Here is a 55,142-nt window from a genome sequence, read left to right as displayed (position 1 = left end):
GACCACGAACGGCGGTTCGAACGCGACCACCTCGGTGACCCCGGCAATCTCCTGCGCCGCCAGCAGCGCGAGCACCGCACCGGAGGACCAGCCGACCAGTGCCGCCTGCCCACCCGCGACCTCGACCAGCGCCGCGATGTCCGCGATCTCGTTGGCCACGTCGTACACCCCGGGGGAGTCGGCACTGTCGCCGCGCCCACGCCGGTCGTAGTTGAGCACGGTCAGGCCGTAGTCGTCGGCCAGCGTCTGCGCGAGTTCGACCATCGTGGGGAACTCGCGGTAGCTGAAAGCCCCGCCGATCAGGATGACGGTCCCGGCGGTCCCCTCACCGACCCGGTCGTAGGCGATCGTAGTGCCGTCGGCCGACGTCACAGTCTGCATGGGGTTTCCTCTCGATAACGGGCCACCGCGCGAAACGGTACGCGATCGGCTCGTTCACAGAGACGAGGCCCGCACCGAGAACTAATCGGTGCCCTGATCAGAACAGCATCGGCTCGCCGAACCCCGGCGTCCGCTCGATCTCCAACAGCCGTGCCTTGGTGCCGATCCCGCCCGGTGCCGAGAATCCGTGCAGCGCGTGATCGGCCGCGAGCACCCGGTGGCAGGGAATGATCAGCGGAATAGGGTTGCGCCCCAACGCTTGTCCTACGGCCTGCGCCGAACCGGGTGCGCCGAGGCGACTGGCGATGTCGCCGTAACTGAGGGTGTGGCCCGGATCGATCTCGCGGGTCACCGCGTAGACCGCGCGATGGAACTCCGGCACCCCACGCAGGTCCACCGAGATCCACCGCAGCGGATCGACCGCCCCCTCCAGATGTGCGCGAATCCCCGCGATCGCGGAAACGATCACCGGCCCCGGCGCGCTTTCGGGCACCGGGGCTCCGTCGAACGGTCGGGTGATCCGCGCGAGAGTCTGCTCCTCGCTCGCCTCGGGTAACTGGAACCGGACGACAGCGTCACCGTGCCAGGCGATCGCGCACAGCCCGATGGCGGTGTCGAACAGTGCCGAGACCACCGTCTCGGTCTGCGTCGAATCACTCATGCGAACAGTGTGCGCCGACCCACCGACAAAGACACGCTCACGCGGCGAGCGATCCCGGATGCGTGTCGGACTGGACCTCGTGAAGGCCAGTTGTAGGAAACTGGACTGGCTCGTCGGTGTGCTCGTACGTCCGTCGGGCATCCAGATCTCGATAGAGTCGCTGTTCGTCGTACGTGCCGAAAGCCCGGTCGTGCGGGGAAGATTGGAAAGGCCAGAACGGCAACTCGCCCTCCTTGGGGGCGAAGTGGTAGACCGCCAAACCGACGGCGGTAGCAACGGCGAGGGCGAGGAAAGTGGTCATGTCGCAAGAATCCCCCGACTGGCCTTGCTTATAAATATCCACTTAAGGAATACTGGACTTTATGGCGACAAGAGTGATCGGCGCGGCGGGCCTGGCTCGCGACCTGGGCCGGTGGCGTGACCCCGAAACCGACGGCGATTCCGAACGCCGCCCCCACCGCCCCGCGTACCTGGCATTGGCCGAGGCCATCCGCCTGCTGATCCACGACGGTCGTGCCCCCCTTGGCGTGGCTCTGCCCAGTGAGCGCGATCTGGCGGGCACGCTCGGCGTCAGCCGCACCACCATCACGTCCACGTATTCGCTGCTGCGCGTACACGGTTACCTGATCAGCCGCCAGGGTTCCCGCAGCACCGTGGCCCTGCCGCCGACCATCGCGCACGACGGCGCCAAGCCGACCCGCGGCATCATGGCCCTGATGTCGCAGCCGGAACTGCCGACCATCGACATGACCTATGCCGCGATGCCGGCCGCCCTCGAACTCAACGACGCCTATTCGATTGCGCTACAGGGCATTCCGTCGTACCTGGGCACCCACGGCATGGACCCGGTCGGCATCCTCGCGCTGCGCGAAGCCCTGGCCCGCCGCTACACCGCCCGCGGCCTGCCGACCGAACCCGAGCAGATCCTGGTGACTCTCGGTGCGCAACACGGACTTCGGCTGCTGCTCAACGTCCTCGCTTCGCCCGGCGCCCGCGTGCTGATCGAACACCCCTCCTACCCGAACGCCATCGAAGCCATCCGCGACGTCGGCGCCCGCCCCATCCCGATCCCACTGCGCCCCGAATTCCCTGACGCCGGTTGGGATCTCGAAGGCCTGCGCAGCACCGCGAGGCAAACCGCCGCCACCCTGGCTTACCTCGTCCCCGACTTCAACAACCCCACCGGCCTGCTCCTGAACGCCGAGGGTCGCGAGGAACTGGCCGCCATCGCCCGCGACACCAGAATGACCGTGGTCGTCGACGAGTCGATGAGCGAACTGAACCTGTCCGACGCGCCGATGCCCCCGCCGGTCGCCGCGTTCGCGAAGGGTTCGGAGATCGTCACCATCGGTTCGGCGTCGAAGTCGTTCTGGGGCGGTCTGCGCGTGGGCTGGATCCGCACGAGCCAGCCGCTGATCACCAAGCTGCTGGGCATCCGCTCGACAGTCGACCTCGGCACCCCCGTGATGGACCAGCTGGCCACGGTCCACCTGCTCGAACACGCCGACCCCATCCTGCAACGCCGCCGCGAACAACTGCGCTCCCAACGCACCGCCCTGCTCGACGCGGTGGCCGAGGAACTGCCCGGCTGGCACATCGCGGCCGGCGCGGGCGGCATGTCGGTGTGGGCGCAACTACCCAGCCCCGTGTCCACCGCACTGGCCGCCACCGCCCCCAACCACGGCGTATTGCTGGCCGCCGGACCACGTTTCGGCGTGCAGGGCGCGTTCGAACGGTACGTCCGCCTCCCGTACACCCACCCCGAAGCCGACCTGCGCCTGGCCGTGAAGTCGATCGCCGCCGCCTACGACGCGCTGACCCCGCGCGCGACCGACCCCTTACAGCCGCTCACCTGCTACTGAACGCGCACGGGTTATGCCCGCGTGAAGCCGGTTCGGGGCGCACGGTTTCGTACCCCGCCCCGAACATGAACAGCACCGACAACACGAACGCCACCGCGGTCAACGGCGCCGCCATCGTGCTGCGATCGCTGCGATGACGGAACATCAACACCAGCAGACACAGCAGCGCGATGGCGGCCGCGGCCAGCAGTCCGGTCGCCAACCCGTTGAGCACGGTCACCATCACGGGCACGGGAGCGTCACTGCGACAATGGGTTTCGGTCGCCCATTCCGGCGGGGCGTTGAACAACCCTTCGGCCATGATGAACGACAGCACCCCCGCGACCAAGCTGGTGACCGCGATCAGTGCGGCGAGCACCTTCGGTGGACGCCTGCGAGTTCGGATCCCAGACCTGTCGTCGATAGAACGAAAGCCTACCGACGACAGCCCGACAAATCAGTCAGCCCAGACCGTTTCGATTGGTGTCGCGACCGACGGCGGGGGAGTCGGCGTGCCGCCGGGTGTGCGCGAGAAGCGCGGCGCGGGCGCGTGCTGGACCACGCCTTCGATCTCGATCAGGCCGGTACGGGCCACGATGTGCGGGTTCTCGGTGGCTTCGGTGAACGTCAGCACGGGGGTGGTGCAGGCGTCGGTGCCGTCGAAGATCGCGGTCCACTCGTCGCGGGTCTTGGTCAGGAATTTGTCGGTGAACAGCTTGCGCAACTGGTCCTGTCCGCTGGGGTCCAGCTGCTGCGGCAGACCTTCTTCGGAAATCTCGAGCCCGGCCAGCAGTTGCTCGTAGAACTGCGGCTCGATCGCCCCGACCGCCATGTACTTGCCGTCGGAGGTTTCGTAGGTGTCGTAGAACGCCATGCCGGTATCGAGGAGGTTCTCGCCGCGCTCGTCGGACCACAGCCCCACCCCGCGCATTCCCCACACGAAGTGCGAAAGGGCAAGCGCCCCATCGACCATCGCCGCGTCGATCACCTGACCCTTGCCGGAAGTCTGCCGCTCCACCAGCGCCGCGAGAATGCCCATCACCAGGAACATCGAGCCGCCACCGAAGTCGCCCACCATGTTCAGCGGCGGCACCGGCCGCTCACCTTTGCGCCCGATCGCGTTGAGCACGCCGGTCAGCGAGATGTAGTTGATGTCGTGCCCGGCGCGATCGGCCATCGGACCGTACTGGCCCCACCCGGTCATCCGGCCGTAGACCAGGCGCGGGTTGCGGGCCAGGGTCTCGTCGGGTCCGAGACCCATCCGTTCGGTGACGCCGGGCCGGAAGCCTTCCAGCAGCACGTCGGCCTTCTCGACCAGGTCGAGGATCTTGGCGACGTCGGCGGGATCCTTCAGATTCGCTTCGACGATCGTGCGCCCACGCCACTGCGGACGCTCGATGAAGCCGGGCAGCTGCCGGTGTCGCTGCACGCGCACCACGTCGGCACCGAGGTCGGCCAGCAGCAGCGCGGCGTGCGGACCTGGGCCGATGCCCGCCAACTCGATGACCTTGATCCCCGCGAGGGGGCCCTGCTTCGCGGTGGACTCCGTGCTCACGGGTGACCTCTGTTCATCGTCGAACGGTATTGACACTTCGACAATAGCGCCGGGGTGGCGGCTCGGGTAGAGCATGGGCGAGAATTCGGTGAGCGCGACTCGGCGTGGCAACGGGAGGACCCGGTAGTGAGCGTGTGGGGTGAGGTCGTTGTCGGCCTGGTGATTCTGGTCGGCATCGTCGGCGTGATCGTGCCGATTCTGCCCGGGGTGATCCTGATCTTCGGCGCGATCGCGGTGTGGGCGTTCATGACCGGCGGCGCGACGGCCTGGACGGTGTTGGCGGTGGCGACGGTCGCGGTGGTGATCTCCGGCATCGTGAAATACACCTGGCCAGGCAAACGAATGCGCGAAGCGGGCGTGTCGAACCGGGCGTTGCTGGTGGGCGCGGTGTTGGGCGTCGTCGGCTTCTTCGTGATCCCGATCGTGGGCCTGTTCATCGGGTTCGTGCTCGGCGTGTATCTGGCTGAGCTGTACCGCTTGAACACCAACCAATTGGCTTGGCCCGCAACAGTTCACGCGCTGAAAGGCGTAGGCCTGTCCATGCTGGTGGAGCTGTTCGGCGCACTGATCGCGTCGGGAGTCTGGCTCACCGGCGCAATTCTCAGCTGATTACTCGATAACCGGCAGCGGCCGCGTCTGATCGTCCGCGCCGGGCAGCAGATTGCGCGGAATCGGAATGGTCGGATTCTCCACGCGCACAGCAGGTGTCGCGTCGCGGTGCACCGGGGGCAGCCGGTAGAACTCGCGGGCATTGTCCTCGAGCACCGCGTGCATATCCGCGCCCACCACTTGGCAGATCAGGTCGATATCGCTGTCATCGAACGGCCTGCCCGCGCGCGTGCCCGGCAGATCGCTACCGAACATCAATGCCCCCGGATTGACGGTGTGAATGCGCCGCAGCGTCTCGGCCACATCCATCTCGACCCGCCCGAACCCGGTCGCCTTCACCCGCGCACCGCGATCCACCAGGTCCAGCAGATACGGCAACCCCTCCTCGGACATGCCGAGATGGTCGATCGACAAGGCGGGCAGTTTCGAGATCACCGGCTGCAACGAGGCCAGCATCTGCCCGTCGATATACAGCTCCACATGCCAACCGGCCAGTTCGTGCGCGCGCAACGCCTGCAACGTCATCTCGGTGATGTCGGCGGCGGCCCGCTTGAGGTTGAACCGCAGCGCCCGCACGCCCGCGCGATCGAGTTCGAGAATGTCGTCATCGGTGGCGTCGAGGTCAAGGCGGGTCACCCCGACCCACTCCGGTCCGAGCGCGGACAGCGCTGCCTTCAGATACGTCTGATCAGCTCCCTGAAAAGACGCACTGACGACAGCACCGCCGCGAACATCGAAGTGCCCCATGCGCTGTCGATAGTCATCGATCACGTAGGGCTCGGGTAGATAGCCTTCGTTCTCGATCAGCGGAAACCGCGGATCGATGATGTGGACGTGGGCATCGAACACGGGTACAGAATGCCCTATCTCGACAGTGGTGGCAGCTCAGGCCTTGTTCGGCTCGGACGCGCGCAGCATGTCCTCGCGCTCGACGACCTTCACGCGCTCACGGCCTTCGGGCTCGCCCAGCGCCCGCTCGTGGGCGTCGAGGCGGTACCAGCCGGCCCAGGTGGTGAACGGGATGCCCTTGCCCTCGAGGAACTCGGTGACCGCGTCCAGCTCGGGCTTGGGCGCAGGGGCGAAGGCCTTGGCGTCGTCGAGCAGGCAGGCGATGGTCTCGTTGGCGTCGCCCTTGGTGTGGCCGATCAGGCCGACGGGGCCGCGCTTGATCCAGCCGGTCACGTAGGTGGCGGGCATGAAGCGGGCGTCGCCTTCGGCGGTGTCGTCGGCGATCACGCGACCGGCCTCGTTGGGCACCGTGCCCGCCTGATCGTCGAACGGCAGCTGGGTGACGTTCTGCGAGAGGTAGCCAACCGCGCGGTACACGGCCTGGATGTCCCAGTCGGTGAAGTTGCCGGTGCCCTTGACGTTGCCGGTGCCGTCGAGTTGCGTGCGCTCGGTCTTCAGGCCGACGACCTTGCCGTTGTCGCCCAGGACCTCGGCGGGGGATTCGAAGAAGTGCAGGAACAGCTTGTGCGGACGATCGCCGTGATCGCGAATGGCCCACTGTTCGAGGGTGTTCGCGACCATGTCGACCTGCTTGGAGTTACGCCGCGCGGCTTCGGAGCCCTCGTCGTAGTCGATGTCTTCGGGGTTGACGATGACCTCGATGGTGGGCGAGTGGTCCAGTTCGCGCAGTTCCAGCGGGGTGAACTTGGCCTGTGCGGGCCCGCGACGACCGAACACGTGGACCTCGAGGGCTTTGTTGCCCTTGAGGCCTTCGTAGACGTTGGGCGGGATTTCGGTGGCCAGCAGTTCGTCGCCGGTCTTGGCCAGCACACGCGCGACATCCAGCGCGACGTTGCCCACGCCCAGCACCGCGACCTTCTCCGCGTCCAGGGGCCAGGTGCGCGGCACGTCGGGGTGGCCGTCGTACCAGGACACGAAGTCCGCGGCACCGAACGAACCATCCAGTTCGATGCCGGGGATGTCCAGGGCGCGGTCGGCGTTGGCGCCGGTGGAGAAGATCACCGCGTCGTAGAACTGGCGCAGGTCATCGAGGGTGATATCGGTGCCGTAGTCGATATTGCCCAGCAGCCGCACCTGGTCTTTGTCCAAGACCTTGTGCAGCGCGGTGATGATGCCCTTGATGCGCGGGTGGTCCGGTGCGACGCCGTAGCGGATCAGGCCGAAGGGAGCGGGCATGCGCTCGTAGAGGTCGATGCTCACGTCGGCATCGGACTTCATCAGGGCGTCGGCGGCGTAGATACCGGCCGGTCCCGCGCCCACGATCGCGATGCGAAGTGGGCGAGTAGCTGCACTCTGTTCGGTCATGTCTACGCGCACCCTTTGGTCGAGAACTGATTTGACGGCGTCAACTTAGCTCAGGCTAAGTCAGCAGTCCGGCTAAGTGACAGCTGGCCGCATCGAACGCGATTCTAGCTGCGGCGTTGCGGCGACCCGGAGCGCGGTGTGGCTGCCCGCGCGGGTCTGTCAGGATTACAGCATGAACGAGGAGCAAACTGGCTCGGAAGACCAGCCCATCGTGGTGGATCAGACCGACAAGCGTTCCATCGTCCCGTTCGTGGCGGCCGCGGTGGTGGCGATCATCGTGCTCATCGGCATCGTGCTGGGCGGACTGCTGTCACCGGCTGAGAAAAATGTCACAGAGGCCGACCGTCTCGCCGCCGCTGTCACCAACTATATCGACGCGCGTTCCCGCAGTGACCTGCGTCCGCCGACCGGGGTGGCCTGCGAGGGCTTCAACGAGGAGGCTTCTGGCCTGTCCGAACAGCTAGGCGGCCCGAAATCTACCGTCACCATCGACGGCAAGGGGTTCACCAACGCCACCGTCAACGGTGATCGCGCCAAAATCGACGCCACCGTGGTGGTAGACGGAAACCCGAAGTCCACCGCCTGGAAACTGACCCGCGGCGACGGCGCGTGGCTGGTGTGCTCGTTCTGAATCGTTTGACACGATGACCGGGTCCGAGGCAATCTCAGATCGCAAGGTCATGAGTGCCAGCGTCAAGCCCCGGCTCGCTGGTCGGCAACCCTCCTCCGCGGTGGGGTGCTCCGGGTGACGACCTGGCCGTGTTTTCCGGAGTTCCGGCACGGCAAGAGCGGATTCACGCAGGAGGATCGACATGACTTACGCCGGCGATATCACCCCTGAGCAGGCGTGGGAGTTGCTCACCGAGCACCCCGGCGCCGTGCTGGTCGACGTGCGCACCGAAGGCGAGTGGGCACACATCGGCATCCCCGACACCAGCTCCATCGATCGCCCCGCCCATTTCATCGAATGGGTCGACGGCACCGGCACCCGCAATCCGGACTTCGGCGTGCAGCTGGACAAGGCACTGGCCGGACGTCCCGACGATGCACCGGTGGTGTTCCTGTGTCGCTCCGGTCAGCGTTCCGCGCACGCGGCGAACCTGGCGACGGCGGCGGGCGTGGCACCGTCCTACAACGTGCTCGACGGTTTCGAAGGTGGTCCCGACGCGTTCGGTCAGCGCGGCAGCACCGGTTGGCGCGCTGTCGGCCTGCCGTGGCGTGAGGTCAACGCATGATCACCGGTGGTTCGTTCGACAAGCCCCTGCCCGAGGGCGTCGGCCCCGCCACGCTCGGTGTGCGTGGCGGCCTGCGCCGTTCCGGCTTCGACGAGACGTCCGAGGCGCTGTACCTGACCTCGGGTTTCGTCTACGAGAACGCTGAAGCCGCCGAGGCCGCCTTCACCGGCGACGTCGAGCACTTCGTCTACTCCCGCTTCGGCAACCCGACCGTGGCCATGTTCGAGGAGCGCATCCGCTTGCTCGACGGCGCCGAAGCGGCCTTCGCGACCGCATCCGGTATGTCCGCGGTCTTCACAGCTCTCGGCGCACTTCTGAAGGCAGGCGACCGACTCGTCGCCGCCCGCAGCCTGTTCGGCTCGTGCTTCGTGGTCTGCAACGAGATCCTGCCGCGCTGGGGCATCGAAACCGTCTTCGTCGACGGCGACGACCTCGACCAGTGGGAGCAGGCACTTTCCGTGCCGACCCAGGCCGTGTTCTTCGAAACCCCCGCCAACCCGATGCAGACCCTGGTCGACGTCCGCAAGGTCACCGAACTCGCCCACGCCGCAGGCGCAAAGGTGGTGCTGGACAACGTCTTCGCCACCCCCCTGCTGCAACGCGGCTTCGAACTCGGCGCCGACGTGGTCGTCTACTCCGGCACCAAACACATCGACGGCCAGGGCCGAGTCCTCGGCGGCGCGATCCTCGGCGCCAAGGACTACATCGACGGCCCGGTGAAAACCCTGATGCGCCACACCGGCCCCGCCCTGAGCCCCTTCAACGCGTGGACCTTGCTCAAGGGTTTGGAAACCATGCCGCTGCGCGTGCGCCACTCCACCGAGTCGGCCCTGCAAGTGGCCAAGTTCCTCGAGACCAACAAATCGGTCGACTGGGTGAAATACCCCTTCCTGGAATCCCACCCCCAACACGCGTTGGCCCTGGACCAGATGACCGGCGGCGGCACCGTAGTCACCTTCGCCCTCAACGGCGACGACGGCAAAAAGCGAGCCTTCGAGGTCCTGAACCGCCTCCGCATCATCGACATCTCCAACAACCTCGGCGACGCCAAAACCATGATCACCCACCCCGCCACCACCACCCACCGAGCCATGGGCCCAGAAGGCCGAGCCTCAATCGGCTTGTCCGACGGGGTAGTCCGCATCTCGGTAGGCCTGGAAGACCTCGACGACCTCCTAGGCGACCTCGACCACGCCCTGAGCTGACTGCGCGCATCCTCGCGATGACCAAAGATGATCGCGGCCAAGGATTTACACTGCGACCATGACTGCTGGGGGAGTCGCACAACCTGCGACGACCGGAAATGGTCGTGACCGCGGCCGGACTGGACCATCGCCGGTCCGGCCGCTTCGCGCGGGACGAGGTGGCCCACGCCCGGATATTCGTCCAGCGCACCTCGTCCATGCTCGGCGCACCCGCGGAACAGGTGCTGACCGCAATGCGCCACTACCGCTCGACCCTGCTCATCCTCCCGTGACTACCTGCACAACCGATATCTATGAGGTGAGATGGATGGTGAACACTGATGGCTGACAATTCGCGACCGTCGACTCGGCGCGGGAGCGCATTGTGGTTGGCAATCGCAGTTGCCGCGATGTCGATGGTTGCCACCGGGTGCATGTCGGCGGACAACCACTCGCAAAAGTGCGAGACGACGGCGAAACTGGAAACCAAAGAATTCGAACGGGAAACCAGGGCCGCGATCGACAAGGCAGACACGTTGCCGCCGGGCTATTGCCTGTACAACGTGAGCATCAACAAGAACGACACCGAAGGCGTACTCGGTGTGAATATCTACCTGGCGGTCGCCGACTCGAAAGGCCGGTTGGACGACCTGCGACCTGCGGCGACTGCGATCGCGCACGTGGTGAAGAAGGTGCCCTACGATTTTCCGGTCGCCGACCTGTATGTGTCGAACCTGACGCCCGAGAACAGCTCGAAAAACTATGCTGGAATTCTCGCCGAGGAATTCCACACACGGCCATGGGACGGTTCGCCGTCACACGAAGCTGAGTTGGCATCGTGGGTCCCATGGTATGCCGTTCCGCAATAATGTGGCCCCGGCCGAACGCGACGACTCGCGTTCGGCCCGGACATTACCGCCGGGGCGGCCTTTCGGACCCTCAGCCCAGTGCGCGCAGACGCGGAGCCAGATCCCGCTTGAACAGGTCGAGGAAGCGGAGCTGATCTTGGCCGGGGGCGTGGAAGACCAGGTGGTTCAGGCCCGCGTCGATGTATGGCTTGATCTGGGCGACAGCGTCTTCGGGGTCGCTGGCCACGATCCAGCGCTTGGCTACCTGTTCGATCGGGAGGGCGTCGGCGGCCTTTTCCATTTCAATCGGGTCGGTGATGTCGTGCTTCTGTTCGGGGGTCAGCGACAGCGGGGCCCAGAAGCGCGTGTTCTGTAGTGCCAGTTCGGGATCGGTGTCGTAGGAGATCTTGATCTCGATCATCTTGTCGATGTCGGCGACGTTGCGGTCGGCCTTGGCGGCGCCTTCCGCGACGGCGGGCAGCAGCTTCTCGGTGTACAGGTCCATGCCTTTGCCCGAGGTGCAGATGAAACCGTCGCCCGCGCGACCCGCGTACCTGGCCACCACCGGGCCGCCCGCGGCGATGTAGACGGGGATACCGCCCTTGGGCACGTCATAGATGGAGGCCCCGACGGTGTGGTAGTACTCGCCGTCGAAATCGACGCGGTCGCCGGTCCACAGTTCGCGCATCAGCTTCACCGCTTCGCGCAGGCGAGCGAAACGCTCCTTGAAATCGGGCCATTCGCCTTTGAAACCGGTCGCGATCTCGTTGAGCGCCTCACCGGTGCCGACCCCGAGCATGATCCGGTTCGGGTAGAGGCAGCCCAGCGTCGCGAAGGCCTGTGCGATCACGGCGGGGTTGTAGCGGAAGGTGGGGGTGAGCACCGAGGTGCCGAGCTGGATGCGGTCGGTGCGCTCGCCGACGGCCGCGAGCCAGGCCAGCGAGAACGGCGCGTGCCCGCCGTCGTGGCGCCACGGCTGGAAGTGGTCGCTCACGGTCGCGCTGTCGAGGCCGTGCTGCTCGGCGGCGACGCCGAGTTCGACCAGCTCCCGCGGCCCGAACTGCTCCGCCGATGCCTTGTACCCGAGCTTGAGCTCCACCATTCCCGCTACTCCTGTCGTTCGCCGCACGCCCCTGCCCCACGACCCTAGTCAACGACCCCGACATCGCGCCGCGAGCACGGCCGGAAGTTTCATCACCCACGGCCCCGACTTTTAGCGGACAATTAACTGGTGACCGCCAAAGACGAGAAGATCCTGTCGTACCTGACCGACATGGACGGCGTGCTGGTGCACGAAGATCAACTGATCCCCGGCGCCGACGAGTTCCTGGCCGAACTACGGGCGAACGAGATCCCGTTCCTCGTGCTCACCAACAACTCGATCCGCACGCCCCGCGACCTGCAGGCCCGCCTGCGCCAGACCGGCCTGGACATCCCCGAGGAGTCGATCTGGACCTCGGCGCTGGCCACGGCCACCTTCCTCGCCGATCAGCGCCCGAACGGCACCGCCTACGTCGTCGGCGAATCCGGTCTCACCACCGCGCTGCACGAGATCGGGTACGTGCTCACCGACGTCGACCCCGACTACGTGGTCCTGGGCGAAACCCGCACGTACTCCTTCGAGGCGATCACCACCGCGATCCGCCTGGTCGACCGCGGCGCCAAGTTCATCGCCACCAACCCCGACGCCACCGGCCCGTCCCGCGACGGCGTACTCCCCGCCACCGGTTCGGTCGCCGCGCTGATCACCCGCGCGACCGGCAAGGACCCGTACTACGTCGGCAAACCGAACCCGCTGATGATGCGTTCGGCCCTGCGCCGCATCGGCGCCCATTCCTCGACCACGGTGATGATCGGCGACCGCATGGACACCGACGTGATCGCCGGCCTCGAAGCAGGCCTGCGCACCATCCTGGTCACCTCCGGCATCTCGACGAAGGCATCGGTAGAGCAATACCCCTTCCGCCCGACGTCGATCGTCCATTCAGTAGCCGACCTCGTCGGCCGAACCCGCCAACCGTTCGTCGACTAGGTCCTGGTCAGTTGATCACCAGGCCATGAGGGATTTTCCCTCTCGGCCGATGTTTGCGTGATCGCCTGGTGATCACATGTCCAAGTGGATTGCCTTGGGGCTTGTAGAGTGGCCAGCGCTGATCGGACTCGAGGGGGGAACTGTGCACGGCGACGGGGATTGGTGGGCCACGCCCGGACCGGGACAGGCAAATGGGCATCCGGGATACCAGCCGCAAAACCCCGGATACCCGAGTGTGCCCGGCTACCAGCCGAGCAACGGCCCCGTCTACCCGGGAAGTCCGGCGCCGGGCTACTTCCCGAATATGCCGCCCGGGCAGCAGATTCCGAGGCCACATGCACCGCAGCGTCGCTCATCTGCTGGCACTGCGACTGTCGTGTTGATCGGCGCGGTGGTGATGGTTCTCCTCGTGGTCGGCGCCGTGATGTACACCAACTCTCGGGGCACCGACCCGGAACAGATGGCGACAATGTTTCCCGGACTGGTGCAGCCCACCGGCGGCGTGGGCGGCGGCTACGCCGATCAGAGCTGCTGGCACGAGACGTCCGGCGACAAGCTGCGAGCACCCGACAACGACACCCTGCGGCTAGGCGACTGGACCGACGCCTGGGACTGCTGGGGTCATGTCAGCAACCCCGGTTACGTGGTGCTCGCCTACCCGGAACACGCCGACGTCATGAAAGTCGTCCAACAGCTCCCGCCCAACAAGGTGAGCTACAGCAGCCAGAAGGTCGCCGCCTACAGCTGGCAAACCCCGGACACCGCAACCCCCATGCACTTCTGGAAGCTTCACGCGTTCACCGATGAGCACCGGAACCGTTTCATCGTCTTGGCGCACGAGAAGTACTGGCCCGTCCTGGAGCAGGGCAAAGACCTCGCCGCATTCGACCTGTGGTGCCAAGCAATGCCCTTCGACTAGTCGTCGTCGGCGATGATCGCCTCCAATATCGAGGACAAGCGGGTCAGGGTCTCGACGGTCGCCGCGAACTCTGTGGGGCCCAGAGCCGCGGCCAGGCGTTTCGCCATGGCCGCGTGTTGCGGATTGATGCGTTGGATGGCCGCGTCGCCTTCGGCTGTCATGGCGACCAACTTGGCCCGCTTGTGCGCCGGGTTGGGGCGGTATTCGCACATGCCCTTGGCGACCAGCAGGTCCGCGATTCGTTGGACGCTCTGGCGGGTGATGCCCATGGCGCGGGCGATGCCTGCGACCGTTTCCGGGTGTTCCTGAACCGCCGCCATCACCTGCCACCAGGCGACCGAGATGCCTGCCGGTGCGGACAGGCTGTCGCCGATGGTGAGGAATTGACCGTTCAGCCGGAAGACGGTGAGGGCGGCGCCGTCGAGTAGGTCCTGGTCTTTGTTCAAGCTGCGTGGCTTCCTTCGTATTCGGCGAGGGTGGCGTATCCGGCGGGGTCGGAGTGCGCGAACAGTTTGTACCAGGCCTCGAGCACGTGGGGTTCGTAGAGGCCGAGGCGGGCGAAGATCTCGCGGGCGAATTCGAAGGGGGACATGGCGTCGGCGGTGATCACGTCGCGATCGGTGACTGCGGGTGCTTCCACGTAGTGGTCGGCGCCCGAATATCCGCTGTAGACAAGGTATTCCGCGACATTGCTGGTGTGGGCGCGGTCGTCGAGCAGGCCCGCTTTCGCGAGCCCGAAAGTTGCGCCGCAGATTCCGGCGACGGGCACACCGGCCGCGACGAACTGTTTTGCCTTGTCCGCGAACGCATTCAGCTCGTTGCCCACCCACAGTTCGGCGCCGGGCAGGATCAGCATCGCGCTGTCGGCGGGGTCGAGGTCGGCGATCGCGATGTCGGGGGTGATGCGCATCCGGCCGATCGTGGTGACCGGTTCTGTGGTGAGGCCGACCGTTGTGACCTGGAACGTTCCCGGTTCGCGATGCCATGCGCCGTTGGCGATGTGCGCGGTGGCGGCCCCGACTTCCCAGTCGGCGAGGGTGTCGTACACGGCTACGTGGACTGTCTTCATCGTCATGACAGTATGTTGTCATAATTGACAGGATGCTGTCAATAAGAATTTTGCTACCGGCTTACAGCCCACGCCTCGTACCCTGACGTCATCCGGTGCGAGACAAGGAGGTTCACCCGCGATGACCGATTCCCTCCAGGGCATGACGGGCACCATCACCTCACCGATTCGAGCAGCCGGCGCGCTGGGAGAGGTGCTCGTCTCGATTCGCGGCGGCACCGAACTGTTCCTCGCCCGCGCCGACGAACCGATCGCCGCCTGGACCACCGTGTTGATCGTCGCGGTCCATCCGGGACGCCTGGTCGACGTGGTGACCTGGATTCCGCTCCCCACCGAATGACCCGCCCCACCGAGTGAAAGGGCTCACCATGCTGGGCTATCACGTTCCCGATCCCGACGAAGCCATGCTCGTCAGCGGTGCCAAGACCAAGGACGACACCCCGTTCAAGGTCGTGATCGGCCGCGGCACCTGGGTGATGCCCCTGTTCCGCAAGGTCCGCTACCTGTCGCTGGCGATGTTCGAATCCGAGATCCGCGAGCGCTGCGTCACCAAGCAGGCCATCCAGTTGGATGTGCGTGCGGTGATCGCGTTCAAGGTCGCCAACGACACGCAGTCCATTGTCAATGCTGCACAACGCTTTCTGTCCGAACAGGAGCAGGAGATGTCGGTGCTGACCGGCCGCATCTTCTCCGGTCACCTACGCTCGATCGTGGGCTCGATGACGGTCGAGGAGATCATCCGCGAACGTCAGAAGCTGGCCGACGAGGTACTGATCGCGTCGAAGGTGGAGATGAGCAATATCGGCCTGTGGGTCGACTCGTTCCAGATCCAGTCCATCGACGACGGCAACCTCGGCTACATCAATGCCCTTGCGGCACCGCACAATGCGGCCGTGCAGCGCGACGCCCAGATCGCGCAGGCGCAGGCCTCGCAGCGTGCCGCCGAAGCCGAACAGGAGTCGCTGCGCCGTCGCGCGGAGTACGAACGCGAAACCTCGATCCTCAAGGCCGAGTACCAGCGCGACATCGACAAGGCCAATGCCGAAGCGGCACAGTCGGGTCCGCTCGCCGACGCCATCGCCCGGCAAGCTGTTCTGCACGCGCAGGCCGCTCAAGCCCGCAAGAACGCCGAACTGCGCGAACAGCAACTGCAGGCCGAAGTGGTGAAACCTGCTCAGGCAGAAGCGGAACGGGTTCGTATCCTCGCCGAGGCGGAGGCCGACCGGACTCGCATCCAGGCCGAGGCGGCCGCATCCAACAACCGAATTGCGTTGGACCAGATGCTCATCGAGCAACTGCCCGAGATCGTCAAGCAGGCCTCGCAGGGCTTGGCCGGCGCCAACCTCACCGTTCTGAACGGGCCGGATGGTGTGAGCGAAATGCTCAACGGGATGGTCGGCCAGGGATTGACGGTCTTCAATTCTTTGCAGAAGGCCCTGTCGAACGGCGAGATCGACAAGGTCTGACCAGCAACCAGCAAGCCCCGGGCGCAAGCAACCCGGGGCTTCGCTGTGTCTAGGCCCGCCGCAAGGCGAACATGCGCAGGTTGCGGGTGGTGCGGTCGCGGTAGGCGGCGTAGGCGCCGGTGATGTCCACGAAGCGGGTGAAGATCGCCTCTTTGTCCGCGTCGGGGACGGGGGTGGCGGTGACCGGGATGCGTTCGCCGGCGATGGCGACGGTGGCGGTCGGGTCGGCGAGCAGGTTGGCGGTCCAGGCGGGGTGGGTGGACTGGCCGAAGTTGGAGCCGATCACGTAGAGGGTGTCGCCGTCGTGGACGTAGAGCAGCGGCTGGGTGCGGGGTTGACCGGATTTGCGGCCGGTGGTGGTGAGCAGGATCACCGGGGCGCCGATCGGGCCGAGCACGGTGTACTTGGCGTCGGTGCGTTCGAGCAGGGCCCGGTCCAGCGGGGTGACCGTGCGAATAAGCCACGAGCCAGGCTTTGTCGCGGCGAAACGGTTGGCGGCGCGGGACAGGGGATTGGTGCGTGAGCCCCACTGCCGATCCGGGAACTGCGTAGTCATGAGCCGGACTATAACCCGATCGATAGGCCACCAATCCGGGCACTGACTGTCACTCCGCCGGACTATAGCCGGACCGATAGGGCCCCGATCTGGGCGCTGAGTGTCGCTCCGGCGGACTATGACGCCGCGATTCACTAAGCTCGGCTGCATGGTCGAACAAGCGCCGTCCACCGTGTACATCGCCTCCCCGGAGGGTGACACCGGAAAATCTACGGTCGCACTGGGTGTGTTGGGGATGCTGTGCGCGACCACCGCCCGCGTGGGCGTCTTCCGTCCGATCACCCGCTCCGCCGACGAACCCGACTACATCCTCGAACTGCTGCTCGAGCACAGCACCGCCGACATCAGCTACGAGCAGGCCATCGGCGTCACCTACGAGGACGTGCACCGCGACCCCACCGCCGCGATCAGCGACATCGTGATGCGGTTCCACGACGTGGCCAAGGCGTGTGACGCGGTGGTGATCGTGGGCAGCGACTACACCGACGTCGCCAGCCCCAGCGAGCTGCGGTTCAACGCCCGGATCGCGGTGAACCTGGGCGCGCCGGTACTGCTGGTGGTGCGCGGCGCCGACCGCACGCCCACCGAGGTCAAACAGCTGGTCGAGTTGTGCGCCAGCGAGCTCGCCACCGAACACGCCCAGCTGGTCGCGATCGTGGCCAACCGTTGCGCGCCCGACGAGTTGGACGAAATCGCCACGGCGCTGGCAACCTTCGACGTTCCGTCGTGGACGCTGCCCGAGGTGCCGCTGCTGATGGCACCGACCATGGGCGAACTGTGCGCGGCGATCGACGGCGAAATCTACAGTGGCGACCCGGAATTGCTGCAGCGTGAGGCGCTGCGCATCATGGTCGGCGGCATGACCGCGGAACACATTTTGGAACGCCTGTCCGACGGCGTGGTGGTGATCGCGCCGGGCGACCGGTCCGACGTGCTGCTCAGCCTGGTGAATGCCCATGAGGCGGAAGGCTTCCCGTCGCTGGCGGGCGTGATCATGAACGGCGGCTTGCGTCCGCATCCCGCCATCGCACGGTTGATGGAAGGCCTGCATCCCAAGCTGCCGATCCTGGCCACCGAGCTGGGCACCTACGACACCGCCAGCGCCGTGCACGGCACGCGCGGCAGGATGTGGGCGGGCAGCCCGGGCAAGGTCGACACCGCGCTCGCGCTGATGGAACAGCGGGTCGACGCGCCGGAACTGTTGCGGCGCATCCGAGTTCCGGCTTCGGAGGTCGTGACACCGCAGATGTTCGAGTACCGGCTGATCGAACGCGCACGCTCGGATCGCAAACGCATCGTGCTGCCCGAGGGCGACGACGACCGCATCCTGCGTGCGGCGGGCCGGGTGCTGCAGCGCAAGATCGCCGACCTCACCATCCTCGGTGACGAGCCCTCCATCCGGGCGCGGGCCGCCGAGCTCGGTGTCGATATCGCCGCCGCGCAAGTTCTCGACCCGCGCACGTCGGGCTACCTCGACGAGTTCGCCGCCGAGTACACCGAATTGCGCAAACACAAGGGCATGACGCTCGAGCGTGCGCGCGAAACCATGGCCGACATCTCGTATTTCGGCACCATGATGGTCTACAAGGGGATCGCCGACGGCATGGTCTCCGGTGCCGCGCACACCACCGCGCACACGATCCGGCCCTCGTTCGAGATCATCAAGACCGTGCCCGGCGTGTCGACGGTGTCGAGTGTGTTCCTGATGTGTCTGGCGGATCGTGTTCTCGCATACGGCGATTGCGCGGTGGTGCCGGATCCGAGTTCGGAGCAGCTGGCCGATATCGCCGTCTCCTCGGCGGGCACGGCGGCCCGGTTCGGCATCGAACCGCGGGTGGCGATGCTGTCGTACTCCACCGGGGCTTCCGGGACCGGTGCCGATGTCGACAAGGTCCGCGCCGCAACCGAACTCGTGCGCGAGCGGGCACCGAAACTGCCGGTGGAGGGCCCGATCCAGTACGACGCGGCGATCGAGCCCGCCGTGGCCAGCGCCAAACTGCCCGATTCCGAAGTCGCGGGCAAGGCAACGGTTTTCGTGTTCCCCGACCTCAATACCGGCAACAACACGTACAAGGCGGTGCAGCGCAGCGCGGGTGCGGTCGCGATCGGGCCGGTGCTGCAGGGCCTGCGCAAGCCGGTCAACGATCTGTCGCGCGGCGCCTTGGTCGCCGACATCGTCAACACGGTGGCGATCACCGCCATCCAGGCGCAGGGAGATGCCAAGTGAGCGATCTCGTACTGGTTCTGAACAGCGGCTCTTCGTCGATCAAATATCAACTGCTGCACGCACTCTCGGGCGACGTGCTGGCGTCGGGCCTGGTCGAGAAGATCGGCGAGGCGCAGGGCGGCCGGATCGTGCACGAAGCCGGACCCGCCAAACTCGTTTTCGACGGCGCGATCCCGGATCACAAGGCCGGGCTGGCACGCGCGTTCGAGATGTTCCGCGAAACCGGCCTCGACCTGACCACCATCGGCATCGGCGCGGTCGGGCACCGGGTGGTGCACGGCGGCGAGGTGTTCTGGGAACCGACCCTGATCGACGACAAGGTGCTGCACGCGATCGACGAACTGTCGGTGCTGGCCCCGCTGCACAATCCCGCCAATGTGATCGGCATCGAGTCCACCAGGGAACTGCTGCCCGGCCTGCCCGAGGTCGCGGTCTTCGACACCGCGTTCTTCCACACGATGCCCGACGCCGCCAAGACCTACGCCATCGACGCGAAACTCGCTGCGGCCCACGGCATTCGCAAGTACGGCTTCCACGGCACCTCGCACCAGTACGTGTCGGAGAAGGCCGCGGAGTACCTGGGCAGGCCGACCGAAGAGCTGAACCAGATCGTGTTCCATCTGGGCAACGGCGCGTCCGCCTCGTCGATCCAGGGCGGGGTCGCCATCGACACCACCATGGGCATGACCCCGCTGGAAGGTCTGGTGATGGGCACCAGGCCAGGCGATCTGGATCCGGGCGTGATGCCGTATCTCATGCGGGTGGCCGACCTGGACATCAGCGATGTGGAGCAGCTGCTCAACCGCAATTCCGGGATCAAGGGGCTGTCGGGGGTCAACGACTTCCGTGAGTTGCAGCAGCTCATCGACGGCGGCGACGCCCAGGCGAAGATCGCCTACGACGTGTACATCCACCGCCTTCGCCGCTACCTGGGCGCCTACCTGGTGGAACTGGGCACCGTCGACGACATCGTCTTCACCGCCGGTGTGGGCGAGAACAGTCCGGCGGTGCGTGCCGATGCGCTGGCGGGGTTGCAGGCGCTGGGCATCGAGATCGACCCGGTGCGCAACGAGACCAGAACCCCTGGCATCCGCCGCATCTCCCCGGATTTCGCACCGGTGACGGTGCTGGTGGTGCCGACCAACGAGGAACTGGCCATCGCTCGCGCGGCCCACAAGCTGGTCGCCAGTTCCTGACGGTCAGAACCAGGACTTCGGGCGCAGCGAGTTGGCCAGGTCCACCAGGGCATAGCGGTGGTCGCGGTCCGGGGCGTTGCGGGCCAGCGAGCGCAGGCCCGTTTCGGTGCCGTCGCGCAGTTCGCGTTCGTTGAAGGCGCGGCCGAACAGCTTGGCGTCCTTGCGTTTCGGCGTGTTCCCGGCCTGCAGCCAGGCCAAGGCGCTGCCCTGGACCAGGGTGCGCATGAGGGTGGCTCGATGCTCGCCGGGGGCGATGGCCTGGGCGCGGGAGGCGGCCAGGCGCAGGACCTGTTCGTCGAGCTCGGCAACCGGTGAACTGGTGAGCAGCAACAGGATTGCCGTCGTCTGGGCGGTGGTGAAGTGGCGGGAGGCAGCGGGCACGTCGTCGAGGGCGTGCACCGCTTCGCCGACTCGCCCTGCCACGGCCAACTGCCTGGCCAGGCCGAAGGCCGCGCTCACTACCGCGCGGTCGGTGCGCCAGACGGTGTCGTAATAGCGTTGTGCGAAGCTTCGCCACTGTTCTGGATCGGGTGAATCCCAATGTTGGAGAATGAGTTCCGCGGTGGCGGCCAGTGCCAGTTTGGGTGCGATCTCGCCAGGCAGCACCCGTAGCACGGCCTCGAACGATGCGAAAGCCGTCTCGTAGTCCAGTTCCAGCAGGGCGGCTTGTCCGGTGAACCAGTCTGTGCGCCAGTCGGAGTCGGCGGGGACGCGTTCGAGCATGTGCAGTACCGCTGCCGATTCGCCCAGTTCGAGCCGCGCCCTGGCCTCGGCGAAAAGTAGTTCCGCGGCGAGGGTTTCGGGAGCGTTGTCGGGGTCGGCTTCGGCTCGTTCGCGGGAGTCGTGCAGGGCTTCGAGCACGCGTTCGGGTTCGGGGTTCGCGGTCGCGGCCAGTAGCGGGGCGGCGGGGTCCGACGGATCGATCAGCGGAATCGGCAGTGCGGCAACCACATCGCGGGAGTCCAACAAGGGGGAGCGGCCGACTCCGTCGAGGTAGGCGTCGGTTTGGCTGATCAGTTCCTCGGTGCCGAAGCTGGTGCGCTGTGGACTGAACACTGTGGACAGCTGTGGATGTTCGGTGCCTGTGTCGTACGCGAGGATTTCGCGCAGCACACCGGCCAGCTGTGCCGACATCGCCCGCGCCGACGGAAAGCGTTGCGCCGGATCAGGATCGGTGGCGGTGAGCAGGAAGCGGTGAAAGAACTCGTAGCGGGCCAGCAGGGGTTCGTCATCGGGAATGCCGTCGAGGTAGCGGCCGTGCTCGCTGGGCAGGTCCAGGGTGAGTGCGGCGATGGTCCGGCCGACGGTGTACACATCGGACGCGGGAGTCGGCCCGGTCTTGGCGATCTCAGGAGCTTGGAAACCCTTGGTGCCGTACAGGTTTCCGTAGGCGTCGATGGTGGCGACCGCGCCGAGGTCGATCAGCTTCACCTGGTCTTCGGTGACCATCACATTGTCGGGCTTGAGATCGTTGTAGGTCAGGCCGATCGAATGCAGATGTTCCAGTGCGGGAAGGATTTCCAGCACATACGCGATCGCCTCGGCCAGCGGCATCTGCTCGCCGCGCGGTCGGGCGTCGAGGATGTCACGCAGCGACTGGCCGCCCACGTACTCCATCACGATGTACCCGGTGGACCCGTCGCTGGCGGTGTGCTCGACGAAGTTGTGGATCTTGACGATGCTGGGATGCGCCACCTCGGCCAGGAACTGTCGCTCCGCCACCGCCACGGCCTGCGCCTCCGCGTCACCGGCGTGCAGCAGACCCTTGAGCACCACCCACCGATCACTGACATTGCGGTCGATCGCCAGGTAGATCCAGCCGAGACCACCGTGCGCGATGCAGCCCTGGATCTCGTACTGCCCCGCGACCATATCGCCCTCGTGCAGCGACGGCCGGAAATCATAAGCGGCACCACAGGTTTCGCATTCACCGCTGGAGGAAGCAGCCTTGGCCGGCGTCGAACGGCCGACCGGATTGGTGCACCGCCAGCAGAACCGTCGCCCCTCCGACACCATCGGATCCGTGAGCACAGCATCGCGCGGGTCGGCCGGGGTAACCGTCGGAATCGGCACCAACCCGGCCCCGAGCCGGCGCGTGGGCCGCGACCGCGCGGTGCGCACGCTGCGCCCCGATCGCGAGGTGCTCACCCCGGTCTGCGGCGTGGAACCCCACCCTTCGGGTCCGGTGGGAACGGGCCGCTCAGCAGCCTCGGTCAGCGCGTGCGAGGCGGCCTTCGGCGGGCGTTGAGCCGCCTCGGTCGGGGCGAATGCTGCGCCCTCGTCGAACGCGCCGGGGCGTTGAGTCGCCTCGGTTGGCGCGAAGGTGGCGCTCTCGGGGTGCTGGGCGGGCCGTTGAGCAGCCTCGGTCGGCGCGAAGGTACCGCTTTCGGGTTGCTGAGCCGTGCCGGGGCGTTGAGCAGCCTCGGTCGCAGCGAACGGTGCGCTTTCGATCGGCATCCGGGTCGCACGCTGCGTGGCGACCTGTTCGTCCGCGGCCGGCCTCGGCAAGGGATTCTGAGCAATCGGGAGGCTCCCTGGTTGCTCAGATGCGGAAGCGCCCTGGGTGGAACGCCGCATCCCGTCCGTAGCCGGGGTCTCGTCGCGACTCCACGGCTGCTTCCGTGCGAACTCCGCCGCCGCCTCCGCGGTGAGTTTGGGCAGCGGCCGGGTCTCGTCGTCGGCAGGATCGGGCGGCAGCGTCCACCCACCGGGCAGCGACCCCGGCTTCTGCCGTTGAGTCATCTGGGTCGGCTGGCGACGCTGCGGCTCGCGCGATGCGGGCTCGCGCGGCGCCGGGTGGTGCGCGGCTGACTCGTACGATGCGGGGTCGCGGAAGTCAGGCTCGGGCAAGGCAGGGTCGTGTGTCGACGGTGTAGCACCGGTGGCTGGATCGCCCTGCGCGGCTTCATCATTGGGAGGCTTCGTGCTCATACCGTCAGTCCTGGTACTTCGGTGCGGGCGGGCTCGGGGTGTCGCCGAGGGCCGCGAGCCAGCGGCGGTGGATGCGGGTCCAGGTGCCGTCGTTGCGGATGCGTTCGAGGGTGGAGTTCACGAATCGCACCAGGTCGTCGTCGCCCTTGGGGATGCCGATGCCGTACGGTTCGGCGCTGATGCTGCCCCCGACGATCTCGGTGTAGGGGTCCTGTGCGGCCAGGCCGGCCAGGATCGAGTCGTCGGTGCTCACCGCGTCGACCTGGCGTTGTTGCAGGACCACCAGGCAGTCGGCCCAGGTCGGCACCGTGAGGATGGTGGCTGCGGGTTGGTCGCGGCGGATGTGGTCCAGCGAGGTGGTGCCGCGCGCGACGCACACCCGCTTGCCCGCGAGGTCGGCCAGGCCGTCGATACCGGAGCCCTTCACCGCCAGCACCCGCTGATCGGCGCGCAAGTACACCGTCGAGAACGCCACCCGCTGACGTCGCTCGCAGGTGATCGTCATCGTTTTCGCGATCAGATCGACCGTGTGCTGCTGCAGTGCCTTCTCGCGTTCTTCCGAAGCGAGACTGCGGTATTCGATCAAATCGGGGTTGCCGAGCAGGTCGCGCGCGATCTCCCTGGCGATGTCGGCGTCGAAGCCGACGATGCGACCGGTGAGCGGATCGCGGAAGCTGAACAGGTTGCTGCCCGCGTCCAGACCCACGACCAGCCTGCCGCGCGCGCGAATGGCGTCGACGGTCGGACCGGCGGCGGTGCTGGGTCGCAGACTCGCGGTCGGGTCGCCGCACTGTTCACCGGTGGCGGCGGGCACGGGGGTGTCGGTGCCGATCGGAATTGCCTTGGCGGGCAACGGCGGTTCGGAATACACGCCGCGCTCGACCGGTGCGGGCGTGCTGTCGGAACACCCGACGAGCAGCCCCACCAGCATCAGCGCCGCGACCCCGCGCCTCATCGGTACTCCCGCAATCGCGGCCACAGCCCCAGCACCACGCACGCCGCGGCCAGAATGCCGAGCACGAACGCGCCGGGGCCGAGGAACGACAACGCCCCGATCGCTTGAGAAACGTTGTCGCGCAATGTCTCTCGAGTCTTCCAGCCCGCCTTGTCCAAGGCGCGGTCCAGCGCGTCGACCTGCGCGGCCGAATCCGCGGCGCTCGGTCCGGTCGCGACGGTGGCCGCACCCATGAAATCGCCCCGTTCGAGTGTGTCGTTCATGCGCTGATGCGCCGCCTGCCAACGGGTCAGCGCGGCGCGTGCGTGCGCCACCTCGTCGCGCGCGGGCGCGTCGGACGGGTAGCCGTCCAGCAGCTCGATCAGGCGCGCGGCATTGGTATCGAAGGTGCGGTCGTAGTCGCCGGTGGCGTCGCGACGCACCAGCTTCACCATTTCCGCGGATCTGGCCTGCTGCACCAGGATTCGGCTCTCGGCCAGTCGCGCCGACGGTACCGCTCCCTCGTCGCGGCAGCGAATCATCGCCACCGCCGACACCGACCCCGCGGCCACCGTCCACAGCAACGTCAGCGCCAGCGCGCCGGTACCCAACAGCAGCCCCATATTGAAGAACCGGCGTGAGCGGCGAGCCATCAGCACCTGCACCCAGATCAGCGCGGCCAGCGCCACCATCAGCAGCACGATCGCCGTCCACGGCGGTTGCACGTGCCGGTATTGCGCGTCGGTGACCGCGTCGAACCGGTGGTCCTCCAGTTCCTCGGCCATCGGCAGCAGCGTGGTTTGCATCTGATGCGAGGCCTCGCTGAGATAGGCCGCGCCGACGGGATATCCGTTGCGGTTGTTCACCCGCGCGGTCTCGATCAGCCCGCTGTACACGGGCAGTCCGGTCGCGATGCCGGTGCGCAGGCGACGATCGTCGCCCGACGGGTCGGCGGCCTCCGCGTCGGAGATGTGCCCGGCTTGGGTGACCAGTTCCGCTGCGGCCTCGCCGATGGCCTGGGTGTAGCGGTCGCGCACGGCTTTGGGTTCGAGTCCGCCCGCGATGAACGCGGTGCCCGCGGCGGCGTCGGCGATCGACAGCGAGGTGTAGAGGTGGTTGGCCGAATGCGCGTCGGGTTCGGTGTCGTCGAGCAGTACGCCCAGAGCTTGCTGGCGCTCGCTCACCGTCGTCGAAGTCACCGACCCGGCGGTCACACATAAGACCATCAGGACAAGTCCGGCAGCGACCAGTCGGCCCGGCGAAGACTGCGCGAATCCACGCAAACGGGACGGATGGAACTGCGCGCGCAACGCCCTGACGTCGGGCGCGGGTGGCCGCTCGAGATGCGCGGTCGGCCGACGCAGCGGTGCCCAACGCGGCGACACCGGCGCGGCCGACGCCGTCTCGGCGGGCCCCGCACCCGTGTCTGCCTGCGAAGACGGGCGGACTCGGACGGCCGCGACCTCCGTGGGGGCAGTGCGATTCCCCGGTTCGACCATCGCTCACCTCCCGATGTTGTCCGCGCGCCACTACTGGTGCGGAGTTTATTGTGGTCTGGCCAGTGGTGCAGCCCCCCACGGACCCCCGAAGTGGTTGCTGCTCGGCTGCTCGACAGGAAAGAGTGTGGGATGCGCGGCGACGGAGACGGCTGGTTCAAGGGCCCCGACGGGTCCAAGCACTGGGGCAAATTCGGTGCCGCGGGACTGCTGCTGCGCGCACCGCTGCCAGGGGGTGGGTCGGCGGTGCTGCTGCAGCATCGCGCGCTGTGGAGTCATCAGGGCGGGACGTGGGCGTTGCCCGGCGGTGCCAGGGATTCGCACGAGTCGCCCGAACACGCCGCCGTCCGCGAAGCCGAGGAGGAAGCGGGCATCGCGGCCAGCGACCTCCGCGTGCGCGCCGAACGCCTGACCATGACCGCGGCCAGCGGCTGGACCTACATCACCGTCATCGCCGACGCCGAAACCCCACTGGCCACGGTCGCCAACCGGGAAAGCTCCGAACTGGCCTGGGTTCCCGAGGAAGAGGTCGCCGACCTGCCACTGCATCCCGGTTTCGCCCTGGCCTGGGTCGACCTGCGCGCGGTCCCGCTGCGCGTGCTGGTCGACGACGAGCTCGCCGCCGCCCTTCCTCGTACCGTCGAAATCGCAGGTCAGGGCTTCTTCTGGCTGCACGCGCGTGTCGACGGGCCCGGCATCGACGTGGTTCTCGACGCGGAAGACGGCCTGGTTCTCACCCGCGCCGACATTCTCGCCTGAGCACATCGGGCAGGACCGGCATATTCACGCACTTCGGCCTCGCGGAATCAGTTTTCTGATTTTTCGACGGCGTTTTGGGTGATTACGCCGGTCCATTCGCTGTCGCGGGTTCGCTGTCGTGAGTTCGGTGCCGGAGAGTTCGGTCTGCCGCTGCGATCGCCGCTGACCGAAGGTGTGCCGAGCGAAATCAGTTCGCGGCGAGCAATGCCTGCTTGAGCTCACGGGCGGCGGCCTCAGGGTCGGCCGCTGCAGTGATCGCCCGAACGACGACCACGCGACGAGCACCGGCGGCCAGTACCTCGGGCAGTCGCGGCAGGTCGACACCGCCGATGGCGAACCATGGCAGGGTCGGGTGGGAATCGGTCGTAGACCGAAGAAAGTCGATCCCCGCGGCCTGGCGGCCGGGTTTGGTGGGCGTGGTCCAGATCGGGCCGGTGCAGAAGTAATCGAGGTGACCGTCGATGGCGGCCAAGCTGGCTTGGTTGCGGTTGTGCGTGGATCGGCCGATCACAACATCTGGGCCGACGACACGGCGCGCGTACGCGGGTGGAAGGTCGCCTTGGCCCAGGTGCAGCACATCGGCACCGGCCGCCAGCGCGATATCGGCACGGTCGTTGACCGCGAGCAACGCCCCGTGACGCCGGGTAGCGGCCTTGATCTCGGCGAGCGCACCGAGCTCGGCCTTCGCTTCCATCGGCCCGAATTCGGCCTCGCCCGGCGAACCTTTGTCGCGCAGCTGCACGATGTCGACCCCGCCCGCGAGCGCCGCGTCGACGAATCGGGCCAGATCGCCCTTCTCTCGTCGCGCATCGGTGCACAGGTACAGCAGCGCGCTGGACAGGCGCTCCCGCGGCGGGACGGAACGGTTCGAAAGGGAGGGCTGCACGACCACGACGGTAGTCGCGCTAACGTGGAGACGCGAGCGGCGTAGGGCTGAACTGCGGCGTTAAGCGGCGAAGTATCGGTTTTCGGCCGCCTTGATCTGGACTGACCGAAGGGTGCGACGAAGGAGTGCCCGTAGGGAGGGAAGATCAAGGTTAATAGGCCGAAAACCCGCGGCACCAGCCGCCAAAAATACTGTGAGGAACGTGATGCGGACTCTGGCGGTTGTCGGCGGTGGTGCTGTCGGACTCGCGATCGCATGGCGTGCGGCCGAGGCGGGCTGGACTGTCACCGTTTATGACCCCGAACCCGCCCTCGGCGCCTCCTACGTGGCCGGCGGAATGCTCGCACCGCTGTCGGAAGGCTGGCCCGGCGAGGATCGCGTGCTCGCTTTCGGTGCGGCCGCGCTGGAGCAGTGGCCCGCCTTCGCGGAAAGCCTGCAGAAGATTTCGGGCGAATCGATGTTCGTGGCCGACGAGACACTGACTGCCGCCCTCGATAGCGCCGATGCCGACAACCTGTACATGGTCTTGGGCTGGCTGGCGGCTTTCGGCCATCAGCTGCAGGTCCTCGAGCGAGCGGAAGTCCGTGCGTTGGAACCCGCGCTCGCCCGCTCGGTCCGTGCGGCGTTGTATGCGAAAACCGAACCGGCCATCGACAACCGACGCGTGCTCAGGGCGCTCTACAAAGCCTGCGCGGGCGTCGAGATTCGCATGGAAACTGTTGTCGCACTGGATGATCTACCGCATGACCGGATCATCCTCGCGGCAGGCGCCCACTCCGCCGAACTGTGGCCGGGCCTGCCGGTTCGTCCGGTGAAGGGTGAAATTCTCCGCTTGCGTCACCGGCCGGGTGTGAGGCCGCCGCCGACCAGGGTGATCCGCGCCCGAGTCCACGGCCGACAGGTCTATCTCGTGCCCCGCGAAGACGGAATCGTCGTCGGTGCAACACAATACGAGGCGGGCTTCGACACCACTGTCACCGTCGGCGGCGTCCGCGACCTGATCGCCGACGCCGAAACAATCCTGCCCGGCATCGCCGAATACGAACTGGCGGAAGCGAGTGCGGGATCCAGGCCGGGAACCCCCGACAACCTCCCCCTACTGGGCCACCTAGACGACCGGGTAATCGCCGCCACCGGCCACGGCCGCAACGGCATGCTCACCCTCGCGCTGACCGCCACCTTGATCCCGCAACTGCTCGACGGCACCGTCTCACCGATCGCCGAACTTGCTTCCCCGCAACGTTTTCCAGCACTGTCCCCAGGAGGAGTTCGATGACCATCCCGATCGGCGTCACCGTCAACGGTGTCGACCACGAGTTCGCGCAACCGCTCAGCGTCCGAGAGCTGCTGACGAAACTCGAATTGCCCTGTCAGGGTGTGGCATTGGCGGTCGACGGCGCGGTCTTCTCGAAGTCGCGCTGGGACGAACCCGTCGAACGCGGCTGGACCATCGAGGTGCTCACGGCGGTCCAGGGTGGTTGAGCCCCTGCGCATCGCGGACAAGGTCTTCGGTTCGCGCCTGATCATGGGTACCGGCGGCGCCGAGAATCTCGCCGTGCTCGAACAGGCCTTGATCGCGTCGGGCACCGAACTCACCACCGTCGCGCTGCGCAGGGTCGACGCGGCGGGCGGCACGGGCGTGCTCGACCTGCTCAAGCGCCTGGACATCACCCTGCTGCCCAACACCGCGGGCTGTCGCACGGCCGCCGAAGCCGTGCTCACCGCCCAACTGGCCCGCGAGGCCCTCGAAACCAACTGGGTCAAACTCGAGGTGGTCGCCGACGACCGCACCCTGCTGCCGGACCCCTTCGAACTGCTCGACGCCGCCGAAAAGCTCGTCGACGACGGTTTCGTGGTCCTGCCGTACACCACCGACGACCCCGTCCTCGCCCGCCGCCTCGAGGAAGCGGGCTGCGCCGCGGTCATGCCGCTGGGTTCCCCGATCGGCACGGGTCTGGGCATCGGCAACCCGCACAACATCGAAATGATCGTTGCCGCAGCGTCGGTCCCCGTCATCCTCGACGCGGGCATCGGCACCGCCAGCGACGCGGCACTCGCCATGGAACTCGGCTGCTCGGCGGTCCTGCTCGCCACCGCGGTGACCAGGGCGAAGGAACCCGAACTCATGGCTTCGGCCATGTCGGCGGCGGTCCAGGCCGGCTACCTGGCCAGACGAGCGGGCCGCATCCCCAAGCGTTTCTGGGCTCAGGCTTCTTCCCCATCCCTCTAAGGGTCGAAGGTCATCCTCGAGGATGACCCGACTCGCTACTTCCCGGCGACGCGCGCGCGGCCGTTCGTCGGGCAAGCTGGGCACATGATCGAGCTGAAGGGCCTGACGAAGCAATTCGGCCAGACCGTCGCGGTGCAGGACCTGTCATTTTCCGTCCGTCCAGGACTGGTGACGGGGTTCCTCGGACCCAACGGTGCCGGCAAATCGACAACCATGCGGATGATCCTGGGGCTGGACAAACCCACCTCGGGCACCGCGCTCATCGACGGGCAGCTGTACCAGGATCTGGACCGCCCGTTGACGCAGGTGGGCGCGCTGCTGGACGCGAAATGGGTGCACCCGAACCGTTCGGCGCGCGCGCATCTCGAGTGGCTGGCCGCGTCCAACGACATCCCGAAGGACCGGGTCGAAGAGGTTTTGCGCCTGGTCGGCCTGTCGGAGGTGGCGAACAAGAACGCGGGCGGTTTCTCCCTCGGCATGTCGCAGCGACTCGGCCTCGCCGGTGCGCTGCTGGGTGACCCGAAGGTGCTGCTGTTCGACGAGCCGGTCAACGGCTTGGACCCGGAGGGCATCCTGTGGATCCGCCGGTTCATGCAGCGCCTGGCCGCCGAGGGTCGCACGGTGCTCGTGTCCAGCCACCTGCTGTCGGAGATGGCGCAGACCGCCGAGCAGCTCATCGTGATCGGCCGCGGTCAGCTGATGTTCGACGGCACCACCAAGGAATTCATCGACCGCGCCTCCGAACAGTCGGTGCGCGTGCGCAGCCCGCAACTGGACCAGCTGCGCAGCCTGCTCACCTCGCACGGCATGACCGTCAAGGAAGACGGCGACGCCGCGCTGATCGTGGCGGGCGTGACCTCCGACGAGGTCGGCAAGCTGGCAGGCACCAACAACGTCACGCTGTACGAGCTGGCACCGCAGCAGGCCTCCCTCGAGGAAGCGTTCATGCGGATGACCGGCGGCGCCGTGGAGTACCACGGTGAAAGCTTCGACCAGGCGATGGGAGGTGCGCTCTGATGGGCGTGCTCGCAGCGGAACGAATCAAACTCACCTCCACCCGTTCGCCGTGGTGGTGCTCGGTGGCGGTCATCGTCCTCGGCATCGGCTTCGCCGTGCTGATGGCGTTCGTCCTCAACGCCGACTCGACGGGCAATGCCGCCGACGGCCCGCCGCCGCTCACCCCGAGCACGGCCGTGTCGGGCATCTCCGGTTTCGGCGTGATGGTCCTGATGATCATGGCCGCACTGTCGGTGACCAGCGAATACCGCTTCGGCGTCATCCGTTCCAGTTTCCTCGCGGTGCCGAACCGGTCGAAGGTCATCCTGTCCAAGACGGCACTGGTCGGGGCCTATTCGGCCGTGCTCACCGGCATCCTCGCACTGCTCGCGTTCGTGGTGGCGAAGGCGATCGCCGGTGACAACGCGCCGGGCCTGGTCCTGGAAGGCAACTGGCGAGCCATCTACGGCCTGCCGATCTACGCCGTGCTGTGCGTGGTGCTGGCCGTGGCGGTCGGCGTGCTGGTGCGCCAGTCGGCGGCGGCGATCTCGCTGCTGATCCTGTGGCCGCTGCTGATCGAAACCCTGCTTGGCGCGTTCGGCAGCTTCGGCCGCACGGTCACCCCGTTCCTGCCCTTCGCGAACATGAACCGCTTCCTCAACGATCAGGTGGTTCGGGGCGACTGGCACTGGGGAGTCTGGGGCAGCCTGATCTACTTCGCCGCCTTCGTGGCGATCGTGTTCGCCGGCGCGCTGGTGGTAGTCAACCGCCGCGACGCCTGACAAATCCGGGACCGCCGGTTCGTTGCACACCTGCAGCGGACCGGCGGTTCTGTTCCGGTGGGATATCCTCGGGGCCGTGAGTGAAACGCCTTCTGGCGGGGTGAATCCGCGGTCTGACGCGGAGGCGTTCATCCCGTTGGAGCCGATCGTGAGTGAACCCGCCGAAACCAACGGTGCGCGCGCAAGCAAGAAGCGCGCCCAGATCTCGTCGAAGTTGCAGGCCGCCAACCGGCGCGCCGATGTGATCGGTGCCCTGCGCAAAGCCCGCCAACAGCTGCCGGGCGACCCGTCGTTCGGCGATCCGCTCTCGGTGAGCGGTCCCGGCGGCGCTCGCGCGGTGGCGCGGGCCGCGGAGAAGATCGCCGGTGGCGCCCCCACCGCCGCCAGGGAAATCGGTTTCGGTGCCCTGCAGGTGTGGCAGGCCGGCCTCGAGCGGATCGGTCGCGGCCGTGGCACCGAGGAGGTGACCATCGTGTTCACCGACCTGGTGGCCTTCTCCAGCTGGTCGCTGTCAGCGGGCGACGAACGCACCCTGGACCTGCTGCGCAAGGTCGCCAAGGCGATCGAGCCGCCGATCGTCGAGCGTGGTGGTCAGGTGGTCAAGCGGATGGGCGACGGCCTGATGGCGGTGTTCTCCTCACCCGACCGCGCCGTCCGCGCCGCCCTGGCCGCGCGCCGCAACCTCGCCGACGTCGAGGTGGACGGCTACACCCCCCGCATGCGCATCGGCCTGCACACCGGTTCCCCCCGCGAAATCGGCGGCGACTGGCTGGGCGTGGACGTCAATATCGCCGCCCGCATGATGGAGGCGGGCGGCAACGGCAACACCATGCTGTCCAGCACCACCCTGGCCGCCCTGCGCCCGGAAACCCTCGATGAGCTGGGCGCTACCGTCAAACCGTACAAGCGGAACTTCTGGGCCGCACCCCTCAACGGCGTCCCCGAAGACGTGCGAATCTTCAAACTGAACACCGCGAGCTGACCGCTTCGCCAGTCGATCCTGTTCAAGTGAACAGCCTTGCCCCGGCCTACTCGAGCCAGAGCCAGGCGCCCAGGCCCGCGAGCACGGCGGCCACGATCAACCCGACCGACATCGCGCGGTTGTTCTTCCAGGTCGTGTACGCGCCGCCGAGCATGAATCCGGCGAGGGCGAAGAGCAGCACTGACAGCATGGGTTCCATCTTGCCTGGTCGATTGCCCGCAATTAACAAGCACGCATGCTTGCTTTTTTTCTGAAGCGCTGCGATCCTGGGTGCCATGAGTGCTCTCTCCGCAGACCCGGACCTGATCCGGATCGGGAATTGTTCGGGGTTCTACGGTGACCGGCTCAGCGCGATGCGCGAGATGCTGGAAGGCGGCGAGCTCGACGTGCTGACCGGCGATTATCTCGCCGAACTCACCATGCTGATCCTGGGCCGCGACCGGATGAAGGACCCCAGCCTGGGCTACGCGAAGACGTTCGTGAAGCAGATCAAGGACTGTCTCGGGCTGGCCCTCGAGAAGAACGTCCAGATCGTCACCAATGCGGGCGGGCTGAATCCGGCCGGGCTGGCCGAGCAGTTGCGCAAGGTCGCCGCCGAACTCGGACTCGACGTCAAGATCGCGCATGTCGAAGGCGACGATCTGGTCGCGCGGGCCGCCGAGCTCGATCTCGGGCAGCCGCTCACCGCGAACGCCTACCTGGGCGCGTGGGGGATCGTCGAGTGCCTGAATTCCGGCGCCGACATCGTCGTCACCGGCCGAGTCACCGACGCTTCCGTGATCGTCGGCCCCGCAGCTGCCCACTTCGGTTGGGCGCGAACCGATTACGACGCACTGGCGGGCGCGGTCGTCGCCGGTCACGTGATCGAGTGCAGCACCCAGGCCACCGGCGGCAACTTCGCCTTCTTCACCGAACTCGGCGACATCGGCCGCCCCGGCTTCCCGATCGCGGAGATCCGGCGCGACGGTTCCTGCGTGATCACCAAGCATGACGGCACCGGCGGCGCGGTCACCGTCGACACCGTCGAAGCCCAGCTCATGTACGAGATCCAGGGCGCGCGCTACGCCGGACCCGACGTCACCACCCGCCTGGACACCATCACGGTGACCCAGGAGGGCAAGGACCGCGTCCTGATCAGCGGCGTCACCGGTGAGGCGCCGCCGCCGCAGCTCAAGGTCTCGCTGAACACCCTCGGCGGTTTCCGCAACGAGATGGCGTTCATCCTCACCGGACTGGACATCGAGGCGAAAGCCACACTGGCGCAACGACAGCTGGAAGCCTGGCTGCCGGACAAGCCCGCCGAGATGACCTGGACGCTGGCCCGTCTGGATCGCCCCGATGCCGACACCGAGGAGCAGGCCAGCGCCATTCTGCGCTGCGTGGTGCGCGACTCCGATCCGAACAAGGTCGGTCGCGGATTCTCCAGTGTCGCAGTGGAATTGGCGCTGGCCAGCTATCCCGGCGCCAGCTTCACCGCGATGCCCGGAAACGGTTCGCCCTACGGCGTCTTCACGCCCGGCTTCGTCGACATCCACGAGGTTCCGCACATCGCCGTCCTGGCCGACGGCACCCGTGTAGATATCGCCCCCGCTACGGAAACCGCTGGACTCGAATCAGTTTCGGAGCCCGTGCTGCCGGATGACCTTCCTCCCTCCGAGACCCGCCGAGTCCCGCTCGGCACGATCGCCCTCGCCCGCAGCGGCGACAAGGGCGGGGACGCCAATATCGGCGTCTGGGTGCGCACCGACCAGCAATGGCGGTGGTTGGTGCACACCCTCACGGTCGACAAGCTGCAGGAACTTCTCCCCGAGACGGCCGAACTGACCGTCACCCGCCACGTGCTGCCCAACCTGCGCGCGGTCAACTTCATCATCACCGGCCTGCTCGGCAAGGGCGTCGCCTACCAGGCACGTTTCGACCCGCAGGCTAAGGGGCTCGGCGAATGGCTGCGCTCCCGCCACATCGATATGCCGACGGAGCTGCTCGCATGACGTCTGTTTGGGAAACGCCGGAACGAAAAGAACTGCGCGCCACCGTGCGTGGGTTCGTCGAGCGGGAAATCCTGCCCGACCTCGACGCCTGGGAACGCGCCGGCGAGCTGCCGCGTGAACTGCACAAGAAGGCAGGCAAGATCGGCCTGCTCGGTCTCGAGTACCCGGAGTCGGCCGGTGGCGAGGGCGGCAATGCGATCGACTCGGTGATCGCGGGCGAGGAGATCCACGTCGCCGGTGGTTCCGGTGGCCTGTGGGCTTCGCTGCTCACCTGTGGAATCGCGTTGCCGCACATGATCGCCTCGGGCAACCAGGCCCAGATCGACCAGTGGGCCAAGCCCACGCTGGCCGGTGACCTGATCGGCTCGCTGGCCATCACCGAGCCCGGCGGCGGTTCCGATGTCGGCCACCTCACCACCACCGCCGTGCGCGACGGTGAGGACTTCATCATCAACGGAGCCAAGACGTTCATCACCTCGGGCTGCCGCGCCGACTTCGTCGTCACCGCGGTTCGCACGGGTGGCCCTGGCGCGGCGGGTGTTTCGCTGATCCTGGTGCCGAAGGACACGCCCGGCTTCACCGTCAGCCGCAAGCTGGAGAAGATGGGCTGGCTGGCTTCCGACACCGCCGAACTGTCCTATGTGGACGTTCGGGTGCCCGCCACGAACCTGGTCGGCGCCGAGAACAGCGGCTTCGCACAGATTGCCGCAGCGTTCGTCAGCGAGCGCGTAGGCCTTGCGGTGCAGGCGTATTCGCTCGCCCAGCGCGCCCTGGATCTCACCGTGCAGTGGTGCCGCGATCGCGAGACGTTCGGTCGTCCGCTGATCAGCCGCCAGAAGGTGCAGATGACGCTGACCGATATGGCTCAGCGCGTCGACATCTCGCGCACCTACACCCGCGCGCTGGTCGAACGCTACGTGGCAGGCGAGGAAAACCTCATCGCTCAGGTCTGCTTCGCCAAGAACAACGCCGTCGAGACCGCCGAATGGGTGGCCAACCAGGCCGTGCAGCTGCACGGCGGAATGGGCTACATGCGTGAGGCCGAGGTCGAACGCATCTACCGCGACGTGCGCATCATCGGCATCGGTGGCGGCACCAACGAAATCCTGACCATGCTGGCGTCGAAAGTATTGGGGTACCAAGCATGACCACCTTCCGTTCCGTTCTCGACCCGGCCTCGCCCGAGTACGCGGCAGCAGCCGAGGCGATGCAGACCAAGCTCGCCGAGGTCGAAACCGAGTTCGCCAAGGCCATCGGCGGCGGTGGCCCCGACAAGGTGGCGCGCCACCACAAGCGCGGCAAGCTGACCGCGCGTGAGCGCATCGAACTGCTGCTCGACGAGGACTCGCCGTTCCTGGAACTGTGCCCGCTTGCCGCGTGGGGCAGCGACTTTCAGGTCGGCGCGTCGACGATCGCCGGTATCGGCCTCGTCGAAGGCGTCGAGTGCATGATCGTCGCGCCCGATCCCACTGTGCGCGGTGGCGCCTCGAACCCGTGGACGTTGCGCAAGCAGTTCCGGATCAACGAGATCATCAGGGAGAACCGGCTTCCGGTGATCTCGCTGGTCGAGTCCGCCGGTGCGGATCTGCCGACGCAGAAGGAAGTCTTCATCCCGGGTGGCGCGATGTTCCGCGACCTCACCCAGGCCTCCGCCGCCGGAATCCCCACCATCTCTTTGGTTTTCGGCAATTCGACCGCCGGTGGTGCCTACATCCCCGGCATGTCCGACTACGTGGTGATGGTCAACGGTGGCGCCAAGGTGTTCCTCGCGGGCCCGCCGCTGGTGAAGATGGCCACCGGTGAGGACTCCGACGACGAGACCCTCGGTGGCGCCGAAATGCACGCCCGCACTTCGGGTCTGGCCGACTACCTCGCCGCCGACGAGCAGGACGCGATCCGCCTGGGCCGCAATATAGTTCGCCGCCTGAACTGGAAGAAGCAGGGCCCCGAGCCGCGCGCCGAGGTGATCTCGCCGCTCTACGATCCCGAGGAACTGCTCGGCATCGTCCCCTCGGACCTGAAGATCCCGTTCGATCCGCGCGAGGTCATCGCCCGCGTGGTCGACGGCTCCGACTTCGACGAGTTCAAGCCGCTCTACGGTTCCTCTTTGGTCACCGGCTGGGCCGAGATCAACGGCTACCCGATCGGCATCCTCGCCAACGCGCGCGGCGTGCTGTTCTCCGAGGAATCGCAGAAGGCCACTCAGTTCATCCAGCTGGCCAACAAGAAGAACACCCCACTGTTGTTCCTGCACAACACGACTGGGTACATGGTCGGCAAGGAGTACGAGCACGGCGGCATCATCAAGCACGGCGCGATGATGATCAACGCGGTCGCCAACTCGAAGGTGCCGCACATCTCGCTGCTGGTCGGCGCCTCCTACGGTGCCGGGCACTACGGCATGTGCGGGCGCGCGTTCAACCCGCGCTTCCTGTTCGCCTGGCCCAGCGCCAAGTCCGCCGTCATGGGTGGCGCGCAGCTGGCCGGTGTCATCACCATCGTGCAGCGTGGCGCGGCCGAGTCCAAGGGCCTGCCCTTCGACGAGGAAGGCGCCGCCGGTCTCGCCGCGATGGTCGAGGCGCAGATCGAAGCCGAGGCCATGCCGATGTTCCTGTCGGGCAGGCTTTTCGACGACGGCATCATCGACCCCCGCGACACCCGCACCGTGCTGGGAATGGCTCTCTCCGCCATTCACACAGCCCCGATCAAGGGCGCCGAGGGCTTCGGCGTCTTCCGAATGTGAGGCGCGAAATGACTACAGCATCGCGAAGCGATTCCATGGGGGGTGGCGGCCGGGTGACGGGCGGGCTTACGAATGTTCTTGTTGCCAACCGTGGTGAGATCGCGCGGCGCGTGTTCGCCACTTGCCGTCGGATGGGCATTGGCACCACCGCGGTGTATTCCGATGCTGACGCCGCGTCGCCGCACGTGTCCGAGGCCGACGCCGCCATCCGGCTGCCCGGAAACACGCCCGCCGAGACCTACCTGCGTGGCGAGCTGATCATCGAGGCTGCACTGTCGGCTGGTGCCGACGCGATCCACCCCGGCTACGGATTCCTTTCCGAGAACGCCGAATTCGCGCGCGCGGTGCTCGATGCCGGTCTGGTGTGGATCGGTCCGCCGGTCGCCGCGATCGAGCAGATGGGCTCCAAGGTCGAGTCCAAGAAGATGATGGACGCCGCCGGTGTGCCCGTCCTCGCCGAGCTGGACCCGGCCGAGGTCACCGACGCGCACCTGCCCGTGCTGATCAAGGCCTCCGCCGGTGGTGGTGGTCGCGGTATGCGCGTCGTGCGCGACCTGGCCGAACTGCAGGACCAGATCGCCGGTGCGCAGCGTGAGGCCGAGTCGGCCTTCGGCGATCCGACGGTGTTCTGCGAGCGGTACCTCGAAACCGGTCGTCACATCGAAGTGCAGGTCATGTCGGACACTTTCGGCAAGACCTGGGCCGTCGGCGAGCGTGAGTGCTCGATCCAGCGGCGCCATCAGAAGGTCGTCGAGGAAGCTCCGTCGCCGCTGGTCGAGAAGATCGACGGCATGCGCGACCGGCTGTTCGAGGCGGCGCGTCTGGCTGCCGAGGCGATCGGTTACGAGGGTGCGGGCACCGTCGAGTTCCTGGCCGACGAGAAGGGCGACTTCTTCTTCCTGGAGATGAATACCCGGCTGCAGGTGGAACATCCGGTCACCGAGCAGACCACCGGCCTCGACCTGGTCCGCCTGCAGTTGCAGGTGGCCTCGGGTCTGCCGCTGCCCGCGACCCAGCCCGCGCAGCGCGGTCATTCGATCGAGGTCCGCCTCTATGCCGAGGACCCCTCGCACGATTGGCAGCCGCAGAGCGGTCCGGTGCACAAGATCGAGATCCCCTTCACCGCAGGTGAATTCACGGTCCTGGAACAGCCGGGCGTCCGTCTGGACACCGGCGTTGTCGACGGCTCGCTGGTCGGCGTGCACTACGACCCGATGCTGGCCAAGGTGATCTCCTACGCCGAAACCCGCGCGGAGGCAGCGCATCTGCTCGCCACCGCGTTGCAGCGCGCCAAGATCCACGGCCTGGTCACCAACCGCGACCTGCTCGTGCGGGTGCTGCGCCACCCGGCGTTCCTGGCCGGTGACACCGACACGGCCTTTTTCGCCACGCACGATCTGGCTGTGCTGAGCGCGCCGCTGGTCTCGGAAGCCGACGAGGCGCTGTCGATTATCGCTGCGGCACTGGCGGATTCGGCAGCCAACCGCACCACCTCGCGACTGGCAGGTCTGACCCCCAGCGGTTGGCGCAACCTACCCTCACAGCCGCAGACCAAGTCCTACGACAGCCGCACCACCGGCACCCACGAGGTGCGGTACCGCTTCACCCGCACCGGAATCGCGGTCGAAGGCCACGACGGCCTCGAGCTGATCTCGGTCACGCCCGATCGCGTCGTGCTCGGCGTGCCCGGCGAACGTGGCACTGTCCGTAGGCAATTCGAGATCGCCCGCTACGGCGACCTCGTCGCGATCGACTCCCCGCTCGGCCCGGTATCCGTACGCCGCCTGCCGCGCTTCACCGACCCGTCCGAGCAGATCGCGGCCGGTTCGCTGCTCGCGCCGATGCCCGGCAGCGTGATCCGCCTCGGTGCCGCCGAAGGGGATCACGTGAAGCAGGGCCAGCCCATCCTGTGGCTCGAGGCGATGAAGATGGAACACACCATCGCCGCCCCCGCCACCGGCATTCTCAGTGCGTTGAACGTGACAGTCGGCCAGCAGGTCGAGGTCGGAGCCATCCTCGCCGTGGTCGAGGACGAAGAGCAGGAGCAGACATCGTGAGCTTCATCGAAACCGAAGAGCAGAAGGCGCTGCGCGCGGCGGTCTCGTCGCTGGCGGCCAAGTACAACTACCGCGACTACGTGCGGCCCAAGGCCAAGGCGAACGAGCCGCTCAGCGAGCTGTGGGCCGAGGCGGGCAAGCTCGGCTTCATCGGCGTGAACCTGCCCGAGGAATACGGCGGCGGCGGTGCGGGCATCTACGAGCTCTCGCTGGTGCTCGAGGAGCTCGCCACCCAGGGCGCGGGCCTGCTGCTGATGGTCGTGTCCCCGGCCATCTGCGGCACCATCATCGCCAAGTACGGCACCGATGAGCAGAAGCAGCAGTGGCTGCCGGGCATCGCCGACGGCACCAAGATCATGGCGTTCGGCATCACCGAACCCGACGCGGGCTCCAACTCGCACAAGATCACCACCACCGCCCGCCGCGACGGCAGCGACTGGATCCTCAACGGCCGCAAGATCTTCATCTCCGGCGTGGACCAGGCCGACGCGGTGCTGATCGTGTCGCGCACCGAGGACCACAAGACCGGCAAGCTCAAGCCCGCGCTGTTCATCGTCCCCACCGACGCCCCCGGTTTCAACAAGACGGTCCAGGACATGGACTTCATCGAGCCGGACCACCAGTTCACGCTGTTCCTCGACGATGTCCGACTGCCCGCCGACGCGCTGGTCGGCGCCGAGGACGCGGCGATCGCGCAGCTGTTCGCGGGCCTGAACCCCGAGCGCATCATGGGCTCGGCGATGGGCATCGGGATCGGCCGCTACGCACTGGACCGCGCGGTCGAATACGCCAAGGAACGCGAGGTGTGGAAGACGCCGATCGGTGCGCACCAGGGCATTTCGCATCCCCTTGCCCAGGTGAAGATCGAACTGGAACTGGCTCGGTTGATGATGCAGAAGGCCGCGGTGCTCTACGACGCGGGCGACGAATTCGGTGCCGCCGAGGCCGCGAACATGGCCAAGTACGCGGGTGCCGAGGCATCGATCAAGGCGTTGGACCAGGCGATTCAGACGCACGGTGGTTCAGGTCTGACCGCCGAGGTCGGGCTCGCGGGGATGCTGGGCGCCGCGCGCATCATGCGCGTCGCTCCGGTCAGCCGGGAAATGATCCTCAACTTCGTCGCCCAGCACTCGCTGGGTCTGCCGAAGTCATACTGAGACAAGGTGTTTGCGGCCCGTCTGATCGGGCGGGCCGCACCGAGACTAGGAGCTTCGATGACCGAGCCGACCGAGGCGCCGTTCGTGCGCTATGAGGTTGTCGACGGGTTCGCCACGCTGACCTTCGATTCCCCGCACAACCGGAACGCGCTGTCGTCCAAGCTCGTTCGCGAACTCGTCGCAGGTCTGACCGCAGCCAACGATGATCCGGCCGTGCGCGGCATCGTGCTCGCCCATACCGGCGACACCTTCTGTGCCGGTGCGGATCTCAAAGAGGCGACCACGGCCGATCCGGCCACCGCCGCCGACGAGCGCACCCGCGTCATGATCGACGTCCTGCGCGGCATCGTCGGCTCGCCCAAGCCGGTACTCGCCCGGATCGACGGCAACGTGCGCGCCGGCGGCATGGGCATCATCGCGGCCTGCGACCTGGTCGTCGCGGGGCCGGGCAGCAGTTTCGCGCTCACCGAGGTGCGCATCGGGATGGCGCCGTTCATGATCTCGCTCACCCTGCTGCCGCGGCTGTCCCCGCGCGCGGCGAGCCGCTACTACCTCACCGGCGAGAAGTTCGACGCGACGATCGCGCAGGAGATCGGGCTCATCACCGTGGCCGCCGCCGATGCCGCCGCAGAGGTGAAACGCCTGTGTGGAGAGCTGCGCAAGGGTTCGCCGCAGGGTCTGGCGGAGTCGAAGAAGTTGGTCAACGCGGCCCTGCTCGCGGAGTTCGACGCCGAAGCCGAGACGCTGGCGAAGCGGTCGGCTGGGTTCTTCGGCACCCCCGAAGTGATCGAGGGCATGACCGCCTTCTTCCAGAAGCGCCCGCCCAGCTGGGCACAATAGTCCGATGGCCACACCCCACGAACCCAAGCAGGACCGCAGCCGGGCCACCCGGCAGCGGCTGCTGGAGGCGACCATCGACTGCCTGGCCGAAACCGGCTGGGCAGCGGCCACCGTGTCGGTGGTCGCCGAACGGGCCGGGGTGTCGCGCGGCGCGGCCCAACACCATTTCCCCACCCGCGAAGAACTGATCACCGCCGCACTCGAGTACATGTTCGAGTTCCGCATGGACCAGGCCAAAGCCGAAGCCGAATCCGTGAAAGCGGTAGCCCAAGGCGAAGGCCGTACGCGCGCAGTAGTTTCCGCCCTAGTCGAGTCCTACACCACCCCCTTCTTCAAAGCGGCCCTACAGGTCTGGACCCACGCCGCCGCCGACCCGGCCCTGCGCGAACGCATCCTCCCCCTGGAAGCCCGCTTCGGCCGCACCTCCCACCGCCGCGCGGTAGAAGCCCTCGGCGTGGACGACTCCGACCCCGTGACCCACCACCTTGTCCAAGCCACCCTCGACCTGGCCCGCGGCCTAGGCCTCGCCGACGTCCTCACCGACGACTCCGCCCGCCGCAAACTCATCGTCGACCAGTGGGCCGCCACCCTCCACGCCGCCCTGAATCTGTCCCACTGAACCCTTGTGACCTGCCCTTTCCAGGGTATATAGTTCGGTCATGGGGGAATATATATCGAGGGATTGTGCGATGACCAAGCGACTGATCGAGATCGACGACGAGCTACTCGAGTCCGCGCAGGACGCACTCGGGACAGCCGGCGTCTCCGATACTGTTCGCGCCGCGTTGAACTCGGCCGTGGTGGCGCATGCGCGCGCCAGTGAGGTCGAATGGTTGGTCAGCGGGGGCATGGCCGAAATGGCCGACAAGGATCGGCGCGACGACGTATGGCGATAACGGCGCGCTATCTCATCGACACCAGCGCGGCGGCCCGAATGCGCCATCCGGACGTGGCGGCCACGCTCGGACCGCTGATCGAGGCCGGATTGATCGCCACCTGCGCACCGCTCGATTCCGAGGCGCTCTACAGCGCCCGTAGCCCTGCCGAATACGAGCAGATCCGCTTCCGTCGCCGGGCGGCCTACGAACATTTGCCCACGAATGACGAGCACTGGGCCAGTGCCTTCACTATCCAGCGCGAACTCGCACGGTCGGGGCGCCACCGAGCGGTCGGCATCCACGACCTGCTCGCGTCGGTTCTCGCGGTAGAACATCGTCTCGTCCTGTTCCACTACGACTCCGATTTCGAAACGGTCGCATCGGTAGTCGACCTCAATCATCGCTGGGTCGCACCGCGGGGGACTCTCGAAACCTCCTGACCAGGGGATGTCACACTTCGTTCGGCTGCTTCGTCGACTCTGTGAACGCGAAAAGAAGCGACGAAGGAGTGGAATCATGGTGGAGCAGAAGAAGATTGCGGTGGCGGGCGCGACCGGGCGGTTGGGGCGGCATGTGGTGGATGTGCTGGTCGAGCGTGGGCATGAGGTTGTTGCTTTCTCCCGGGCGAACGGTGTCGACATCGAGAGCGGTGCGGGGCTGGATGAGGCGCTGACCGGCGTCGACATTGTTATCGACGCGTCGAGTACCCCTTCGGCCGATCAGCAGGTTGCGACCGAGTTCTTCACCGCTTCCGCGCGGAATCTGCATGCGGCGGGGGAGCGGGCCGGGGTCGAGCGGCTGGTGGTGGTGTCGATTATCGGGATCGATGGTTCGCTCGCCGGGTACAACGCCGCCAAGCTCGCGCATGAGCAGGAATTGCTCAAAGGTGTGCTGCCGGTTCAGATTCTGCGGGCGGCGCAGTTCCATGAGTTGGTCGAGGTGATGGTCGGGTGGGGTACCCAGGGCGATGTTGCTTACGTCCAGGGGATGCGCACCCAGCTGGTTGCCGCGCGGACTGTTGCCGAGGCGCTGGTCGATCTGGCCACGAATCCGATTGCCGCTGAGGATATTCCGTTCCCCGAGATCGCGGGTCCGCAGCCGGAGACGATGGCATCCGCGGCCGCCACGCTGGTCGCGGCTCGCGGCGATGCCCTGCAGATCATCGAAACCTCCGACGACGCCAACCCCGACCGCGAGCAATTCGAGAACGGCACCCTGCTGCCGTCCCCGCACGCCACCCTGGCCGGTCCGTCCTTCGCCGAGTGGATCGCCGCGACGGTCCCCGCCGCTCGCTGACGCTGGGCATGAAGCGGCTCCGAGTCGGCCGACCTCCGAGGGAAAGCGCAGACTGAGCCCGGCTGATCGGAATGATCGGCCGGGCCCGGCCTGTGCGTACGTCCGGGATTTCCTGATGGGTTACGACTTCGGTTGGGTGAGGTCGTAGAGGGTTACCCCGTCGACGACCGTCTCGGTGTAGTTCGCCGTCACCCAGGCGGTGATCGCCGAGCTGGTCGACTCGCTGTTTCCGCCGGGTCCGCCTCGCCCACCTGCGATGAAGTAGTGGACCTTGCCGTCGGCGACGTATTGCTGGAACTGTTCGAGGGTGGGGGACGGGTCGCTGCCGTTGAAGCCGCCGATCGGCATGACCGGGAGTTCGGTGGCGAGCTGATACCCGGCGGCGCTGTTGGAACCGACCGTCGCCGCGACCCAGGTGTAGGCGTCGCCGTTCGCCTCGAGCAGGGTGACGATCTGCTCGCTCGGCTTCGACCCGCCGAGTAGGCCACCGGCACCACCCATCCGCTGGTCACCACCGATCGAGATCCCACCCTGCGCAGTGCCGTCTGTCGCGCCACCGGTTGATGCGCCGTTCCGCGCGGCGCGGCCGTCGTCCGCAGTGCCGGGGTTTCCATTCGGAGGAGTGCCGCCGGGTACAGCTCCACCGGGGCTGTTGCCGTCAGGACGAGTGCCATCGCCGGGCATCATCCCCATCGGTCCATCGTCTCCGCCAGGTCGCATCCCGTGCATCCCACCAACATTGGGCCCCGCGATCGGAATCGCCCCGGAGTGCGCGGACGCGAGGGTGTCGACGGAGTAGGCGATCGGCCCGGCGAGTCCGATGAACGCCGCCGCCACCGCGACGATCACCGACCGCTTGCGCGCCGGCGGGAACAGGAAGGCAACGGCGGCGATGACACCGACCACCAGAATGCTCCAGCGCAACCACGGCTGGAAGGAAGCGCTGCGCGACAACAACATCCACGCGGTCGCCGTGGTGAGCCCGATGGTGACGGCACCCGCGCACCGCACCCACAACCGATCACGAGCACCCCAGATCTGCACAGCCCCGATCCCCACCAGTGCCGCAACCGCAGGCGCCAGCGCCACCGTGTAGTACTGATGAAAAATCCCCGCCATGAAGCTGAATACCACCCCGGTGACGAAAAGCCAACCGCCCCACAGGATCAGCGCAGCTCGTCGACGATCGGTGCGCGGGGCCCGCCCGCACAACACGAGCCCGACCACGAGCGCGACCAACGCCGCCGGAATCAACCACGCGATCTGACCACCCTGCGCGGCATCGAACATCCGGGTGATCCCGGTGCTACCCCACATCCCGTTCCCGCCGGCAGGCAGTTCACCGCCAGGCCCGACGCTGCCGGTCTCGTTGCCGTTCAACCGCCCGAGCCCGTTGTACCCGAGGGTGAGCTCGATGATCGAATTATGTTGCGACCCACCGATCCACGGCCGTGAACCCGCAGGCCACAGCTCGACCGCCAGCAACCACCAGCCCGCCGCGACCACCATCGCCGCACCGGCCGCGAACAACTGCGCGACCCGCTTACCCAGCTTCGGCGGCCCGGCGATCAGATACGTCAACGCCAACGGCGGCACCACCAACAGCACCTGCAACTGCTTGGCGAGGAACCCGAAGCCGATCAGCGCACCGGTGAGCAGCAGCCATCGCCACCGCCCATCCGCGACAGCGCGCGTCATCGCCCACGCGGCCGCCGTCATCAGAAATACCAGCAGCGCTTCGGGATTGTTGAACCGAAACATCAGCACCGCAACAGGAGTCACCGCGAGCACAGTCCCGGCGATCAACGCCGCGGCAGGTCCGAACGACCTACGCACCGTCGCCCACAGCACCGCGACACTGCCCACGCCGAGCAGCACCTGCGGAACCAACATGCTCCAACTGTTGAGCCCGAACAACCGCACCGAAAGTTCCATCACCCACAGCGAAGCGGGCGGTTTGTCCACGGTGATCGAGTTCGCGGCATCGGACGAGCCGAAGAAGAACGCGGTCCACGATTGCGAACCTGCCTGCACCGCAGCGGCATAGAAATCATTGGCCCAGCCATTCGCGCTCAGGTTGATGAGATAGGCGACCAATGTGCCCAGGAGCAGAACAGCCAATGCGGGCCGCTCCCAACGCTTTCGGGACGGCGCTGTGGGCTCGAGCTCGATCGGTGAAGATGGGGCGATGGTGGTGGTCATCGGCGCACCTCCTGAACGGTCGAACGCGCTGCCAGATCCGAGCGGCGCGCGTGAGGTCGGTGCGACTGACCTGCGGAAGTGCTGTCGCAGTCAACAGCGGTGCGGCCAGATGCCTCGAAAACCGTTGTGGTGCTGTCAGAGTCACCTTCGGCCAACGTGCTGCGAACAGCTTGCCGCCCCGGCTCGTTGTGCCTGACTCGCCGTCCCGCGTGCCGAAACACCCAGCGCAAGCCGACGAACCGAGCCAGTGTGGCGACGAGGTTCGCGGCGATCAGCACGGTCAGCTCCACCGCGACAGGCGCGTCAGGAGCCCAGCGGTGCAGCGCGAACAGCGAGCCGCTGGTGACCGCCAGTCCGAACCCGAAGATCAGCAACCCCTGGAACTGGTGCGAGATCGCGTCCCCGCGTCCTCGCACCCCGAAAGTGAAGGCCCGGTTGGCGGCGGTATTGCCCACCGCGGTCACCAGCAACGCCACCAGGTTCGCCCCCTGCCCGCCGACCAACGGCTGCAACAGCAGAAACAACACCATGTAGGCCACCGTCGACCCCACCCCGACGATCGCGAACCGCACCACCTGCCCGACCATCCCGAGCGGCACCCCGGCGACCAACGGCTCACGCCCGACGGCGGCCCGCAACTCGTCCAATGGAAGGGCGCCGGTGGTCAATGCCCTGGTCAACCGCCATATCCCACGCAGATCCTTGCGCGCGGTATCCAAGATGTCGACTCGACTGTCGGGATCGTCGATCCAGTCGACAGGCACCTCGTGAATCCGCAACCCGGCCCGCTCGGCAAGCACCAGCAGCTCGGTATCGAAGAACCATTCCCCATCGCGCACCAACGGCAGCAGCTCGCGCGCGACCTCGGTCCGCACCGCTTTGAATCCGCATTGCGCATCCGAAAAGCCCGCGCGCAGAGTAGTTCTCAAAAGCAGGTTGTAGCAGCGGGAAATGATCTCACGTCGAGGTCCGCGCACCACGCGAGCCGAGGAGTCCAGTCGCGTGCCGATCGCGAGATCGGAATGCCCCGACACCAGCGGCGCGACCAGCGGCAGCAGTGCGTCCAGATCGGTCGACAGGTCGACATCCATGTACGCGACCACCGCCGCATCCGAGCTTTCCCATGCGGTGCGCAGTGCCCGCCCGCGCCCCTTGGCGTCCAGGTGCAGCACCTCGACACCATCGAGTTCGGCGGCCAGCGCCTCGGCGACCGCGAGGGTGGCGTCGGTGCTGGCATTGTCGGCAATGGTGATGCGGGCGGTGAACGGAAATCCGGCGCGCAGGTAGGCGTGCAACCTGCGCACGCACAGGCCCAGATCGACCTCTTCGTTGTACACGGGTATCACCACGTCGAGCACCGGCGCGCGGCTGCTCTGTCCGGCCGGTGGCTCGGCCTCGGTCTGAGTCATGCGATCCACACTCGACGGCGGCGCTGCCACCGAGCTGGGACCGACCTGGGAGGTTGCTGGGGATCTAGCCCCGACGCAACCGCAGCACGCTGTCCGCGCGCTCGCCGACCACCCCGTCCGGGCTGGTCGAGGGCGTGTGCACGAGCTCGGCGGTCTCGACCCGCCACTCGGGGCCGAGCTCTAGCTGCTCGAGCACCTGCTCGATGGTCGGGAACACGTGCGCGTGCATCTGACTGGAAGCCCAGCTCGGCGCGGCCGCGTGCGCGCCGATCACCAGCACCCCACCCGGCGCGACGGCCGCGGCCGCACTGCGCAGAATGCCCGCCCGCTCGTCGGGGCGTTCCACCGGCGAGTGCAGGAACTGCGCGGACACCAGGTCGAACGTGCCGTCCGGGAAGCTGACCTGCAGGTCATGGCGTTCCCAGGTGATCGTCACGTCGGTCGCCCGCTGTGCACCGCGCCGCATCGCGGTCTCGGAGATGTCGACCGCGGTGACCTGCCACCCGCGCTTGGCCAACCAGATCGCGTCCGCGCCCTCGCCGCAGCCCAGGTCCAAGGCCGTGCCCGGCGCGAGCTCGGAGACCTCGCGCACCAGCAGCGGGTTCGGGTTGCCGGTCCAGACCTGCTCGCGCTCGCGGTAGAAGTCTTCCCAGAACTCTTCGGCGTTTGCCACGGTCTCGGTCATCGATACTCCTGATCGGTCAAGGTTAACGGCCTGATCGATAGTGCATCCAGACCCCGGATCACCGCCAGAAAGCTTGCTGTTTCAGCAAATGTGTTCCCGGTCTCGACGGGATGCGTAACCAGCAGTGCGGTCCGCCTACTATTACTTGCGTGACGCGCGGTTACCCCAAGACGGACGAGGCGCCGCGTCGTCGCGTCGACGCAAGGACCGAGCGGTGGCGCGAACATCGCGTGCAGGTGCGCATCGAATTCGTCGACGCCGCGTTCCGGGCACTGGACCTGGTCGGCCCCGATGTGAGCATGGGCGATATCGCCAAGGAAGCCGGCGCCGCCAAGCCGAAGCTGTACCGCCATTTCGAGGACAAGACCGACCTCTACAACGCGATCGTGGACCGCGTGCGCGACATGCTCTGGGAGCGCGTGCTCACCAGCGTGAACCTCACCGACGATTCGATCGCCGAACTCGTGCACACCGCCGCCGTGGAATACGTGGCGGTGGTGTCGGAACACCCCAATGTCTTCCGGTTCATGCTGCACAGCCATTTCAGTCAGCAGGCCAAGGAAACCGAACGCGCGTTGGAAGCCGCACGCCAATCCGCAAGGCGCGCAGCGGAATTCTTCGCCGGACTGGTGCCGACGGAGTCCATCGATGTGACCGGGATCGAACTGGTGAACTATTCGATTTTCGGCGCGGTGGCCTCGGCGACGGACTGGTGGTTGGGCGCGAATCAGCGCGAGGTGTCGGTGATGCCGGTCGAGCGGTTCATCGATTATCTGGCGGAAAGTATCTTGGCGTTGGCGCAGGCGCACGCCCGGTTCAACGGAGTCGCGATCGACCCCGCTGAACCGTTGCGCGACGCGTTCAGTGCGTAGTTGACCCGCTGTGGAGTCTCCATAGCGGCGACACAGGCCCGTGACCTGCGCCGAGGTCGTACGAGGCGGCCAGGCATCGGTAGGTCCACTCCTTCGCGAACTCCACCGCGTCGGGCACCGAGTACCCGTGGGCGAGCGCGCTGGCAAGCGCCGCCGCCAGAGTGTCACCGCCGCCGTGATCGTTGCCGGTGGCGATCCGCAGCGCGGTGAACTCGCGGAACGTATCGCCGTCATAGAGCAGATCGGTGCTGAATTCCGACGCGCGCAGATGCCCGCCCTTCACGATCGCCCACCGCGCACCCAGCGCGTGCAAGGCTTCGGCGGCCTTGCGCGCGGTCATGTCGTCGACCACTTCGATGCCGGTGATCAGTCGCACCTCGTCGAGGTTCGGCGTGACGACAGTGGCCAATGGAATCAACGTATTGCGCACTGCCTCAAGGGCTTCCGCGTGCAGCAGCGGATCGCCGTGCATGGAAGCGGCCACCGGGTCGACCACCAACGGAATGGTCCCGTCGCGCCCGATTCCGAGCTCACGGCACACTCCCGCAACAGCTTCGATGATCGCGGTCGACGCCAGCATCCCGGTCTTGGCCGCGCCGATGCCGATATCGCGCACCACCACACGCACCTGATCGGCAACAACGTGCGCCGGAATCTCGTGAAAACCACTGACCCCCACCGTGTTCTGCACCGTCACCGCGGCAACCGCCACGCACGCGTGCACCCCGCACAGTGCCATGGTTCGCGAATCGGCCTGGATGCCCGCACCGCCGCCGGAGTCGGTGCCCGCGATGGTGAGCGCGCGAACGGGTGTCTGGCCATCGGGGGTCAGCGGCAACATCTTCACGCCCCAACCCTACGACCGTGCGCCGGGTTCCGAGACCCCACCCGCGCAGAAGTAAATGAAAACCATTATCATTAACTCGTGACCAACTCTCCGACACCGCTGCCCGTCACCGTCCTGTCCGGTTTTCTCGGCGCGGGCAAGACCACGCTGCTCAACCACATCCTCGCCAACCGCGAAGGCCGCCGCGTCGCGGTGATCGTCAACGACATGAGCGAGGTCAATATCGACGCGGCGCTGGTCGCGGGCCAGGGGCACCTCGACCGCACCGAGGAAAAGCTGGTCGAACTCACCAACGGCTGTATCTGCTGCACCCTGCGCGAGGACCTGATCGAGGCCGTGGCCCGCCTGGCCCGCGACGGCCGTTTCGACCAGTTGGTGATCGAGTCCACCGGCATCTCCGAACCCATGCCGGTGGCCGCCACCTTCGACTGGGAGTTCGACGACGGCTTCCGCCTCGGCGACCTCGCCCGCCTCGACACGATGGTGACCGTGGTCGACGCCTCGACCTTCCTGGCTGAACTGGTTCGCGGGGAGGCGCTGGCCGAGCGCAATCTCGAAGCAGGCGAGGGTGATTCGCGCAGTATCGCGGACCTGCTGGTCGACCAAGTCGAGTTCGCCGACGTGCTGTTGATCAACAAAACCGACCTGGTCAGTGCGAACGCCGCCGCCACCGTCGAGGCGACCGTACGCAAACTCAACCCGCGAGCACACGTACTGCGCACCGAGAAGGGCGTTGTCGACCTGTCCGAAGTGCTGGCCACCGGCCGCTACAACCCCGAGGTGTCGGCCGAATCCGACGGCTGGGCGCAGGAATTGGCGGGTGGACACACTCCCGAGACCGAGGAATACGGGATCAGCAGCCTCACCTTCATCGCCGAAAAGCCGTTCCATCCACAGCGTTTGGCTGATGTGTTGGCCGGGATGCGCGGCATGTTGCGCAGCAAAGGATTCTGCTGGATTGCGAGTCGCCCTGAGCTGGCAGCGATCTGGTCGCAGGCCGGTCCGAATATCACTTTCGAACCCGGCGCGTGGTGGTCGGAGCTCGAAGTTCCGGCGGGCCAGGAGTTGGTGTTCATCGGGGTGCGGCTCGACGCCGCTGGGGTTCGGCGCGACCTGAACGCCGCGCTGCTCACCGACGCGGAATTCGCGGCGGGCGCGAGCGCGTGGACCGGCTATCCCGATCCCTTCCCCGCCTGGGGTGCGCTGCATTCCGATCACTGATCGGTCTCTTCGGCACGCGTATCACACTGTGCTGGTGCATGATTCGAATGGGCCGCGACCCACGCGCCGATGAGGGGAGCGTGGGCCGCGGCATCTGGTCCTGCGGGCAATGCGGCCTCGGCTGCGTCGGCGATTCAGGCGAGTCCGGTGAAGAACCCGCGAATGTCGTTGACCAGCACTTCCGGAGCCTCGTGCGCGGAGTAGTGACCGGCCGCGTCGTTCGCGCCGCCCTGGTCGCTGCTGGTGTCGTAGGAATTCCAGCTCACGATGTTGCTGTGGTCGCGGTCGGCGAACCGGCGGATGGACTGGAAATCGCCGGCGAACATGGCCAGCCCGGTCGGGACCGTCGTCGGCTCGGTCGGCTGTTCGGTGGCGTGCGCGTCCTCGTAGTAGAACCGCAGCGACGAACCCGCGGTCCCGGTGAGCCAGTACAGCGCCACATTCGCGATCACGAACTGCGCGTCCAACGCTTCGCCGAACAGCTGCGAGTTCCAGCCGAGCAGGCCGATCGGGGAGTCCGCCAGCGCGTACGCCAGGGTCTGTGGCTGCTGGCTGTGCAGGGTGTTGAACGCCATCTTGTTCTCGTGGAACCACTGAAGATGTTGCAGCGCAGCCATATCCCCTTCCGACAGGCCCTCGAACTCGGCCGGGTCGCCGGACGGGAACGAGAACAGCTGGGTGACGTGCACACCGATCACGTTCTCCGGCGCGATCCGGCCGATCTCGGGCGACACCATCGAACCACCGTCATTGCCGATCGCGCCGTAACGCTGGTAGCCCAGACGCGCCATCAGTTCGGCCCAGGCGCGGGCGGTGCGGTAGCGGTTCCAGCCGGTGCTGCGGGTGGGGCCGGAGAAGCCGAAGCCGGGCAGCGACGGGATGACCAGGTGAAACGCGGGCTGATCGGCCGATTCGGGCTCGGTGAGCGGGGCGATCACGTCGAGGTATTCCAGGACCGAGCCCGGCCAGCCGTGGGTCAGGATCACCGGGGTGGCGTCGGGGCGCGACGAGCGGATGTGCAGGAAGTGGATGTCCTCGCCGTCGATCTCGGCGGTGAACTGGGGGTAGGCGTTGAGCTCGGATTCCAGTGCGCGCCAATCGAACTCCTCGAGCCAGTACTTCGCCAGCTCCTGCACGCGACCGAGCGGCACGCCGTAGGCATCGCCGACGCCGGACAGCTCGTCGGGGTAGAGGGCGTTGCGCAGGCGGGCGGCGAGGTCGTCGAGACGGGCCTGCGGGATGTCGATGGTGAAGGGCGTGATGGCGGTCATGTCGACTCCTGTTGGTGAAACGGAATGTTTCGTTCTGTTCCAACCGTAGCAGAACGGATCATTCCGTTTCAAGTGGTAGGCTGATATTCATGACGAAGAGCGAATCCGCACCCCGGTTGGCCGGTCGTAAGGCGCAGGCGGCCCGCAACGACGGGTTGATCCTCGAGGCTGCTCGCGCGGTGTTTCTCGACGATCCGAACGCGCCGATCGCGGCCGTCGCCGAACGGGCCGGGGTCGGCATCAGTGCGCTCTACCGGCGATATCCGAGCAAGGAGGTGTTGCTGCGCACGCTGTGTCATGAAGGGTTGCGGCGGTACAACGCGGAAGCTGATGTGGCGCTGGAGGATTCGGATGGGTGGCGGGGGTTCGTCGGGTTTTTGGAGCGGGTGGTCGAAGCTGATGTGCACTCGCTCACCGTGCATCTCGCGGGCACCTTCACTCCTGATGAAACGATGCTGCCGGACGTGATGCACTCCGGTGAGGTGACCGAGGAGTTGGTTCGTCGGGCTCATGCCAGTGGGCGGTTGCGGGCTGACGTCAATGCGCTCGATCTGGGGTTGATTCTCGAGGCTTGCTCGGCTGTTTCTGTGCCTGATCCGGTGCGCACTGGTGAGTTGCGGCGGCGGGTTCTTGCGGTGATGGTTGATGGGCTTGCTGTCGAGGGGGAGCTGCCGGGGCCTGCGCCTGCTGCCGGTGAGTTCGCTTGGCGGTGGGAACGGAGGTCCTGAGCCGGGGTTTACCGGGTCCGGGTCGGCTGTACCTTTTGCTGTGTTTTTGGAGCGCTGGCGCGCTCGAGCGGGCCCCAAGGGGCCCTGATCTTCCCTCCCTGCGGGTACTCCTTCGTCGCACCCTCCGGTCAGTCCAGATCAGGGCGGGGCCCTTTGGTAGGGACTTCCTGGTGATTTCCCGGACCGAAAAGGCGCTGTCTCTTTGGGTCGGGCCTTGTCGGGGGTTACTCGGATCGGAAAGGTGTGGGCCCTTTGAGCGGGACGTCCGGGTGATTACCCGGCCTGAGAAGGTGGTGGGTGGCAGACTTTGGGGGTTACCTGGACTAGTACGCGGAGGCGCGTTGTGAACTGGACGCTCGAGGTTGTGGTGGTGCCGGTTTCCGATATCGATCGGGCCAAGGATTTCTATGCGCGGCAGCTCGGCTTCGTCGTCGATCATGACACTGTGATCTCCGACGAGGTGCGGATCGTGCAGCTCACGCCGCCGGGGTCGGGGTGTTCGATCGTTATCGGTAAGGGCGCGGTTCCGCATATGCCGCCGGGCTCGCTGAAGGGCCTGCAACTCGTTGTTCCGGATATCGAGCAGGCGCATGCCGAACTCGTGGCGCGTGGTGTCGAGGTCACCGATATCCAAGAGTTGGGCAAGAATCCGCGCCCGGTCCCTGACCCCCTCGACAACGTCGGTTTCGTCTTCTTCAACGACCCGGACGGCAACTCCTGGGGCGTCCAACAGATCTCGAGTCGGGGCACGGGGTAACCCTCGAGGTGATTTGAACCCTGTTGGCGTGGGCAGCCGGGCGGGACCATGCACACATGCTGTTGGACAGGCCCACCGAAACCGACGAGCGACGGACCCCGCTGTACCGCCGCCCGGGCTTTCTGCGTGCGCTGTCTCCGCTCGTTCTGCTGCTGGTGTGGCAACTCGGCAGCACCAGCGGCTGGATTCCGTCGAAGAAGCTGCCCGCGCCGTCCGCGGTGCTGGACGCGGGTCTGGAAACCTACCGATCGGGCCAGCTCACCGAGGCTTTGCTGGTTTCCGGCCAGCGGGCACTGTACGGATTCGCGCTCGGCGCGGTGCTCGCGCTGGTGCTCGGGGTGCTCGCCGGCCTGAGCAAGATCGGTGAGTACGCGGTCGACCCGCCGCTACAGATGATCCGCACCATCCCGCTGTTCGGGCTGATCCCGCTGTTCATCATCTGGTTCGGCATCGGCGAGGAACCCAAGGTCTACCTGATCGCGCTGGGCGTGTTCTTCCCGCTGTACCTCAATACTTTCTCGGGTATCCGCCAACTCGACCCGAAACTGCTCGAACTCGGCAGCGCCCTGCACCTCGGCCTCGCCGAACGCCTGCGCCTGCTGGTCCTGCCCGGTGCCCTGCCGCAGATCCTGGTCGGCGCCCGCCAGAGCCTCGGCATCGCCTGGCTCTCGCTCATCGTGGCCGAACAGATCAACGCCAGTGCGGGTCTGGGCTTCGTGGTCAACAACGCCCGCGAATTCCTGCGCACCGACATCGTGGTGTTCGGCCTGGTCGTCTACAGCCTCCTCGGCCTGCTCACCGACTCGATCGTGCGCCTACTCGAACGCCGAGCCCTGCGCTGGCGCCCGGCGGTGAACCGCTGATGTCCGCATTTTCCGCCGACTCGAGGACCCACCCCGTCCCGCGAGTGGGCAGGCCCGCTACCCGCCGCCGTTCGATCGCGAGGTTCACACCATGACCGCTGCCGCCGCCACCACCGTCACGCCCATCTCCTCGCGGTCGCCCCGTGTCGCTGCCGCGCGAATCTCCGGTCTCAGCAAGCGATTCGGTGAGCGCACCGTACTCGCCGGGATCGATCTCGAGATCGGCGCGGGCGAGATCGTGGCGCTGGTCGGGCGCAGCGGATCCGGCAAGTCCACGCTGTTGCGGATCCTCGGCGACCTCGATACCGCCACTCGCGGTGAGGTTTCCGTCGACGGCAGACCGACGATCGTCTTCCAGGAACCCCGGTTGATCCCGTGGCAGCCGGTGGTGCGCAATGTCGCCCTCGGGAGGCCGAAGCCGCGCAATCGACGTGCCGACGAGCAAGCCGCCCGCGACCTGCTCGCCGAAGTCGGTCTCGCGGGCCGCGCCGACGCGTGGCCGCTCACCCTGTCCGGTGGTGAGGCCCAACGTGCCGCACTGGCAAGGGCATTGGTGGCCGAGCCGACCCTGCTGCTGCTCGACGAACCGTTCGGCGCGCTCGACGCACTGACCCGGCTGGCCATGCACGATCTGCTGCTCGGTCTGCACGCCCAGCGCGAGTTCGGCGTGCTGCTCGTGACACACGATGTGCTGGAAGCGATCACGCTCGCCGACCGCGTTCTCGTGCTCGACGAGGGGCGGATCGCCGCCGATGTGTCCATCGAACTGCCACGCCCACGCACCGCCGCGACGCCGGAGGTTGCCGAGTACGCAACCCACCTGCTCGCCCTGCTCGGTGTCACGCGCTGAACCGTCTGCGCCGCGATCCGCCCCATCCAACGCATGAAAGTTGTTCCCGTGAAACGCACTCCGAAGTCCCGTCTGACCGGTCTGGCACTCGCCGTCGTCGCCGCGCTCTCCCTGAGCGCCTGCGGTGACGACGCGTCGACCGAGGCCGCGCCTACGGGACCGGTCGACCTCAGCACCGTGACACTGAAAGTCGGTGACCAGAAGGCGATTTCGATCGAGGTGCTGTTGAAGGCGTCGGGGCAACTGGAGAACCTGCCCTACAAGATCGAATTCTCCACCTTCACCGCCGGTCTGCCGCTGGTCGAAGCGGCCAGCGCGGGTGGCATCGATATCGCTCAAACAGGCAACACCCCAGTGATTTTCGGTGCGGCGGCCGACGCGGATATCAAGATCGTCGGCGCGCTCTCGGCCACCGGCAAGGGTGAT

At 66.8% G+C, this 55,142-nt stretch carries 57 protein-coding genes, 1 pseudogene and 1 riboswitch (2 of these 59 only partly in view); of the genes and pseudogenes, 37 read left to right on the top strand and 21 right to left on the bottom strand.

Annotation, left to right across the window (positions count from 1 at the left end; genetic code table 11):
* The 3 genes from ACFWVD_RS17415 to ACFWVD_RS17405 form a co-directional block, all read right to left on the bottom strand.
* Positions 1-381: the 5' end (the start) of an alpha/beta fold hydrolase gene (locus tag ACFWVD_RS17415; protein WP_379243832.1), read on the bottom strand. The gene continues 438 nt to the left of window position 1, outside the view; 381 of the gene's 819 nt are visible here — the first part of the coding sequence; the start codon lies at positions 379-381; the stop codon falls past the left edge of the window.
* A gap of 97 nt (positions 382-478) precedes the next feature.
* Positions 479-1,042 carry a methylated-DNA--[protein]-cysteine S-methyltransferase gene (locus ACFWVD_RS17410; RefSeq protein WP_379243830.1) on the bottom strand — a complete coding sequence of 188 codons (564 nt, stop codon included), beginning with the start codon at positions 1,040-1,042 and terminating at the stop codon, positions 479-481.
* A 37-nt stretch (positions 1,043-1,079) separates the two neighbouring features.
* Positions 1,080-1,343, bottom strand: coding sequence for a hypothetical protein (locus ACFWVD_RS17405; protein WP_379243828.1), 264 nt, complete (start codon positions 1,341-1,343; stop codon positions 1,080-1,082).
* A gap of 61 nt (positions 1,344-1,404) precedes the next feature.
* On the opposite strand from ACFWVD_RS17405, the gene ACFWVD_RS17400 reads away from it, so the two are divergent.
* Positions 1,405-2,904, top strand: coding sequence for a PLP-dependent aminotransferase family protein (locus tag ACFWVD_RS17400; RefSeq protein WP_379243826.1), 1,500 nt, complete (start codon positions 1,405-1,407; stop codon positions 2,902-2,904).
* Here ACFWVD_RS17400 and ACFWVD_RS17395 read toward each other — a convergent pair.
* Positions 2,891-3,262, bottom strand: a complete 372-nt coding sequence (locus tag ACFWVD_RS17395) for a hypothetical protein (protein ID WP_379243824.1) — start codon at positions 3,260-3,262, stop codon at positions 2,891-2,893. The two genes, ACFWVD_RS17400 and ACFWVD_RS17395, sit on opposite strands and share 14 nt — an antisense overlap.
* 78 nt (positions 3,263-3,340) lie before the next feature.
* The gene (locus tag ACFWVD_RS17390; protein WP_379243822.1) at positions 3,341-4,438 is read right to left on the bottom strand and encodes a CaiB/BaiF CoA transferase family protein; all 1,098 of its coding nucleotides are present in this window, start codon (positions 4,436-4,438) and stop codon (positions 3,341-3,343) included.
* A gap of 126 nt (positions 4,439-4,564) precedes the next feature.
* Here ACFWVD_RS17390 and ACFWVD_RS17385 point away from each other — a divergent pair, with 126 nt between their 5' ends.
* Positions 4,565-5,047, top strand: a complete 483-nt coding sequence (locus tag ACFWVD_RS17385) for a DUF456 domain-containing protein (RefSeq protein ID WP_379243820.1) — start codon at positions 4,565-4,567, stop codon at positions 5,045-5,047.
* Here ACFWVD_RS17385 and ACFWVD_RS17380 read toward each other — a convergent pair whose 3' ends face one another.
* Together ACFWVD_RS17380 and ACFWVD_RS17375 are read right to left on the bottom strand one after the other, a co-directional pair.
* Positions 5,048-5,896: an amidohydrolase family protein gene (locus ACFWVD_RS17380; protein WP_379243819.1), complete on the bottom strand. Its 849-nt coding sequence runs from the start codon at positions 5,894-5,896 to the stop codon at positions 5,048-5,050.
* 36 nt (positions 5,897-5,932) lie between these two features.
* Positions 5,933-7,321, bottom strand: a complete 1,389-nt coding sequence (locus tag ACFWVD_RS17375) for an FAD-dependent oxidoreductase (RefSeq protein WP_379243817.1) — start codon at positions 7,319-7,321, stop codon at positions 5,933-5,935.
* 172 nt (positions 7,322-7,493) lie between these two features.
* Between ACFWVD_RS17375 and ACFWVD_RS17370 the strand changes: the two genes are divergently transcribed.
* The 5 genes from ACFWVD_RS17370 to ACFWVD_RS17350 all read left to right on the top strand — a co-directional run bounded on the left by ACFWVD_RS17370 (position 7,494) and on the right by ACFWVD_RS17350 (position 10,609).
* Positions 7,494-7,952, top strand: coding sequence for a hypothetical protein (locus tag ACFWVD_RS17370; protein WP_379243815.1), 459 nt, complete (start codon positions 7,494-7,496; stop codon positions 7,950-7,952).
* Between the two features lie 45 nt (positions 7,953-7,997).
* A riboswitch (SAM riboswitch) is annotated at positions 7,998-8,116 on the top strand.
* A 17-nt stretch (positions 8,117-8,133) separates the two neighbouring features.
* Complete coding sequence (locus ACFWVD_RS17365; RefSeq protein ID WP_379243813.1) at positions 8,134-8,556, top strand: rhodanese-like domain-containing protein; 423 nt, start codon at positions 8,134-8,136, stop codon at positions 8,554-8,556.
* Positions 8,553-9,761: an O-succinylhomoserine sulfhydrylase gene (locus ACFWVD_RS17360; protein WP_379243811.1), complete on the top strand. Its 1,209-nt coding sequence runs from the start codon at positions 8,553-8,555 to the stop codon at positions 9,759-9,761. Before ACFWVD_RS17365 ends, ACFWVD_RS17360 begins: the two co-directional genes overlap by 4 nt.
* A 98-nt stretch (positions 9,762-9,859) precedes the next feature.
* A complete protein-coding gene (locus tag ACFWVD_RS17355) occupies positions 9,860-10,033 on the top strand; it encodes a hypothetical protein (protein ID WP_379243809.1) in 174 nt (57 codons plus the stop codon).
* Between the two features lie 48 nt (positions 10,034-10,081).
* On the top strand, positions 10,082-10,609 hold the full coding sequence (locus tag ACFWVD_RS17350) for a hypothetical protein (protein ID WP_379243808.1): 528 nt from the start codon (positions 10,082-10,084) through the stop codon (positions 10,607-10,609).
* A gap of 70 nt (positions 10,610-10,679) precedes the next feature.
* On the opposite strand, the gene fgd is transcribed toward ACFWVD_RS17350, so the two are convergent.
* A complete protein-coding gene (gene fgd / locus ACFWVD_RS17345; RefSeq protein ID WP_379243806.1) occupies positions 10,680-11,690 on the bottom strand; it encodes a glucose-6-phosphate dehydrogenase (coenzyme-F420) in 1,011 nt (336 codons plus the stop codon).
* A 129-nt stretch (positions 11,691-11,819) separates the two neighbouring features.
* Between fgd and ACFWVD_RS17340 the strand changes: the two genes are divergently transcribed.
* The gene (locus ACFWVD_RS17340; protein WP_379243804.1) at positions 11,820-12,620 is read left to right on the top strand and encodes an HAD-IIA family hydrolase; all 801 of its coding nucleotides are present in this window, start codon (positions 11,820-11,822) and stop codon (positions 12,618-12,620) included.
* 142 nt (positions 12,621-12,762) lie between these two features.
* Positions 12,763-13,539, top strand: a complete 777-nt coding sequence (locus tag ACFWVD_RS17335) for a hypothetical protein (protein ID WP_379243802.1) — start codon at positions 12,763-12,765, stop codon at positions 13,537-13,539.
* On the opposite strand, the gene ACFWVD_RS17330 is transcribed toward ACFWVD_RS17335, so the two are convergent.
* Both ACFWVD_RS17330 and ACFWVD_RS17325 read right to left on the bottom strand, forming a co-directional pair.
* Positions 13,536-13,985 carry a MarR family winged helix-turn-helix transcriptional regulator gene (locus ACFWVD_RS17330; protein WP_379243800.1) on the bottom strand — a complete coding sequence of 150 codons (450 nt, stop codon included), beginning with the start codon at positions 13,983-13,985 and terminating at the stop codon, positions 13,536-13,538. The genes ACFWVD_RS17335 and ACFWVD_RS17330 overlap by 4 nt on opposite strands.
* A complete protein-coding gene (locus ACFWVD_RS17325) occupies positions 13,982-14,608 on the bottom strand; it encodes a DJ-1/PfpI family protein (protein WP_379243961.1) in 627 nt (208 codons plus the stop codon). The genes ACFWVD_RS17330 and ACFWVD_RS17325 overlap by 4 nt, the downstream gene beginning before the upstream one ends.
* 121 nt (positions 14,609-14,729) lie before the next feature.
* Here ACFWVD_RS17325 and ACFWVD_RS17320 point away from each other — a divergent pair, with 121 nt between their 5' ends.
* Both ACFWVD_RS17320 and ACFWVD_RS17315 read left to right on the top strand, forming a co-directional pair.
* Positions 14,730-14,948 carry a hypothetical protein gene (locus ACFWVD_RS17320; protein ID WP_379243798.1) on the top strand — a complete coding sequence of 73 codons (219 nt, stop codon included), beginning with the start codon at positions 14,730-14,732 and terminating at the stop codon, positions 14,946-14,948.
* A 28-nt stretch (positions 14,949-14,976) separates the two neighbouring features.
* Positions 14,977-16,074 (top strand): SPFH domain-containing protein, encoded by a 1,098-nt coding sequence (locus ACFWVD_RS17315; RefSeq protein WP_379243796.1) that lies wholly within the window; start codon positions 14,977-14,979, stop codon positions 16,072-16,074.
* A gap of 49 nt (positions 16,075-16,123) precedes the next feature.
* Here ACFWVD_RS17315 and ACFWVD_RS17310 read toward each other — a convergent pair whose 3' ends face one another.
* Positions 16,124-16,630: a nitroreductase/quinone reductase family protein gene (locus ACFWVD_RS17310; RefSeq protein ID WP_379243794.1), complete on the bottom strand. Its 507-nt coding sequence runs from the start codon at positions 16,628-16,630 to the stop codon at positions 16,124-16,126.
* Positions 16,631-16,778: 148 nt separating this feature from the next.
* On the opposite strand from ACFWVD_RS17310, the gene pta reads away from it, so the two are divergent.
* Complete coding sequence (pta, locus tag ACFWVD_RS17305) at positions 16,779-18,857, top strand: phosphate acetyltransferase (RefSeq protein WP_379243792.1); 2,079 nt, start codon at positions 16,779-16,781, stop codon at positions 18,855-18,857.
* Positions 18,854-20,053, top strand: coding sequence for an acetate kinase (locus ACFWVD_RS17300; protein WP_379243790.1), 1,200 nt, complete (start codon positions 18,854-18,856; stop codon positions 20,051-20,053). Before pta ends, ACFWVD_RS17300 begins: the two co-directional genes overlap by 4 nt.
* Before the next feature lie 3 nt (positions 20,054-20,056).
* Here the strand turns inward: ACFWVD_RS17300 and ACFWVD_RS17295 are convergent, their stop codons facing one another.
* From ACFWVD_RS17295 to ACFWVD_RS17285, 3 genes are all read right to left on the bottom strand, one after another.
* On the bottom strand, positions 20,057-22,795 hold the full coding sequence (locus tag ACFWVD_RS17295; protein WP_379243788.1) for a tetratricopeptide repeat protein: 2,739 nt from the start codon (positions 22,793-22,795) through the stop codon (positions 20,057-20,059).
* A 193-nt stretch (positions 22,796-22,988) separates the two neighbouring features.
* Positions 22,989-23,939 (bottom strand): glutamate ABC transporter substrate-binding protein, encoded by a 951-nt coding sequence (locus ACFWVD_RS17290; protein ID WP_379243786.1) that lies wholly within the window; start codon positions 23,937-23,939, stop codon positions 22,989-22,991.
* Positions 23,936-25,417 carry a hypothetical protein gene (locus tag ACFWVD_RS17285; RefSeq protein WP_379243784.1) on the bottom strand — a complete coding sequence of 494 codons (1,482 nt, stop codon included), beginning with the start codon at positions 25,415-25,417 and terminating at the stop codon, positions 23,936-23,938. Before ACFWVD_RS17285 ends, ACFWVD_RS17290 begins: the two co-directional genes overlap by 4 nt.
* Positions 25,418-25,546: 129 nt before the next feature.
* On the opposite strand from ACFWVD_RS17285, the gene ACFWVD_RS17280 reads away from it, so the two are divergent.
* Positions 25,547-26,173 carry an NUDIX domain-containing protein gene (locus ACFWVD_RS17280; RefSeq protein ID WP_379243782.1) on the top strand — a complete coding sequence of 209 codons (627 nt, stop codon included), beginning with the start codon at positions 25,547-25,549 and terminating at the stop codon, positions 26,171-26,173.
* 187 nt (positions 26,174-26,360) lie between these two features.
* On the opposite strand, the gene thiE is transcribed toward ACFWVD_RS17280, so the two are convergent.
* Complete coding sequence (gene thiE, locus ACFWVD_RS17275) at positions 26,361-27,059, bottom strand: thiamine phosphate synthase (RefSeq protein ID WP_379243780.1); 699 nt, start codon at positions 27,057-27,059, stop codon at positions 26,361-26,363.
* Between the two features lie 205 nt (positions 27,060-27,264).
* Here thiE and thiO point away from each other — a divergent pair, with 205 nt between their 5' ends.
* The 6 genes from thiO (at position 27,265) to ACFWVD_RS17245 (ending at position 32,049) form a co-directional block, all read left to right on the top strand.
* Positions 27,265-28,335: a glycine oxidase ThiO gene (gene thiO, locus ACFWVD_RS17270; RefSeq protein ID WP_379243959.1), complete on the top strand. Its 1,071-nt coding sequence runs from the start codon at positions 27,265-27,267 to the stop codon at positions 28,333-28,335.
* Complete coding sequence (gene thiS / locus ACFWVD_RS17265; RefSeq protein ID WP_379243778.1) at positions 28,332-28,541, top strand: sulfur carrier protein ThiS; 210 nt, start codon at positions 28,332-28,334, stop codon at positions 28,539-28,541. The genes thiO and thiS overlap by 4 nt, the downstream gene beginning before the upstream one ends.
* Positions 28,534-29,289 (top strand): thiazole synthase, encoded by a 756-nt coding sequence (locus tag ACFWVD_RS17260; protein WP_379243776.1) that lies wholly within the window; start codon positions 28,534-28,536, stop codon positions 29,287-29,289. Before thiS ends, ACFWVD_RS17260 begins: the two co-directional genes overlap by 8 nt.
* A gap of 84 nt (positions 29,290-29,373) precedes the next feature.
* Complete coding sequence (locus tag ACFWVD_RS17255; RefSeq protein ID WP_379243774.1) at positions 29,374-30,306, top strand: ABC transporter ATP-binding protein; 933 nt, start codon at positions 29,374-29,376, stop codon at positions 30,304-30,306.
* Positions 30,306-31,067, top strand: coding sequence for an ABC transporter permease (locus ACFWVD_RS17250; RefSeq protein WP_379243772.1), 762 nt, complete (start codon positions 30,306-30,308; stop codon positions 31,065-31,067). Before ACFWVD_RS17255 ends, ACFWVD_RS17250 begins: the two co-directional genes overlap by 1 nt.
* A gap of 136 nt (positions 31,068-31,203) precedes the next feature.
* The gene (locus tag ACFWVD_RS17245) at positions 31,204-32,049 is read left to right on the top strand and encodes an adenylate/guanylate cyclase domain-containing protein (RefSeq protein ID WP_379243957.1); all 846 of its coding nucleotides are present in this window, start codon (positions 31,204-31,206) and stop codon (positions 32,047-32,049) included.
* Between the two features lie 46 nt (positions 32,050-32,095).
* Here the strand turns inward: ACFWVD_RS17245 and ACFWVD_RS17240 are convergent, their stop codons facing one another.
* On the bottom strand, positions 32,096-32,239 hold the full coding sequence (locus tag ACFWVD_RS17240) for a hypothetical protein (protein ID WP_379243770.1): 144 nt from the start codon (positions 32,237-32,239) through the stop codon (positions 32,096-32,098).
* An 85-nt stretch (positions 32,240-32,324) separates the two neighbouring features.
* On the opposite strand from ACFWVD_RS17240, the gene ACFWVD_RS17235 reads away from it, so the two are divergent.
* The 10 genes from ACFWVD_RS17235 (at position 32,325) to ACFWVD_RS17190 (ending at position 43,011) form a co-directional block, all read left to right on the top strand.
* Positions 32,325-34,040, top strand: a complete 1,716-nt coding sequence (locus ACFWVD_RS17235; protein ID WP_379243768.1) for an acyclic terpene utilization AtuA family protein — start codon at positions 32,325-32,327, stop codon at positions 34,038-34,040.
* Positions 34,037-35,188: an acyl-CoA dehydrogenase family protein gene (locus ACFWVD_RS17230; RefSeq protein ID WP_379243766.1), complete on the top strand. Its 1,152-nt coding sequence runs from the start codon at positions 34,037-34,039 to the stop codon at positions 35,186-35,188. The genes ACFWVD_RS17235 and ACFWVD_RS17230 overlap by 4 nt, the downstream gene beginning before the upstream one ends.
* Positions 35,185-36,783 carry an acyl-CoA carboxylase subunit beta gene (locus tag ACFWVD_RS17225; RefSeq protein ID WP_379243764.1) on the top strand — a complete coding sequence of 533 codons (1,599 nt, stop codon included), beginning with the start codon at positions 35,185-35,187 and terminating at the stop codon, positions 36,781-36,783. Before ACFWVD_RS17230 ends, ACFWVD_RS17225 begins: the two co-directional genes overlap by 4 nt.
* Positions 36,784-36,818: 35 nt before the next feature.
* Complete coding sequence (locus ACFWVD_RS17220) at positions 36,819-38,840, top strand: acetyl/propionyl/methylcrotonyl-CoA carboxylase subunit alpha (protein ID WP_379243955.1); 2,022 nt, start codon at positions 36,819-36,821, stop codon at positions 38,838-38,840.
* The gene (locus tag ACFWVD_RS17215) at positions 38,837-39,997 is read left to right on the top strand and encodes an acyl-CoA dehydrogenase family protein (protein WP_379243762.1); all 1,161 of its coding nucleotides are present in this window, start codon (positions 38,837-38,839) and stop codon (positions 39,995-39,997) included. Before ACFWVD_RS17220 ends, ACFWVD_RS17215 begins: the two co-directional genes overlap by 4 nt.
* Positions 39,998-40,054: 57 nt before the next feature.
* Positions 40,055-40,837, top strand: a complete 783-nt coding sequence (locus tag ACFWVD_RS17210) for an enoyl-CoA hydratase family protein (protein WP_379243760.1) — start codon at positions 40,055-40,057, stop codon at positions 40,835-40,837.
* 4 nt (positions 40,838-40,841) lie between these two features.
* Positions 40,842-41,456 (top strand): TetR/AcrR family transcriptional regulator, encoded by a 615-nt coding sequence (locus ACFWVD_RS17205; protein WP_379243758.1) that lies wholly within the window; start codon positions 40,842-40,844, stop codon positions 41,454-41,456.
* 70 nt (positions 41,457-41,526) lie between these two features.
* On the top strand, positions 41,527-41,733 hold the full coding sequence (locus ACFWVD_RS17200) for a DUF2191 domain-containing protein (RefSeq protein ID WP_379243756.1): 207 nt from the start codon (positions 41,527-41,529) through the stop codon (positions 41,731-41,733).
* Complete coding sequence (locus ACFWVD_RS17195; protein ID WP_379243754.1) at positions 41,724-42,155, top strand: PIN domain-containing protein; 432 nt, start codon at positions 41,724-41,726, stop codon at positions 42,153-42,155. Before ACFWVD_RS17200 ends, ACFWVD_RS17195 begins: the two co-directional genes overlap by 10 nt.
* Before the next feature lie 76 nt (positions 42,156-42,231).
* The gene (locus ACFWVD_RS17190) at positions 42,232-43,011 is read left to right on the top strand and encodes an SDR family oxidoreductase (protein ID WP_379243752.1); all 780 of its coding nucleotides are present in this window, start codon (positions 42,232-42,234) and stop codon (positions 43,009-43,011) included.
* A 120-nt stretch (positions 43,012-43,131) separates the two neighbouring features.
* Here the strand turns inward: ACFWVD_RS17190 and ACFWVD_RS17185 are convergent, their stop codons facing one another.
* From ACFWVD_RS17185 to ACFWVD_RS17175, 3 genes and pseudogenes are all read right to left on the bottom strand, one after another.
* Positions 43,132-45,213, bottom strand: coding sequence for a glycosyltransferase family 39 protein (locus ACFWVD_RS17185; RefSeq protein ID WP_379243750.1), 2,082 nt, complete (start codon positions 45,211-45,213; stop codon positions 43,132-43,134).
* Between the two features lie 197 nt (positions 45,214-45,410).
* Positions 45,411-46,622 (bottom strand): annotated as a pseudogene (locus tag ACFWVD_RS17180) (glycosyltransferase); the annotation flags it as partial.
* A 64-nt stretch (positions 46,623-46,686) separates the two neighbouring features.
* Positions 46,687-47,307 (bottom strand): class I SAM-dependent methyltransferase, encoded by a 621-nt coding sequence (locus ACFWVD_RS17175; RefSeq protein ID WP_379243748.1) that lies wholly within the window; start codon positions 47,305-47,307, stop codon positions 46,687-46,689.
* A 149-nt stretch (positions 47,308-47,456) separates the two neighbouring features.
* Between ACFWVD_RS17175 and ACFWVD_RS17170 the strand changes: the two genes are divergently transcribed.
* Positions 47,457-48,179 (top strand): TetR/AcrR family transcriptional regulator, encoded by a 723-nt coding sequence (locus ACFWVD_RS17170; protein WP_379243746.1) that lies wholly within the window; start codon positions 47,457-47,459, stop codon positions 48,177-48,179.
* On the opposite strand, the gene thiD is transcribed toward ACFWVD_RS17170, so the two are convergent.
* Positions 48,169-49,026 (bottom strand): bifunctional hydroxymethylpyrimidine kinase/phosphomethylpyrimidine kinase, encoded by an 858-nt coding sequence (gene thiD, locus ACFWVD_RS17165; RefSeq protein WP_379243744.1) that lies wholly within the window; start codon positions 49,024-49,026, stop codon positions 48,169-48,171. The genes ACFWVD_RS17170 and thiD overlap by 11 nt on opposite strands.
* Positions 49,027-49,104: 78 nt before the next feature.
* On the opposite strand from thiD, the gene ACFWVD_RS17160 reads away from it, so the two are divergent.
* Positions 49,105-50,247: a GTP-binding protein gene (locus tag ACFWVD_RS17160; RefSeq protein WP_379243742.1), complete on the top strand. Its 1,143-nt coding sequence runs from the start codon at positions 49,105-49,107 to the stop codon at positions 50,245-50,247.
* Between the two features lie 134 nt (positions 50,248-50,381).
* Here ACFWVD_RS17160 and ACFWVD_RS17155 read toward each other — a convergent pair whose 3' ends face one another.
* The gene (locus ACFWVD_RS17155) at positions 50,382-51,518 is read right to left on the bottom strand and encodes an epoxide hydrolase family protein (protein ID WP_379243740.1); all 1,137 of its coding nucleotides are present in this window, start codon (positions 51,516-51,518) and stop codon (positions 50,382-50,384) included.
* Between the two features lie 89 nt (positions 51,519-51,607).
* Here ACFWVD_RS17155 and ACFWVD_RS17150 point away from each other — a divergent pair, with 89 nt between their 5' ends.
* The 5 genes from ACFWVD_RS17150 to ACFWVD_RS17130 form a co-directional block, all read left to right on the top strand.
* Positions 51,608-52,246, top strand: coding sequence for a TetR/AcrR family transcriptional regulator (locus tag ACFWVD_RS17150; RefSeq protein WP_379243738.1), 639 nt, complete (start codon positions 51,608-51,610; stop codon positions 52,244-52,246).
* Between the two features lie 343 nt (positions 52,247-52,589).
* The gene (locus tag ACFWVD_RS17145; protein WP_379243736.1) at positions 52,590-53,003 is read left to right on the top strand and encodes a VOC family protein; all 414 of its coding nucleotides are present in this window, start codon (positions 52,590-52,592) and stop codon (positions 53,001-53,003) included.
* Positions 53,004-53,059: 56 nt separating this feature from the next.
* On the top strand, positions 53,060-53,866 hold the full coding sequence (locus ACFWVD_RS17140) for an ABC transporter permease (protein ID WP_379243734.1): 807 nt from the start codon (positions 53,060-53,062) through the stop codon (positions 53,864-53,866).
* 91 nt (positions 53,867-53,957) lie between these two features.
* Entirely contained in the window at positions 53,958-54,716 is a 759-nt protein-coding gene (locus ACFWVD_RS17135; protein WP_379243732.1) for an ABC transporter ATP-binding protein, read from the top strand.
* Positions 54,717-54,749: 33 nt separating this feature from the next.
* Positions 54,750-55,142, top strand: the start of a protein-coding gene (locus ACFWVD_RS17130; RefSeq protein WP_379243730.1) for an ABC transporter substrate-binding protein. The gene runs 618 nt beyond the window's last position; 393 of the gene's 1,011 nt are visible here — the first part of the coding sequence; its start codon is at positions 54,750-54,752; its stop codon lies off the right edge, out of view.

The sequence above is a fragment of the Nocardia sp. NPDC058666 genome, from assembly GCF_042714895.1.
GTDB lineage: Bacteria > Actinomycetota > Actinomycetes > Mycobacteriales > Mycobacteriaceae > Nocardia.
The sequence above is the reverse complement of the archived record's forward strand: the minus strand, read 5'-3'. Positions and strand labels throughout refer to the sequence as shown.

Bases quoted from the DNA above. Each gene is read 5' to 3' on its own strand.
- ACFWVD_RS17235 (WP_379243768.1), top strand. From the start codon at position 32,325: ATGAGTGCTCTCTCCGCAGACCCGGACCTGATCCGGATCGGGAATTGT.
- ACFWVD_RS17190 (WP_379243752.1), top strand. From the start codon at position 42,232: ATGGTGGAGCAGAAGAAGATTGCGGTGGCGGGCGCGACCGGGCGGTTG.
- ACFWVD_RS17355 (WP_379243809.1), top strand. From the start codon at position 9,860: ATGGTCGTGACCGCGGCCGGACTGGACCATCGCCGGTCCGGCCGCTTC.
- fgd (WP_379243806.1), bottom strand. From the start codon at position 11,690: ATGGTGGAGCTCAAGCTCGGGTACAAGGCATCGGCGGAGCAGTTCGGG.
- ACFWVD_RS17405 (WP_379243828.1), bottom strand. From the start codon at position 1,343: ATGACCACTTTCCTCGCCCTCGCCGTTGCTACCGCCGTCGGTTTGGCG.
- ACFWVD_RS17310 (WP_379243794.1), bottom strand. From the start codon at position 16,630: ATGACTACGCAGTTCCCGGATCGGCAGTGGGGCTCACGCACCAATCCC.
- ACFWVD_RS17290 (WP_379243786.1), bottom strand. From the start codon at position 23,939: ATGAGGCGCGGGGTCGCGGCGCTGATGCTGGTGGGGCTGCTCGTCGGG.
- ACFWVD_RS17225 (WP_379243764.1), top strand. From the start codon at position 35,185: ATGACCACCTTCCGTTCCGTTCTCGACCCGGCCTCGCCCGAGTACGCG.
- thiO (WP_379243959.1), top strand. From the start codon at position 27,265: ATGCGGACTCTGGCGGTTGTCGGCGGTGGTGCTGTCGGACTCGCGATC.
- ACFWVD_RS17185 (WP_379243750.1), bottom strand. From the start codon at position 45,213: ATGACCACCACCATCGCCCCATCTTCACCGATCGAGCTCGAGCCCACA.
- ACFWVD_RS17155 (WP_379243740.1), bottom strand. From the start codon at position 51,518: ATGACCGCCATCACGCCCTTCACCATCGACATCCCGCAGGCCCGTCTC.
- ACFWVD_RS17230 (WP_379243766.1), top strand. From the start codon at position 34,037: ATGACGTCTGTTTGGGAAACGCCGGAACGAAAAGAACTGCGCGCCACC.
- ACFWVD_RS17280 (WP_379243782.1), top strand. From the start codon at position 25,547: ATGCGCGGCGACGGAGACGGCTGGTTCAAGGGCCCCGACGGGTCCAAG.
- ACFWVD_RS17220 (WP_379243955.1), top strand. From the start codon at position 36,819: ATGGGGGGTGGCGGCCGGGTGACGGGCGGGCTTACGAATGTTCTTGTT.
- ACFWVD_RS17400 (WP_379243826.1), top strand. From the start codon at position 1,405: ATGGCGACAAGAGTGATCGGCGCGGCGGGCCTGGCTCGCGACCTGGGC.
- ACFWVD_RS17365 (WP_379243813.1), top strand. From the start codon at position 8,134: ATGACTTACGCCGGCGATATCACCCCTGAGCAGGCGTGGGAGTTGCTC.
- thiS (WP_379243778.1), top strand. From the start codon at position 28,332: ATGACCATCCCGATCGGCGTCACCGTCAACGGTGTCGACCACGAGTTC.
- ACFWVD_RS17325 (WP_379243961.1), bottom strand. From the start codon at position 14,608: ATGAAGACAGTCCACGTAGCCGTGTACGACACCCTCGCCGACTGGGAA.
- ACFWVD_RS17195 (WP_379243754.1), top strand. From the start codon at position 41,724: ATGGCGATAACGGCGCGCTATCTCATCGACACCAGCGCGGCGGCCCGA.
- ACFWVD_RS17135 (WP_379243732.1), top strand. From the start codon at position 53,958: ATGACCGCTGCCGCCGCCACCACCGTCACGCCCATCTCCTCGCGGTCG.
- ACFWVD_RS17205 (WP_379243758.1), top strand. From the start codon at position 40,842: ATGGCCACACCCCACGAACCCAAGCAGGACCGCAGCCGGGCCACCCGG.
- ACFWVD_RS17240 (WP_379243770.1), bottom strand. From the start codon at position 32,239: ATGCTGTCAGTGCTGCTCTTCGCCCTCGCCGGATTCATGCTCGGCGGC.
- ACFWVD_RS17375 (WP_379243817.1), bottom strand. From the start codon at position 7,321: ATGACCGAACAGAGTGCAGCTACTCGCCCACTTCGCATCGCGATCGTG.
- ACFWVD_RS17410 (WP_379243830.1), bottom strand. From the start codon at position 1,042: ATGAGTGATTCGACGCAGACCGAGACGGTGGTCTCGGCACTGTTCGAC.
- ACFWVD_RS17370 (WP_379243815.1), top strand. From the start codon at position 7,494: ATGAACGAGGAGCAAACTGGCTCGGAAGACCAGCCCATCGTGGTGGAT.
- ACFWVD_RS17285 (WP_379243784.1), bottom strand. From the start codon at position 25,417: ATGGTCGAACCGGGGAATCGCACTGCCCCCACGGAGGTCGCGGCCGTC.
- ACFWVD_RS17200 (WP_379243756.1), top strand. From the start codon at position 41,527: ATGACCAAGCGACTGATCGAGATCGACGACGAGCTACTCGAGTCCGCG.
- ACFWVD_RS17315 (WP_379243796.1), top strand. From the start codon at position 14,977: ATGCTGGGCTATCACGTTCCCGATCCCGACGAAGCCATGCTCGTCAGC.
- ACFWVD_RS17320 (WP_379243798.1), top strand. From the start codon at position 14,730: ATGACCGATTCCCTCCAGGGCATGACGGGCACCATCACCTCACCGATT.
- ACFWVD_RS17250 (WP_379243772.1), top strand. From the start codon at position 30,306: ATGGGCGTGCTCGCAGCGGAACGAATCAAACTCACCTCCACCCGTTCG.
- ACFWVD_RS17150 (WP_379243738.1), top strand. From the start codon at position 51,608: ATGACGAAGAGCGAATCCGCACCCCGGTTGGCCGGTCGTAAGGCGCAG.
- ACFWVD_RS17360 (WP_379243811.1), top strand. From the start codon at position 8,553: ATGATCACCGGTGGTTCGTTCGACAAGCCCCTGCCCGAGGGCGTCGGC.
- pta (WP_379243792.1), top strand. From the start codon at position 16,779: ATGGTCGAACAAGCGCCGTCCACCGTGTACATCGCCTCCCCGGAGGGT.
- ACFWVD_RS17140 (WP_379243734.1), top strand. From the start codon at position 53,060: ATGCTGTTGGACAGGCCCACCGAAACCGACGAGCGACGGACCCCGCTG.
- ACFWVD_RS17350 (WP_379243808.1), top strand. From the start codon at position 10,082: ATGGCTGACAATTCGCGACCGTCGACTCGGCGCGGGAGCGCATTGTGG.
- ACFWVD_RS17255 (WP_379243774.1), top strand. From the start codon at position 29,374: ATGATCGAGCTGAAGGGCCTGACGAAGCAATTCGGCCAGACCGTCGCG.
- ACFWVD_RS17210 (WP_379243760.1), top strand. From the start codon at position 40,055: ATGACCGAGCCGACCGAGGCGCCGTTCGTGCGCTATGAGGTTGTCGAC.
- ACFWVD_RS17295 (WP_379243788.1), bottom strand. From the start codon at position 22,795: ATGACTCAACGGCAGAAGCCGGGGTCGCTGCCCGGTGGGTGGACGCTG.
- ACFWVD_RS17175 (WP_379243748.1), bottom strand. From the start codon at position 47,307: ATGACCGAGACCGTGGCAAACGCCGAAGAGTTCTGGGAAGACTTCTAC.